Below are 57,011 nucleotides of genomic sequence, written 5' to 3'. Positions count from 1 at the left end.
GCCGTAGGGGCTGGCAGAGAACGGAATACCGCCGACGTTGATGCCCAAAAGACCGGTCAGAAAACTCATCGGCAAAAAGATCCCGGTGATGATCCCGAAGCGGTACATCGTGCGGTTCATGCGCACGCTCAAACGCCGGTCTTCAGCCTCCAGGACCAGCCCCACGCGCTCCCGGGTCAATTCCAGCTCCTCGAGGTAACGGGTCAGGCTGTTGTTCAATTCGTTCCAGTAATCGCCATCGTCTTCGCAGAACCATGGCAGTTTTATCCGCGTCAGCTGACCGAAAATATCCCGCTGCGGCGCCAGAAAACGCTTCAGTCCAGCGGCCCTGCGGCGGATCTGCAAAACAGCCCCATGCTCAGGTGTATACCGTTCGTCGGCATCCAGCTTTTCTTCTTCCTCATCGACAACTTCCGAGAGGTCGCCGACCAGATCCTGCACTTTGTGAGTGAGGTATTGCGCCATATACAGGATCAGCTCGGAAGCGCTTCTCGGCCCTTTGCCGTCGGCCAGTTGTACCAACAACTCTTCAGTGGCGCGCAACGGCCGCAAACGCAGGGAAATAACCCGCTGGGCCGAACCGAAGATCCGCACCGAGACCATGTCTTCCGGCTCCGCGCCCGGGTTCAGGTTGACCCCGCGCAGAAACAGCAGCAGTTCAGAGTCCGGCAGCGGCAAAAGACGCGGTCGGGTGTTTTCTTCCAGCAACAAGTCGCAACTAAATTCACTCAGCCCGCTGGATTTACGCAGCCAGGTCTGGGTTTGCGGGTGACTGCGATCCCAGTGCAGCCACAGGCTTTCATGGGCCTGCAGCTGCAAGTCATCGAGTTCAGTCCGGGCTATCGAACGCGCACCGCCTTTACCGTCCAGCACCAGGGCATGTACCAGCCCCCACTGCGCGTTTTCTTCCTCGAACATCCTCACCCCTATTCTTGAAACAAAAAGCCGACAGCGCTTATTCAGGCATTTTCAGCGGGCTTGGCGAGATGATCACGCCGTTGTTATCCGCATAAACGTAGTGGCCCGGGTGAAAGGTCACGCCCGCGAAGGTCACGGCAACGTTGAGATCGCCAACACCGCGCCTGTCGGTTTTCATCGGGTGACTGGCCAGGGCCTGAACCCCCAGATCGGTTTGCGCGATGACGTCGACGTCGCGGATGCAACCGTAGATCACCAGCCCTTCCCAACCGTTGCTCGCGGCTTTCTCGGCCAGCATGTCGCCCATCAATGCGCGGCGCAGGGAACCACCACCGTCGACCACCAGCACCTTGCCGTTGCCCTTGAGCTCGACTTGCTCCTTGACCAGCGAGTTATCTTCGAAACATTTGATGGTCACGATTTCGCCGCCGAAAGAATCACGGCCACCAAAATTGCTGAACATCGGTTCCAGCACCTGCACCAGCTCCGGATAGGCGTCGCACAGGTCAGGCGTGAGGTAATGGTTCATCGAGAAACTCCTGTAACAAGGAAGACAATCGAGTATGCAGCATACTCGGGCCAAGGCTGGACGGTTGCAAATCGCTCCGATCGCACGAACACAGCGGCCGTATCAGTCACTCAAAGTGACCAGATCCGCTCAATGCGTCACATATTAGCCGCAAGCCGACCAGAGAGAAATGCCCTTGTTAGAGCATCAAGCTCAAATCGCTGTGGCCAAATCCGGCTTTTCACCCAGCAAAGGCGTCTGTTGATCCGTCAGCCAGCGCGCTACCAACGGCCAGACTTCAGTCTGTGCAGCCTTGCTGACCAGCATTTCCACGTGACCGAAATTATCGCCAAAGCCTTGCTCGCGGCCAAGGGTGATGAACTGCTTGTGCTCGGAGCCGACTTGATCGAACAGCTTATGGCAGGCCCAGGTCGGGTCCTGATGATCGCCCGCGGCGCTCACGGCCAGCACCGGCAACTGCACCTCGGCCAAACCCGCCCACCAGTCTTTGTCGGCATCGCCGAAACGGCCGAACAGCCCGTACCAACGCATGCTTTCCAGGGCCAGGCCTATCGGCTCGTCCTCCGGGCCGCGTTTGAGGCGTGAGCCCGACAGTTGGGCAAAACGCTTGAGAATGAAGCGCCCGCTCCATTCCACCGGTGGAAACTTCAACGGCCAGTAGGTACGACTGACCTGCGTACCGAAAAACGCCGCAGAAGCCACGACGGGCTCGCCCAGGTACTGGCCGCCCAATGCCGCAGCCAAAGTAATGCCGCCCAACGAATGGCCGATCCAGTGTGGGATCTGGCCGCTTTGCTCGCGCACGAACGCGCCAATGGCCGGCAAATCGTACCGCGCATAATCGGCGACGCTGTTCTGGCGATAGTTCTGGTTGCGCTGAGACAGGCCGTGACCGCGCATTTCCGGAATCCACACATCGAATCCCAGACGCGTCAGGTAAGCGCCCAGGCCCAAACCTTTGGGAGAGAACCAGAACCGCCGATTGGAAAAGCTGCCGTGCAACAGAATCACCGGCACGCCACGCACCGCCGGCTCATCGGCCATGCCCAGGCGCGTCACAGCCAGTTCGACGGTGCCGTCGGGGCTGTTGCCGGGTTTCAAACGATAGACATCTTCGCTCAGATCACCGCGCCGCTCGGCGCTGATCAGGGCGACAGGAAATAGGTTGCTGCTACTTTGCATATGCTCTTGCACAAAAAAGGGCGGCATCCAACGGAGCCCGCCCTACTTGAACCTTAAAGCCTCGGCCACTTGACCGAGGCTTCATTCACGAATCAGGCCGAAGCCTGACCTTCAGCCAGGAAGAACCAGGTTTCCAATACGGAATCGGGGTTCAGCGAAACGCTTTCGATGCCCTGCTCCATCAGCCACTTGGCCAGGTCCGGGTGGTCCGAAGGGCCCTGACCGCAGATGCCGATGTACTTGCCGGCCTTGTTGCACGCGGCAATGGCGTTGGCCAGCAGCTTCTTGACTGCAGGGTTACGCTCGTCGAACAGGTGCGCGATGATCCCGGAGTCACGGTCCAGGCCCAGGGTGAGCTGGGTCAGGTCGTTGGAGCCGATGGAGAAACCGTCGAAGAACTCGAGGAACTCTTCAGCCAGGATCGCGTTGGACGGCAGTTCGCACATCATGATCACGCGCAGACCGTTGTCGCCACGGGCCAGACCGTTTTCAGCCAGCAGATCGACCACCTGGCTCGCTTCGCCCAGGGTACGGACGAACGGCACCATGATTTCAACGTTGGTCAGGCCCATCTCGTTACGCACGCGCTTGAGGGCGCGGCATTCGAGCTCGAAGCAGTCACGGAACGATTCGCTGATGTAACGCGAAGCGCCACGGAAGCCCAGCATCGGGTTTTCTTCTTCCGGCTCGTAGAGTTTGCCGCCGATCAGGTTCGCGTATTCGTTGGACTTGAAGTCCGACAGACGCACGATGACCTTTTTCGGCCAGAACGCTGCCGCCAGGGTGCTGATGCCTTCGACCAGTTTGTCGACATAGAAGCCGACCGGGTCGTTGTAACCGGCAATGCGCTTGTCGACGCTGTCCTTGATTTCCTGCGGCAGGCCGCCGTAGTTCAACAGCGCCTTGGGGTGCACGCCGATCATGCGGTTGATGATGAATTCCAGACGGGCCAGGCCCACACCGGCGTTCGGCAGCTGCGCGAAGTCGAAGGCGCGGTCCGGGTTGCCGACGTTCATCATGATCTTGAACGGCAGCTCCGGCATGGCATCCACGGAGTTTTTCTTGATGTCGAAGCCCAGTTCGCCTTCGAAGATGTAACCGGTGTCGCCTTCAGCGCAGGAAACGGTCACGCCCTGGCCGTCTTTCAACAGCTGGGTGGCGTTGCCGCAACCGACCACGGCCGGGATGCCCAGCTCGCGAGCGATGATCGCCGCGTGGCAGGTACGGCCACCACGGTTGGTGACGATGGCGCTGGCGCGCTTCATGACCGGTTCCCAGTCCGGGTCGGTCATGTCGGAAACCAGAACGTCGCCCGGCTGGACTTTGTCCATCTCGGACACGTCCTTGATGATCCGCACCTTGCCGGCGCCGATGCGCTGGCCGATGGCGCGACCTTCCACCAGCACGGTGCCGGTTTCTTTCAACAGGTAACGTTCCATGACGTTGGCCTGGGTGCGGCTCTTCACGGTTTCCGGACGGGCCTGCACGATGTAGAGCTTGCCGTCGTCGCCGTCTTTGGCCCATTCGATGTCCATCGGGCACTTGTAGTGCTTCTCGATGATCATCGCCTGCTTGGCCAGCTCGCTGACTTCGGCGTCGGTCAGGCAGAAACGTGCCCGATCGGCCTTGTCCACGTCGATGGTCTTGACCGATTTACCAGCCTTGGCTTCGTCGCCGTAGATCATCTTGATGGCTTTGCTGCCCAGGTTGCGACGCAGGATGGCCGGGCGACCGGCTTCCAGCGTGCCTTTGTGGACGTAGAACTCATCCGGGTTCACCGCGCCTTGTACGACGGTTTCACCCAGGCCGTAGGCGCCGGTGATGAACACCACGTCACGGAAGCCCGATTCGGTATCGAGGGTGAACATCACGCCGGCGGTGCCGGTTTCGGAGCGGACCATGCGCTGCACACCGGCCGACAGGGCCACCAGTTTGTGGTCGAAGCCCTGGTGGACGCGGTAGGAAATGGCGCGGTCGTTGAACAGTGAGGCGAACACCTCTTTGGCGGCGCGAATGACGTTTTCGACACCACGGATGTTCAGGAAGGTTTCCTGCTGACCGGCGAAGGAAGCGTCCGGCAGATCTTCGGCGGTAGCGGAAGAGCGCACGGCCACGGCCATGTCAGGGTTGCCGGCCGACAGAGTGGCGAACGCGGTGCGGATCTCGGCGTTGAGTTTCTCGGGGAACTCGGCTTCCATGATCCATTGACGGATCTGGGCGCCGGTCTTGGCCAGGGCATTTACATCATCGACGTCCAGGGCGTCGAGGGCGGCGTGGATCTGATCGTTCAGGCCGCTCAGTTCCAGAAAATCACGATAAGCCTGAGCTGTCGTGGCAAAGCCACCGGGTACCGATACACCGGCACCTGCAAGGTTACTGATCATCTCGCCCAGGGATGCGTTCTTGCCCCCCACATGCTCTACATCATGGACGCCGAGCTTATCGAGGGAAACTACGTACTCTACCAAGGTGATCTCTCCACTAACTGTGTTGGAAAAGCTCAGAAGCCGGCGACTCGGGGGAGCCTTTGCCGGCTGTATGGCCTGGACCTGGAAAATAAGTGAGAATGCGGGCCATTGCCGGCCGACAAATCGCGCCTACTATATCCAAGAATCGATACTAGCTTAAGGCCCAAGGTGCAAATGAAACGATCTGCTTTCTTTATCTCCGATGGCACGGGTATTACCGCCGAAACCCTCGGCCAAAGCCTGTTGGCGCAGTTCGAAAACATTACCTTCAGCAAAATCATACGACCGTACATCGACGACGCTGATAAAGCGCGGGCCATGGTACAACAAATCAACAAAGCCGCCGAAAACGATGGTTTTCGTCCGATTATTTTCGACACCATTGTCAATCAGGACATTCGTGAGATTCTCGCAACGTCGAATGGTTTCATGATCGACATTTTCTCGACCTTCCTGGCGCCCCTTGAACAGGAGCTGACCGAGCATTCTTCCTACACCGTCGGCAAATCCCACTCCATCGGCCACAACTCCAATTACATGGAGCGCATCGAGGCCGTGAACTTCGCCCTCGACAATGACGATGGCGCCCGCACGCACTATTACGACAAAGCTGATCTGATACTAGTAGGCGTGTCGCGATGCGGCAAAACACCGACGTGTTTGTACATGGCCATGCAATTCGGTATCCGTGCGGCCAATTACCCGCTGACCGAAGACGACATGGAGCGCCTGCAACTGCCGACCGCCCTGCGCGCCCATCAGCACAAGCTGTTCGGCCTGACCATCGATCCGGACCGCCTCACCGCGATCCGCAACGAACGCAAGCCCAATAGCCGTTATTCGAGCTACGCGCAGTGCGAGTTCGAAGTGCGCGAGGTGGAGAATCTGTTCCGACGCGAGAACATTCCCCACATCAATTCCACGCATTTCTCCGTGGAAGAGATTTCGGCGAAGATTCTGGTGGAGAAAGGTGTGGAGCGGCGGTTCAAGTAGATAGTCGGCGGCAGTTATGCCGCCTTCGCGGCCAGCTAGATCACAAACAAATCCACAAACCGGTTCACCGGCGTCGCCTCAAGTGCTGCCGGGTCCTTGCACAGCGCAAGGATCTCGGCGCTTCGCTGAGCCGTGAAACGTGTTACCAGATTGGCCTTGAATTTTTCTTCCAGCAACGGAATGCCATCAGCACGGCGCCGGCGATGACCAATCGGGTACTCCACCACCACGTTATCGGTGCTGGAACCATCCTTGAAGAACACCTGCAGCGCATTGGCGATGGAGCGTTTGTCCGGTTCCAGGTATTCGCGGGTGAAACGCGGGTCTTCGACAATGACCATCTTGTCGCGTAGCACATCGATAATCGGGTGCGCGGCGTGGAAGTCGTCTTCGTACTGCTCAGCTACCAGATTGCCGAATACCAGAGGCACGGCGGTCATGTACTGGAGGCAGTGATCGCGGTCCGCGGCGTTGGCCAGCGGGCCGACCTTGGAGATGATACGGATCGCTGATTCGTGGGTGGTGATAACGATCCTGTCGATTTCATGCAGGCGATTCCTGACCAATGGATGCAGGGTGACGGCTGCCTCGCAGGCCGTTTGCGCGTGGAACTCGGCGGGGAAGCTGATCTTGAACAGCACGTTTTCCATCACATAGCTGCCGAACGGCCGGGAAAAACTGAAAGCGCGTTTGCCTTCAGGCTTGAGCCCCAGGTCGCTGTTAGTGTGGCTGAACAGTACATCGTAGAAACCCCATTGCTTGGCGGTCAGTACGCCGGGGATGCCCATCTCACCACGCATCGCAATGTCCGCCAGACGCACGCCCCGACTGGTCGCGTCTCCGGCCGCCCAGGATTTACGCGATCCGGCGTTCGGCGCATGCCGGTAAGTGCGCAGCGCCTGGCCGTCAGCAAAGGCATGGGACAACGCCGACAGCAGTTGCTCGCGATTGGCGCCCATGAGTTTGGCGGTGACGGCGGTCGAGGCGACTTTCACCAGAATCACGTGATCGAGACCGACGCGGTTGAACGAATTTTCCAGGGCGATCACGCCTTGAATCTCGTGCGCCATGATCATGGCTTCCAGCACAGCGCGAATGGTCAACGGGGCGTCGCCATTGGCCAGGCGCTTTTGTGACAGGTGGTCGGCCACCGCGAGAATACCGCCGAGGTTATCGGACGGATGGCCCCATTCGGCGGCGAGCCAGGTGTCGTTGTAATCGAGCCAGCGGACGATGCAGCCAATGTCCCAAGCGGCCTTGACCGGGTCGAGACGATAGCTGGTGCCGGGCACACGGGCGCCGAAAGGAACGACAGTGCCTTCGACGATCGGGCCCAGGTGTTTGGTGCATTCAGGAAAACGCAGGGCCAGCAGACCGCAGCCGAGGGTGTCCATCAGGCAATTGCGGGCGGTATCAAGCGCCTCGGGAGAGTCGATTTTGAAGTTCAGGACGTAGTCGGCGATGTCCTGCAGGACGGTGTCGTAGTCGGGGCGGGTGTTCAGGTCGACGTTGGCGCTCATGTTCGATTCACTCGGTCAGTGGTTCGTTGATGGGACCTCGGTTCAGGGTAGTCTCTGTCAGTTACTACTTTCTTATTTTGGCAACAGGATCAAATGTAGGAGCTGCCGAAGGCTGCGATCTTTTGATCTTGATCCTGAAAAGCAAAATCAAAAGATCGCAGCCTTCGGCAGCTCCTACGGGGGATACATCAAGCTAGAAAGAATCCCCCGGCACGCGAACGTAACCTTCCATCAATACCCGCGCACTGCGGCTCATGATGGCTTTTTTCACCGTCCACTCACCGTTGACCTGAGAGGCCTCGGCGCCCACGCGCAAGGTGCCGGACGGATGGCCGAAGCGCACGGCGTTGCGTTCGATGCCGCCTGCTGCCAGGTTGACCAAGGTGCCGGAAATCGCCGCCGCCGTGCCGATCGCCACCGCTGCCGTGCCCATCATGGCGTGGTGCAGCTTGCCCATGGACAACGCGCGCACCAGCAAATCAATGTCGGTGGCAGCGATCTTCTTGCCGCTGGAGGCGACGTAATCCGCCGGCTTGGCGACGAACGCCACCTTCGGCGTGTGCTGACGCTTGGCGGCTTCGTCCAGATGCTGAATCAGCCCCATGCGCAGCGCGCCGTAAGCGCGGATGGTTTCGAACATCGCCAAAGCCTCCAGGTCACTGTTGATCGCGCCCTGTAACTCGGTGCCGCTGTAGCCAATGTCTTCGGCGTTGATGAAAATCGTCGGGATACCTGCATTGATCAGGGTTGCCTTGAGCGTGCCGACACCCGGCACTTCGAGGTCATCCACCAGATTGCCGGTGGGGAACATCGAACCACCACCACCCTCTTCTTCCGCCGCCGGGTCGATGAATTCGAGCTGCACTTCGGCGGCCGGAAAGGTCACGCCGTCGAGTTCGAAATCGCCGGTTTCCTGCACCTCGCCGTTGATGATCGGCACATGAGCGATGATGGTCTTGCCGATGTTGGCCTGCCACACACGCACCACCGCCACACCGTTGTGCGGAATGCGGCTGACGTCGACCAGCCCATTGCTGATGGCGAACGAACCGACCGCCGCCGACAGGTTGCCGCAGTTACCGCTCCAATCGACGAAGGGCTTGTCGATGGAGACCTGACCGAACAGGTAATCGACGTCGTGATCAGCCTTGATGCTTTTCGACAGGATCACGGTTTTGCTGGTGCTGGACGTCGCGCCGCCCATGCCGTCGATTTGCTTTTCGTACGGGTCAGGGCTGCCGATCACGCGCAGCAATAATGCATCGCGAGCCGGACCGGGAATTTGCGCCGCTTCGGGCAAATCCTTGAGGCTGAAGAACACGCCTTTGCTGGTGCCGCCACGCATATAGGTGGCAGGGATTTTTATCTGAGATGCGTGAGCCATATTGATCCTGTATGGCCAGCGCGGGACTTGAAATCCCGCGCGGCTCGTCGTGTTAAACGGCAACCGCCGACTCTTCGAGGAAGTCCTGAGCGAAACGCTGCAACACGCCGCCGGCCTCGTAGATCGACACTTCTTCGGCGGTGTCGAGGCGGCAGGTCACCGGCACTTCGACGCGTTCGCCGTTCTTGCGGTTGATCACCAGCGTCAGCGTCGCGCGCGGAGTGCGATCACCGATCACGTCATAGGTTTCGCTGCCGTCTATTCCTAAGGTTTTACGATCAGTGCCCGGCTGAAACTCCAGCGGCAGCACGCCCATGCCCACCAGGTTGGTGCGGTGAATGCGCTCGAAGCCTTCGGCGGCAATCGCTTCCACACCTGCCAGACGCACGCCTTTGGCCGCCCAGTCCCGGGACGAACCCTGGCCGTAGTCGGCGCCTGCGATGATGATCAGCGGCTGCTTGCGTTCCATGTAGGTTTCGATGGCTTCCCACATGCGCATCACTTTGCCTTCCGGCTCGACCCGCGCCAGCGAACCCTGCTTGACCTTGCCGTTTTCCTGCACCATTTCATTGAACAGTTTCGGGTTGGCGAAGGTTGCGCGCTGCGCGGTCAAGTGGTCGCCGCGGTGCGTGGCATAGGAGTTGAAGTCCTCTTCCGGCAGGCCCATTTTCGCCAGGTACTCACCCGCCGCGCTGTCGAGCATGATCGCGTTGGAAGGCGACAGGTGATCGGTGGTGATGTTGTCCGGCAGCACCGCCAGCGGGCGCATGCCCTTGAGCGGACGCGCCCCGGCCAGCGCGCCTTCCCAGTACGGCGGACGACGGATGTAGGTGCTCATCTCGCGCCAGTCGTACAGCGGTGTGACCTTGGGACCGGTGTCTTCGTGGATGGCGAACATCGGAATGTACACTTGGCGGAACTGCTCCGGCTTGACCGAGGCCTTGACCACCGCATCGATTTCTTCGTCGCTCGGCCAGATGTCTTTCAGGCGGATTTCCTTGCCATCGACCACACCCAGTACATCTTTTTCGATGTCAAAACGGATGGTGCCGGCGATGGCATAAGCCACCACCAATGGCGGCGATGCGAGGAACGCCTGCTTGGCGTACGGATGAATCCGGCCGTCGAAGTTACGGTTGCCGGAGAGTACGGCGGTGGCGTACAGGTCGCGGTCGATGATCTCTTGCTGGATCACCGGGTCGAGTGCGCCGGACATGCCGTTGCACGTGGTGCAAGCGAAGGCCACGACGCCGAAGCCGAGTTGCTCCAGCTCTTTGGTCAGGCCAGCTTCATCCAGATACAGCGCCACGGTTTTCGAACCGGGTGCCAGGGACGACTTGACCCATGGCTTGCGGGTCAGCCCAAGCTTGTTGGCATTGCGCGCCAGCAGGCCAGCGGCGATAACGTTGCGCGGGTTGCTGGTGTTGGTGCAGCTGGTGATGGCGGCGATGATCACCGCGCCGTCCGGCATCTGGCCCGGCACGTCGTCCCACTGGCCGGAGATACCTTGGGCCGCGAGATCGGACGTGGCGACACGGGCGTGCGGGTTGCTCGGGCCAGCCATGTTGCGCACCACCGAGGACAGGTCGAAGCTCAGCCCACGCTCGTACTGCGCACCCTTGAGGCTGTCAGCCCACAGGCCGGTCTGCTTGGCGTAGTTCTCGACCAGCTGCACTTGCTCGTCTTCACGGCCGGTTAGTTTCAGGTAGTCGATGGTCTGCTGGTCGATGTAGAACATCGCCGCGGTGGCGCCGTATTCCGGGGCCATGTTGGAAATGGTCGCGCGGTCGCCGAGGGTCAGGTTTGATGCGCCTTCACCGAAGAACTCCAGCCATGCGCCAACGACTTTTTGTTTGCGCAGGTATTCGGTCAGCGCCAGCACCATGTCGGTAGCAGTGATGCCCGGTTGCAGTTTGCCAGTGAGTTCGACGCCGACGCTTTCCGGCAGCCGCATCCACGACGCGCGGCCGAGCATCACGCTTTCTGCTTCCAGGCCGCCGACGCCAATCGCGATCACGCCCAGCGCATCGACGTGTGGCGTGTGGCTGTCAGTGCCGACGCAGGTATCAGGGAAAGCCACGCCGTCGCGCACCTGGATCACTGGCGACATTTTCTCCAGGTTGATCTGGTGCATGATCCCGTTGCCCGGTGGGATCACGTCGACGTTCTTGAAGGCTTTCTTGGTCCAATTGATGAAGTGGAAACGGTCTTCGTTGCGACGGTCTTCGATGGCGCGGTTCTTCTCGAACGCCTCGGGATCGAAGCCGCCGGACTCGACGGCCAGCGAGTGATCGACGATCAATTGCGTTGGCACCACCGGGTTCACTTGCGCCGGGTCGCCGCCTTGCAGGGCGATGGCGTCACGCAGGCCGGCGAGGTCCACCAGAGCGGTCTGGCCGAGAATGTCGTGGCACACCACACGCGCCGGAAACCATGGGAAGTCGAGATCACGTTTGCGCTCGATCAGTTGTTTCAGGGAATCGGTGAGCGTGGCCGGGTTGCAGCGACGCACGAGGTTTTCCGCCAGCACGCGGGAGGTGTACGGCAGGGTGTCGTAGGCGCCTGGCGCAATGGCATCGACCGCCGCACGGACGTCGAAATAATCCAGAGAGCTGCCGGGCAGCGATTTGCGGAATTCAGTGTTCATCGTCAGGACTCGGTCACGGTAATTTCAAAAGGTGGGCGCCTGGCACCGGGCTGGATCCCGACCTCTGTAGGAGCGAAGCTTGCTCGCGAAAGCGGTGTAACAGGCGACATCAATGTTGAATGTCGGTCCGTCTTCGCGAGCAAGCTTCGCTCCTACAGGGTTCCCGGTTCCTTCAGTAACCAGTACCGGCGCCCTCCCCGGTCAGCGTTGTTCGATTGGCACGAACTTGCGCTGTTCGACGCCGACGTACTCGGCGCTCGGACGGATGATGCGGTTGTGGCCACGTTGCTCGAACACATGCGCCGCCCAGCCGGTCAGGCGTGAGCAGACGAAAATCGGTGTGAACAACTTGGTCGGGATGCCCATGAAGTGATACGTCGAGGCATGGTAGAAGTCGGCGTTCGGGAACAATTTCTTCTGCTCCCACATGGTCTTGTCGATGGCTTCGGAGACCGGGAACAACACCGTGTCGCCCACTTCATCAGCGAGTTTTTTCGACCAGCCCTTGATCACCTCGTTGCGCGGATCGTTGTCCTTATAGATCGCGTGACCGAAGCCCATGATCTTGTCTTTGCGCGCGAGCATGTCGAGGGTGCCTTTGATCGCCTCTTCCGGCGACGAAAAGCGCTCGATCATTTCCATCGCCGCTTCGTTGGCGCCGCCGTGCAGCGGGCCGCGCAGGGAGCCGATGGCGGCGGTGACGCAGGAATACAGATCCGACAGGGTCGAGGCGCACACCCGGGCGGTGAAGGTCGAGGCGTTGAATTCGTGTTCCGCGTAGAGGATCAGCGAAACGTTCATCACCTTGACGTGCAATTCGCTCGGCTTCTTGTCGTGCAACAGGTGCAGGAAATGGCCACCGATGCAGGCTTCATCGGTCACGCAATTGATGCGTTTGCCGTCGTGGCTGAAGCGATACCAGTAGCACATGATCGCCGGGAACGCGGCCAGCAGGCGGTCGGTTTTGTCGTGCTGCTCGGAGAAGTCTTTCTCCGGCTCGATGTTGCCCAAAAACGAGCAGCCGGTGCGCATCACATCCATCGGATGGGCGTCGGCGGGGATGCGCTCCAGCACTTCTTTCAGCGCTTGCGGCAGGTCGCGCAGCTTGCTCAGTTTCTGGGTGTAGGCGGCCAGTTGCGCCTGGGTCGGCAGTTCGCCGTACAGCAGCAGGTAAGCCACTTCTTCGAACTGTGCGTCTGCCGCCAGTTCGCGAACGTCATAGCCGCGATAGGTCAGGCCGGCACCCGACTGGCCCACGGTGGACAGTGCGGTTTGCCCGGCAACCTGGCCACGGAGCCCGGCGCCACTGAGTACTTTTGCTTCGGCCATTGCTGTCTCCAGTTTTCTTGAATTTGTTAGGGAATCGGCAAATTGTGATTCATCAGGTTATTGGGTGATGCCCAAAGATCGCAGCCTCGCTTCGCTCGACAGCTCCTACAGGAGCTGCGCGATCTTTTGATCTCTATTTCATTTCTTCGCCGCAAACAACGCATCGAGCTTCTGCTCGAACGTGTGGTAATCGATGCGATCGTAAAGCTCCATGCGCGTCTGCATGGTGTCGATGACGTTCTGTTGCGTGCCGTCGCGGCGGATCGCGGTGTAGACGTTTTCCGCGGCCTTGTTCATCGCGCGGAATGCCGACAACGGGTACAGCACCAGCGACACATCGGCAGCGGCGAGCTGCTCGGTGGTGTACAGCGGCGTCGCGCCAAATTCGGTGATGTTGGCCAGGATCGGCGCTTTCACGCGGCTGGCGAACAATTTGTACATCTCAAGCTCGGTGATCGCTTCCGGGAACACCATGTCAGCACCGGCCTCGATGCACGCGGCCGCGCGATCCAGCGCGGACTCCAGGCCTTCCACCGCCAGGGCGTCGGTGCGGGCCATGATCACGAAGCTGTCGTCGGTGCGCGCATCGACGGCGGCTTTGATGCGGTCGACCATTTCCTGCTGCGAGACGATCTCTTTATTAGGGCGGTGACCGCAGCGCTTGGCGCCGACCTGATCTTCGATGTGAATCGCCGCCGCGCCGAACTTGATCATCGACTTGACGGTACGGGCGACGTTGAACGCCGAGGAACCGAAACCGGTGTCCACGTCTACCAGCAGCGGCAAGTCGCAGACATCGGTGATGCGGCGCACGTCGGTCAGCACGTCATCCAGGCCGGTAATGCCCAGGTCCGGCACGCCGAGGGAGCCGGCAGCCACCCCGCCCCCCGAGAGGTAAATAGCCTTGAAACCGGCGCGCTTGGCCAGCAACGCGTGGTTGGCGTTGATCGTGCCGACCACTTGCAGCGGATGCTCGCTGGCGACCGCATCGCGGAAACGCTGGCCTGGAGTGCTCTTGTTGGAACTCATGACTCACCTCGTTCAGTGGCTGTCGGGTTAGCGCCGTCCTGGTAGTGACGGGCGATATTGCGTTTGGAGGCGCCGATGTGACGGCGCATCAACAACTCGGCCAGTTCACCGTCACGGTCGGCGATGGCGTCGAGAATGCGGTGGTGCTCGGCAAACGCCTGGCGTGGCCGATTAGGCGTGGTGGAAAACTGGATACGGTACATGCGCACCAGTTGATATAGCTCACCGCAAAGCATCTGGGTCAGGGTGCGGTTGCCGCTGCCCTGGATGATCCGGTAATGAAAGTCGAAATCGCCTTCCTGCTGGTAATAGCCGACGCCTGCCTGAAACGCCGCATCGCGCTCGTGGGTTTCCAGCACCCGGCGCAGTTCGTCGATTTCTTCAACGGTCATGCGTTCAGCCGCCAGACGGCACGCCATGCCTTCCAGGGATTCGCGAATTTCGTAGAGTTCCAATAGTTCGGCGTGGCTCAGCGACACTACCCGCGCCCCGACGTGCGGCACGCGAACCAGCAGGCGCTGGCCTTCCAGACGGTGGATCGCCTCACGCAGCGGCCCGCGGCTGATGCCGTAGGTGCGCGCCAGCTCCGGTTCGGAGATCTTGCTGCCCGGGGCGATCTCGCCCTTGACGATGGCCGCCTGAATGCGGCGGAAGACGTTTTCGGAAAGTGTTTCCGAGTCGTCCTGAACCGTGACCGGGGGATCGAGTTGATCCAACATATTGTCGACACCTTTAAAACCAATGCCGCAAAAACTAGCGAATAAGGCCAGTTACGTCAAAGGATAAATAGGTATTGTCGACAATCGTCTAATAACCGCTTGCACCATAACGAAGCAGCACCCCCGATTACAGCCGTCCGCCAGCGCTGGCGCCATAAAACCACCGTGCTAGAATGCCGCCCGCATTTGCTTGTCATCTGCATTGCCTGTCATAAAAAGCGGATAGGCATACGAGGGAGCTTGTGCAGCAATGCCAGGGCCTTGAATTGAAGAACGGACCGCTGCGCATCAGGATTTATGAGACTCAAGCTCTTCACCACATTTCTTTGTCTTCTTGGCCTGTCAGGTTTTGCCGCGGCAGGGGAAAAGACTGTGTATGGCCTCAATGAGTACGCTTCGCTGGACGGCATCAATCTGGAAGTCGCCGCCAAGCTCGACACCGGGGCGAAAACCGCCTCGCTCAGCGCCCGCGACATCAAACGTTTCAAACGCAATGGCGAATCCTGGGTGCGCTTCTATCTGGCCATTGACGCCGCGCACTCGCACCCGATCGAACGACCGCTGGCCCGTGTCAGCAAGATCAAGCGCCGGGCCGGTGACTACGACCCGGAAGAAGGCAAGAAGTACACCGCCCGTCCGGTCATCGAGCTGGATATCTGCATGGGGTCGGCTTTACGCAGTATCGAAGTGAACCTGACCGACCGCAGTGCCTTCCAATACCCGCTCCTGATCGGCTCCGAGGCGCTCAAGCGTTTCGATGCGCTGGTTGACCCAAGTCTTAAATACGCTGCTGGCAAACCTGCCTGCGCCACCGCCGCACATACCGCAGAGTAATTCCAATGCGCTCTCTTACCCTCCATCTGAAATTGCTGATCGCCATCCTGGTGGTGCTGGGCATTTCAGTTACGGCCTATCAGATTTTCGTGCTCGGTATTCCGGTGACTGAAGACGCCACCGATGACTTGTGGAACATCGACGCCAAGGTCGAGTTCGTTGCCAACGCCAAAGACCCGATCAAGATCCAGATGTTCGTGCCGCCGCTGAGCCGCGACTACGTGAGCCTTAACGAGAGTTTCATTTCCAATAACTACGGTGTGGCGGTGAACCGTGTCGACGGCAACCGCAAGGTCACCTGGTCGGCGCGTCGGGCCAAGGGCAACCAGACCCTTTATTACCGTCTGGTGCTGACCAAGCGCTACACCGGCGAAAAATCCAAGGTCAAAGGGGCGACCTTCCGCGACAGCATCGCCGTCGAAGGCCCGGAAAAAATCGCCGCCGAAGCCTTGCTCGCGCCGATCCGCCAGCATTCGGCCGACGTCGAAACCTTCATCGGCGAAGCCATCAAGCGTGTCAACAATCTCAACGACGACAACGTGAAACTGCTGCTGGCCGGTGATCCGTCCACCGTGAACAAAGCCAAAATCGTCGAACTGGTGCTGTCCATCGCCCACGTGCCGGTGGAAAAGGTCCACACCATCCGCCTGGTGGCCGATCAGCCGCAAATGCCTGAGCTCTGGTTGCGCAGCTTCAACGGCACCGACTGGCTGTACTTCAACCCGGAAACCGGCGAACAGGGCCTGCCAACCGACCGCTTGCTGTGGTGGACCGGCGATGAAAACCTGATCACCGTCGATGGCGGCAAGAAAGCGAATGTCACCTTCAGCCTGAACAACAGCGAAATGAACGCCATTCGCCTGGCCAAGCTGACCGACGAGAACTCCGACGCCAACTTCCTCGATTACTCGCTGTACGGTCTGCCGCTGGAAACCCAGCAGACCTTCATGATCATGGTGATGATCCCGATCGGGGTGCTGGTGATCCTGATCCTGCGCAACCTGATCGGCATCCAGACACTCGGCACCTTTACCCCGGTGCTGATCGCCCTCGCCTTCCGGGAAACCCAGCTCGGCTTCGGTATCGTGCTGTTTACCATCATTACGGCGCTGGGGCTGTCGCTGCGTTCCTACCTTGAGCACTTGAAACTGCAAATGCTGCCGAGGCTGTCGGTGGTGCTGACCTTCGTGGTGGTGCTGATCGCGGCGATCAGCCTGTTCAGCCACAAACTCGGGCTGGAGCGCGGGTTGTCGGTGGCGCTGTTCCCGATGGTGATTCTGACCATGACCATCGAACGCCTGTCGATCACCTGGGAAGAGCGCGGCGGCGGCCATGCCATGAAAGTGGCGATCGGCACGCTGTTCGCCGCCTCCCTGGGGCACCTGATCATGAGCGTGCCGGAGCTGGTGTACTTCGTGTTCACCTTCCCGGCAGTCCTGCTGATTCTGGTGGGCTTCATGCTGGCCATGGGTCGCTATCGCGGTTACCGCCTAACCGAACTGGTACGTTTCAAGGCTTTCCTGAAGGAGGCTGACGCCTGATGTTCGGTCTCTGGAAGACCTGGAAAGCCCTGGAGGCCCGGGGCATCATGGGGATCAATCGGCGTAACGCAGACTACGTGCTCAAGTACAACAAGCGCAGCCTGTACCCGATCGTCGATGACAAGATCATCACCAAGGAGCGCGCCATCGCCGCCGGCATCCACGTGCCGGAGCTGTACGGCGTGATCTCCACCGAGAAGGAAATCGACAACCTCGACGAGATCATCGGCGGACGCACCGACTTCGTGATCAAACCGGCCCAGGGCGCCGGCGGCGACGGCATCATTGTGGTTGCCGACCGGTTCGAGGGGCGCTATCGCACAGTGTCCGGCAAGATTATCGAGCATGAGGAACTCGAGCACCATATCTCGAGCATCCTCACCGGCCTGTATTCCCTGGGCGGGCACCGCGACCGCGCGTTGATCGAATACCGCGTGACCCCGGACCAGATCTTCAAAAGCATCAGCTATGAAGGCGTGCCGGACATCCGCATCATCGTGCTGATGGGCTATCCGGTGATGGCCATGCTGCGCCTGCCGACCCGCCAGTCCGGCGGCAAGGCCAACCTGCACCAGGGCGCCATTGGCGTCGGTGTCGACCTGGCCACCGGCCTGACATTGCGCGGCACCTGGCTGAACAACATCATCAACAAACACCCGGATACCACCAACGCGGTAGACGGCGTGCAACTGCCCTACTGGGACGGTTTCATGAAACTCGCCGCCGGCTGTTATGAGCTGTGCGGGCTGGGTTACATCGGCGTCGACATGGTGCTCGACCAGGAGAAAGGACCGCTGATTCTTGAGCTCAACGCCCGACCCGGATTGAACATTCAGATTGCCAACGATTGCGGGCTGACGTCGCGTACCCACGCGGTCGAAGCGCGACTCGAAGAACTGAAGGCGCGCGGGATCACCGAAACAGTGCAGGAACGCGTGGCGTTCGTTCAGGAATTGTTTGGGCATATTCCAGCGATTGAGGGCTGACCTGAGACCGAGGTGCGACATTCGCGGGCAAGCCTCGCTCCTACGGGGGTTAGCGTGGTCCTTGTAGGAGCGAGGCTTGCCCGCGAAGACGGCCCGACAGTCACCAGCACTCTCAACCCTGGCATCAACGGTTCAATCCCCGACATCCCCTCTAGGAGCAAATCCTGCAGAGGACTACAATCGCTCCCCCGCCTCGATGGCTGATCTGCCCCGCCCATGTTGACCTGCTCCGTACACCCGCTGCCCTATCGCACCAATCCCGCCGAGTACTTCGCGGCGATTCGTCATGCCCCCGGTGCCGTGCTGCTCGACAGCGGTCGGCCAAGCGCCGAGCGTGGGCGTTTTGACCTGCTCAGCGCCTGGCCGCTGGAGCAACTGGCGGTGTTGCCGGATGAAAGCGGCAGCCATTTCCTGCAACGCCTTCGCAACAACCTTACACGGCTCGGCGAAGCAACCGTCCCTGACGACCTGCCCTTCGCCGGCGGCCTGATCGGCTACCTGAGCTACGACTTCGGCCGGCATCTGGAAAACCTGCCGAGCCAGGCAAGGGACGATCTGCAATTGCCCGACGCACGTTTCGGGCTGTACGACTGGGCGCTGATCAGCGATCACCACCTGGCCACCAGTCAACTGGTGTTCCACCCGACGCTGATCGACAGCGAGCGACAACGGCTGATCGAACTGTTCACTCAACCCGCGACCGAGAACATCGAGCCGTTCAAACTGGACGGTCCGATGAGCGCCGACCTGAGCGCCGATGACTATCGGCAAGCTTTCGAACGCATTCAGCAGTACATCCAGGCCGGCGACTGCTATCAGGTCAACTTCGCCCAGCGCTTTCGCGCCCAATGCCAGGGCGATCCGTGGGCGGCCTATTGCGCGCTGCGGGCAGCCTGCCCGACACCGTTTTCCGGCTTCCAGAGCCTGCCCGACGGCGGCGCGGTGCTGAGCCTGTCGCCGGAACGCTTCGTCAAAGTCAGCGAACGCCACGTCGAAACCCGCCCGATCAAAGGCACCCGCCCTCGCGGTCTGACTGCTGCCGAAGATGCGGCGAACGCCGCCGAACTGCTGGCCAGCCCCAAGGACCGTGCGGAGAACCTGATGATCGTCGACTTGCTGCGCAACGATCTGGGTCGTACCTGCCGCATTGGCTCGGTACGGGTGCCGGAGTTGTTCAGCCTGGAAAGCTATCCGAATGTGCATCACCTGGTGAGCAGCGTCACCGGCGAACTGGCGGATGACAAGGATGCACTGGATTTGATCGCCGGCAGCTTCCCCGGCGGCTCGATTACCGGCGCGCCAAAGATTCGCGCCATGCAGATCATTGATGAGCTGGAACCGACGCGTCGTGGGTTGTACTGCGGTTCATTGCTGTATCTGGACGTACGTGGGGAGATGGACAGCTCCATCGCCATTCGCAGCTTGCTGGTCAAGGATGGGCAGGTGTGCTGCTGGGGCGGCGGCGGAATCGTCGCGGATTCGGACTGGCAGGCGGAATATCAGGAATCGATTACCAAGGTGAAGGTGCTGCTCGATACGTTGCAAAGCCTCTGATATCGGGCTTTTATGTGGCGAGGGAGCTTGCTCCCGCTGGGGTGCGAAACGCCCCCCAAACCAGACACTGCATATCGTCAGATATAACGCATGCGACTGCTGCGCAGCCGAGCGGGAGCAAGCTCCCTCGCCACAGATCGGGTTTACAGGCTCAGATTGCGGTTCGAAGCCTTGATGAACTCCTGCTTCAACTCGGCAAAGCTGTGCACCGCCGGGAACTGCGGGAACTCGCGAATCACATTGTCCGGCGCATGGAACAGAATCCCGGCATCCGCCTCGCCCAGCATCGTGGTGTCGTTGTAGGAATCACCCGCCGCAATCACTCGGTAGTAGAGGCTCTTGAACGCCAAAACCGACTGCCGCTTGGGATCTTTCTGACGCAACTGATAGCCCGTGACCCGACCGGCATCGTCAGTAATCAGACGATGGCAAAGCAACGTCGGGAAGCCCAGTTGACGCATCAGCGGCTGGGAAAATTCATAAAAGGTGTCCGACAGAATCACCACCTGAAAGCGCTCACGCAGCCAGTCGACAAATTCGCTGGCGCCTTCCAGAGGCTTGAGCATGGCAATCACTTCCTGGATATCAGATAGCTTCAGGCCGTGCTCGTCGAGAATCCGCAGGCGCTGCTTCATCAACACGTCGTAGTCGGGAATGTCCCGAGTGGTGGCCCTGAGGGACTCAATTCCGGTTTTTTCGGCAAAGGCGATCCAGATTTCCGGGACCAGCACACCTTCAAGATCCAGACAGGCAATTTCCACAAGACACTCCCATTGGTATTGTTTATGAGTAGAGCGAGCAAAGGACTGCCGAACTCTAGCGACTCGCCCCCCTCTGCGCAACGCAGAGGGCGCACCAGCCGCCGCAGGATTTTGTTACCATCGACGTATATAGAGCGCCCAGCGCCACCGACCTGTAGGAAGCCGCCCTGATGAGCCCATCGTTCGATGTCGTGGAACTCGCCACGACCTATGCCAACAAATCCGCCCAGGACATCCTGAAACTCGCGTTCGCCGAGTTCGGCGATGACCTGTGGATATCTTTCAGCGGCGCCGAGGATGTGGTGCTGGTGGACATGGCCTGGAAGCTGAACAAGAACGTCAAAGTGTTCAGCCTCGACACCGGCCGCTTGCACCCCGAGACCTACCGCTTCATCGAGCAGGTGCGCGAGCACTACAAGATCGATATCGAAGTGGTATCCCCGGACTACAGCAAGCTCGAACCTTTCGTGAAGGAAAAAGGCCTGTTCAGTTTCTACAAGGATGGCCATGGCGAGTGCTGCGGCATTCGCAAGATCGAGCCGCTGCGTCGCAAACTGTCTGGCGTGACCGCCTGGGCCACCGGCCAGCGTCGGGACCAGAGCCCGGGCACCCGCAGCGCCGTCGCGGTGCTGGAAATCGACACCGCGTTTTCCACCCCAGAACGTACCCTCTACAAGTTCAACCCGTTGGCACAGATGACCAGCGAAGAGATCTGGGGTTACATCCGCATGCTGGAGCTGCCGTACAACAGTCTGCATGAGCGCGGGTTCATCAGCATTGGTTGCGAGCCTTGCACCCGTCCGGTGCTGCCGAACCAGCATGAGCGCGAAGGTCGTTGGTGGTGGGAAGAAGCCACGCAGAAAGAATGCGGGCTGCATGCCGGGAACATCATCAGCAAGTCCAAAGCTTAAGAGATCGCAGGCTTCGCCAGTTCCTACAGGGGAATGGTGTTCATTTGTAGGAGCTGCCGCAGGCTTCGATCTTTTGATCTTAAAAATGTGTACATATAAATGTCACCATCAGTGCCATATCTGTGTGCACTTTTAGTTTCGGCGCCCCCAAAAGTTACATTCCACAGTCCTGACTTTCTCAGTCAACCACGGTGACATCGGGCCGCAAAACCACCTCGCTATAAGGACTTTCCATGCGAATTCTCGTGGTCAACGTCAACACCACCGAATCCATTACCCAGGCCATCGCCCGTCAAGCGCAGTCCGTGGCCGCGCCCGGCACGGAAATCATCGGTCTGACCCCGCATTTCGGCGCCGACTCCATTGAAGGCAATTTCGAAAGCTACCTGGCCGCCATCGCCGTGATGGACCGGGTCATGTCCTACGACCAGCCCTTCGATGCGGTGATCCAGGCTGGTTATGGCGAGCACGGCCGCGAAGGTTTGCAGGAGCTGCTCAACGTGCCGGTGGTGGACATCACCGATGCCGGCGCCAGCACCGCGATGTTCCTCGGCCATGCCTATTCGGTGGTCACCACGCTGGACCGCACCGTGCCGCTGATCGAGGATCGCCTCAAACTCTCCGGGCTCTGGGATCGTTGTGCGTCGGTGCGGGCCAGTGGGCTGGCGGTGCTGGAGCTGGAGTCCGATCCAGAACGTGCGCTGGAGGCGATTGTCCGCCAGGCGGAATTGGCGGTGAGCGAGGACAAGGCCGAGGTGATTTGCCTGGGCTGTGGCGGCATGGCCGGGCTGGATGAGCAGATTCGTCAGCGCACCGGCGTACCGGTGGTGGATGGCGTGACGGCGGCGGTGACCATTGCCGAATCGCTGGTGCGGCTGGGGTTGTCGACGTCGAAAGTACGGACGTATGCGACGCCGCGGCCGAAGACCATTATTGGTTGGCCGGGACGGTTTGGGCGGTAGACCGCGTTATCGTTCTTTGCGGGCAAGCCACGCTCTCACAGGCTTTTGCATCATTCCGTGGGAGCGTGGCTTGCCCGCGATGGCCTCCCCTCGGTCCCAAGCCGGGCTCAAACTGCACTAAACCGCTGCCCCAACCCCTGCTCGGCAAACTGTTCAATGATGAAGTCGACAAACGCCCGGGTCTTGCCTGGTAGCAATTTGTGCTCGGCGTAATAGATGGAGATGTTGCCATCGTCGACGTACCAGTCGGGCAACACCCGCTGCAAGGTCCCGGCGTCCAGATAGCCCACGGCGAATGGCATGCTCACCAATGCAATGCCCAAATCCTGGGCCGCCGTGGCGCAGGCCGCTTCCGAATCGCTCATGGTCATCCGCGCCTTGAGCGTCAGCGGGCTGTGTTGCCGGTTGCGGCTGGTCAACTGCCAGGAACGCACGCGCCCCGTCTGCGGCGACCGTATCAGGATGCCATCGTGGTGCTGAAGGTCGTCGGGCTCGATGATTGCCTCGTGCCCCGCCAGGTATTCGGCTGAAGCTACCAACACTCGATGGGCGGGCGTCAGCTTGCGTGCCACCACGCCCTGGGGCAGTTCGAATCCACCACCAATCGCCGCATCGAACCCCTGGCCGATCAGGTCGACCTGACGGTTGTCGAAATGCCAGTCCGGGTTGATCGCCGGAAAGCGCCGCAAAAACTCTCCGAGCAACGGCACGATGTACAAGCGCCCGAACACCGTGCCCATGCTGACCTTCAGCGTTCCCGCCGGACGTCCTTCGGCACTGGCCAGGTTGGCCACGGCATTCTGGATCGTGTGCAGGCTGGCGCTGACTTCGCCGAGAAACAGCTGGCCGGCCTCGGTCAGCGTCAAGCTACGCGTGCTGCGCTGGAACAACCGCACACCGAGTCGCGCCTCCAGCTTGGCGACACTCTTGCCCACCGCCGCCGGTGTCAGGCTCAAACGCCGCGCGGCTTCGGCGAAGCTGCCGACCTCGGCGCTGCGCACGAAGCATTCGATACTGCTGAAGGTTTCCATAAGCGCCACTATAAACTTCTGGTTTACACAGACTATAGCAATCACGGTCTACCCGCAGGGTAATGCGAAGCCGATACTCGACTCCAACAACAAGGCAGCCCGCCTTGAACTTCTGGAGATCGACATGACCACTCAACACCTCAGCGGTAAAGTAGCTCTGATTCAAGGCGGTTCACGCGGCATCGGTGCTGCCATCGTCAAACGCCTGGCCGCAGAAGGCGCAGCCGTCGCCTTCACCTATGTCAGCTCTACCGCCAAAGCCGAAGACCTGCAAAACAGCATCATCACCGCCGGCGGCAAAGCCCTGGCCATCAAGGCCGACAGCGCCGATGCCGTCGCCATTCGCAATGCCGTCAACGCCACCGTCGAAGCCTTCGGTCGCCTGGACATCCTGGTCAACAACGCAGGCGTTCTGGCCATCGCACCGCTGGAGGACTTCAAACTCGAAGATTTCGACCAGACCCTGGCCATCAACGTACGCAGCGTGTTCATCGCCACCCAGGAAGCTGCCCGACACATGACCGAAGGCGGTCGCATCATCAACATCGGCAGCACCAATGCCGAGCGCATGCCCTTCGCCGGTGGCGGCCCGTATGCCATGAGCAAATCGGCGCTGGTCGGCCTGACCAAAGGCCTGGCACGCGACCTCGGCCCACGGGGTATCACCATCAACAACGTGCAACCGGGCCCGGTCGACACCGACATGAACCCCGCCAGCGGCGACTTCGCTGATAGCCTGATCCCGCTGATGGCCGTGGGTCGTTACGGCAACGTGGAAGAAATCGCCAGCTTCGTCGCTTATCTCGCAGGTCCCGAAGCTGGCTACATCACCGGTGCCAGCCTGACCATCGACGGTGGTTTTGGCGCCTGATACACCGCCCGACTGAAACAAAAACGCTGGCAATCGATTGCCGGCGTTTTTTTGTGTCAGGGGCTTTTGTCTCAGGGACTACCGAATGATCAGGCCCACTCAAGCGCCGGCAAGCCACATGCGCTGGGCTTGAACGCCTTCAACGTACGAAGAATGCCATCGGCGTGTGCGTATTTTTCGTCGGCCATCGCCGCATCCGGGACCGCAATGGCGGTCATCCCCGCAGCTTTCGCCGCAGTGACGCCGAACGGCGAATCCTCGAATACCAGGCAATCCTGGGGCGCGACCCCAAGGCGTCGCGCCGCTGTCAGAAAAATATCTGGCGCCGGTTTCGCCGCACCCACTTCCGGGTCGTCAGCGGTGACGATGAAGTCGAACAGCGCGAACCAGTCGCGGTGCAAGGTGGTTTTCTGACCAAACGACTGACGCGACGAGCTGGTACCCACCGCGATAGGAATGTTGTTGGCCTTCAAGTGCCGAACCAGCTCCTCTGCGCCGGGCATCGCCAGCGCTGTCGGAAAGCGCTCGCGCATCAGCGGCTCGCGGATCACCAGAAACTCTTCGGCGGTGATCGGCAGGTCCAGCGCCTCGACCACATAGCGCGCCAGATCACCCGCACCACGGCCGATGATGTTCTGTTTGACGCTCCAGTCGAAGGTCCGCCCATAACGTTCGGCAATGATGGACGTGACCTCGGTGTAAATGCCCTCGGTGTCCAGCAGCAAACCGTCCATATCGAAAATCACGGCCTTGATCGGACCGAACTCATCCAGGGGTGCATTCATCGCATCTGATCCGTTATCTCATGACATCTCAGGGCGGCTCGGGTACGGCCGGATCCGCGATGGATTAAAGGGTTCAGCAGCATAGCGAGCGCAATTGGTCGAGAGCAACGGGCAATGCCTGGCGGATACAAAATCCTGTTCCGAGGGGCCCGCGATGATTTAGCGATTTCCCCTACACCAAACACCTCCTTTCCCGACTTCTTTCCTTTTTGATCCCCCGCAAAGTCTCTCGCTCCACATTGATCAGCGCGAGGGATTGCGAATGTTCGAACCTGACAAGGTCCTGGCCTTGAACAACGCCATCGGTCTGCTGGTGGTCGCCGCCATGAACCCCGAGCAGCCGAACATCGAAGCGCTGCTCAGTGATTTCCGACTCTGCCTCAACGACTACGAGGCCTGGGCGGAAAACTTTTGGACCGCTGGGGCGCTGAACGTCGAGCAAGTGTTCAAGGTCGGCAACGAAGTCCGGCTCAGCGCACCGAAGGACTCCACCGCGCCTGTCAGTTCGACACTCGCCATGTGCCCGGCCAGCGGTCCGTTGACCCTGGTGCATATGTTTGAAGCCGCGCGTTTCGTGCCAATCGGCGATACACCGGTGATGCTCGAGCCGGCTATCTCGCAGCGCAATGGTGAACTGACGTTCGGTGAGCCCGTCCACGCAACCATCGGCCCCAGCGGCATTCTCGAAATCCCCGAATGCTGGCGCGGCCATCGCTATCGCATCACCTTCTTTCCCAATGTTTCCACTGAACACGTCAAAGCGCTCTACGCCTCCTATCAGGGCGTGATCGGCGAGCTGGAAGGTTGGTTGCGCAACGAATGGACGAGCGAATTCGAGCCTTTATGGGCAGATTTTTCCAAAGCAGGTTTCACCCAACGCTACGGCCTGCTGCAACAGGCTGACTGGCACGGTTTCGAGCGTTCGCTGCACGGCTTGTGGGATGACGTGAAGCAGGTCTACGCCCTGGTGGCGGACCTGCAAGGCAGCAGCGAAAAACTCCTTGAGTACCTGACACAAGGTGAACTTGAGACGCTGCTGAACGCTTCGGCTGAAACCATTGCCAATGTGTTGCTGATGTTGAGCGATGAGCCGTTGATGTTCATCCATCTCGCAGCCTTCACCAGTTGGCTGAGGATGTTGCCGCCGCAGTACATCGCTGAAGTCGTGGCACAAGTTCGCACGGAACTATTGATCAGTTTCCTGCTGGTGCGTCTCACAGGTCCTACGGGCCTGAAGCTCGGCATGAGCGCCAAAGTGCTGGACAAGATCCAGTCCCAGCGGGCCCGGCAGTGGCTGGCTGCAGCCAGTTTGCGACTGACCGAACTGACGGCCAAATCCGACCTGACAGCCCACGCCAGCGCGCTCAAACCGCTCATGGTCAGCGCGCGCAATGCACCGCTGAAACCTGCACCAACGGTTCCGCTGCAGATCAGCGCCGGCAACTCACCGGCTGTGCAGGTGAACAATCCGCTCGCCATTGCCCGCGACAAGTCTGCAGCCATGACCCGATTGGGTCGTCACGAACCTCACGACAATGCACCGAATCAAGCGAAAAACCCCAATGGCGACAGCGCCGATTGCGCGGCACTGACCTGCACGAACGGCTGTCCTGTGTCGATGGTCAACGGCGAAGAACTGCTGACCCTGACCGACGGTGCGCTGGACGGGCTGCTGCCGTTCGACTTCACCCGGTTGTACCGTACCAGCGCGGTGGAGATCGATTGCGGGCTGGGCTGGGGCTGGAGTCATTCGCTGGCGCAGCGGTTGGAGCTGGGCGCTGAACAGGTCGTCTGGATCGACCAAGAAAACCGTCGAACGACGTTTCCGCTGCCGAGCGTCGAGCGCCCGGCAATTCATAACAGCCTGTCGCGGGCGGCGATTTACCTTGGGGACGAGCCGGAGGAATTGATTCTCGCGCTGGCCGGCGAGACGAGCCGGTTCTACCACTTTCATAACGGCCGGCTGACGGCGATCAGTGACGCCTACAACAACCGCCTGCGCATCACTCGCGACCGCCAGGATCGCATTCAACGCCTCGACAACGGTGCCGGTCGTGCCTTGCTGTTGCGCTACGAGCGCAGGCACCTGGTTGCCGTCGAATACCAGTCGTTTTGCCCCAGTGATGACTTGGGTGAAGCCTGGCGTACAGAGCAGACGCTGGCTTTCTACCGCTACGACGCCCGCCAGCGCTTGATCGAAGCGACCAGTGCCGCCGGGGAAAGCGAGCGTTACGACTACGACGACAACCACGTCATTTTGCAGCGGCAGCTGGCCGGTGGCGCGAGTTTCTTCTGGGAGTGGGAACGGTCCGGCAAGGCGGCACGCTGCGTACGGCATTGGGCGTCGTTTGCGCAGATGGATGCTCGTTATGTCTGGGATGACCAGGGCCGCGTCACCGTCCAAAACATCGACGGCAGCGAAGAGGTTTACGTCCACGACGACCGGGCGCGGCTGGTGCGCCGGGTCGAACTGGACGGCGGCGAACAGCTCAAGTCCTACGACGAGCAGGGCCGGTTGATCGCCGAGCAGGATCCGCTGGGCGCCGTCACTGAATACCGCTACGACGACGTCGGACGCTTGGTGGCGCTGATTCCGCCGCAAGACGAGCCGACGTCCTACGAATACCGCAACGGCTTCCTGCATGCGCGCTACCGCGGCCAAGCGGTGTGGAGGTATCAGCGCAACGCTCAGGGCGACGTCACCGAAGCGACCGATCCCGACGGGCACGTCACCCATTACCACTACGATCCTCAGGGGCGCTTGCTGTCGATCCGCTACCCGGACACCAGCCGGCATGTGTTCGTCTGGAATGCCTTGGGACAGTTGCTCGAAGAGACCTTGCCGGACGGTGGTCAACGGTGGTTTTCCTACGATGCACTGGGGCGGCAGATTAGCCGTCAGGACGAACACGGTGCCGTTACCCAGTACCAATGGGATGCCGTCGGCCGACTGATCCAGACGACGCTGCCCACTGGGGCCGTGCGCGGGTTCAGCTACAACGCCTACGGCAAGATCACCGCCGAACGCGATGAACTGGGCCGCGTCACTCGCTACGAATACGCCGACGATTTGCATCTGGTCAGCCGCCGGACCAATCCCGACGGCACGCAATTGCGCTATCGCTACGACAACGCGCAGCTGCTGCTCACAGAAATCGAGAACGAATCCGGCGAACACTATCAGCTGGACTACACGCCTAACGGATTGATCCGCCAGGAAACCGGTTTCGACGGCCGCCGCACTGCCTACGTCTACGACCTCAACGGTCATCTGCTGGAAAAAACCGAGTTCGGCGATGACGACTCGCGGCTGATCACCGGCTATCAACGGGATGCGGCCGGGCGCTTGCTGGTCAAAACGCTGCCCGATGGCATCCAGGTTAAATACCGCTACGACTCGCTGGGCCGGCTGCTCGGCGTCGATGACGGCCACGATCACCCGCTGGAGTTTGAGTACGACCAGCAGGACCGGCTGATCACCGAACATCAGGGCTGGGGCACCTTGCGTTACGGCTACGACGCCTGCGGCCAGCTCAACCGCCTGCGCCTGCCGGACGGCAGCAAACTCGATTACCACCACACCAAGGGCGGTGCGCTGACGGCGATTGACCTCAACGGCGCGCGATTGACCTCGCATACGTTCCTCGCCGGTCGCGAACAACACCGCCAACAAGGCCTGCTACTCAGCGAATATGCCTACGACGAACAGGGCCGTCTGAAGGCCCACGCTGTCGGCCAGCACCAACATCCGCTCTACCGCCGCGACTATGCCTACAGCCTCAATGGCAGTCTCGACAGCATCGCCGACACCCGCCATGGCCAGCGCAGCTATCAATACGACCCGCTCGATCGCCTGATCCGCGTCCGCCACTCCCGCGACCAACAGCCGGAAAGCTACGCCCACGACCCAGCCGGCAACCTGCTGATGCAGGACCGCCCCGGCCCGACGACCATCAAAGGCAATCGCCTGTTGATGCAGGGCGATCGCCACTTCGACTACGACGCCTTCGGCAACCTGATCCGCGAACGCCGCGGCACCGCGCAGAAACTCGTCACCGAATACCGCTACGACTGCCAGCATCGGCTGGTCGGCGTCACTACGCCGGACGGTCGTTGTTCAAGTTACCGCTACGACGCCTTCGGCCGCCGCATCGCCAAAACCGTCGACGGCAAAACCATCGAGTTTTTCTGGCAAGGCGACCACCTCGTTGCCGAACGCAGCCAGGACCACCATCGCAGCTACGTCTACGAACCCGGCACCTTCCGCCCGCTGGCCATGCTCGACGGCAAAGGCCCGAGAAAAGCCTGTCCGTTCTACTACCAACTCGACCACCTCGGCACCCCGCAAGAACTCACGGACTACAGCGGCGACATCATCTGGGCCGCCCGGTACACCGCATATGGCCGCCTCACCCGCCTCAACCGCGACACCCACCAGGTCCTCGATCAACCGCTACGCTTTCAAGGGCAGTATTTCGACGCGGAAACCGGCCTGCATTACAACCGGCATCGCTACTACAATCCGGATGTCGGACGGTACCTGACGCCGGACCCGAGCAAGTTGGCGGGCGGGTTAAACGGCTATCAGTACACGCGCAATCCGGCGGGTTGGGTTGACCCGTTGGGGTTGAGTGAGTGTCCTGGGGGGATGGATGTAAGAAGCCGTCGTTTGGGGATGAGGATCCGGCGGGTAAGGCGGGGGTTGATGAGGGGGAGCCCGGAACCCCAAACCCAAAACAGGAGAACCATTATTTGTACCGTGGTGATGACCGAGAACCATGGGAAATTTTTGAAGCAGGATTTGAACCCTTGGGAGACAGCACAGATCTGTACATGCACGCATCGGATAACAGAAACCCTCCTAGTTACTTTGTCAGCACTTCGACAAGCGAAAACGAGGCAAAAAAATTTGCCACAGGCTACTGGATTGCCGACGGTTATGTATATGTACTGAAAAACATTAGCGGAATCGATGTAAATAAAGAACTTGGCATGATGTCACCACATCGGCGCGAGGTTGAAATAGCGATCCCGGGAGGAGTAAAAAATGACGACATTGTCGGTGCCACTCCCGTCCATGATGATGGTAGCTATAAGGGCTACTCAATACCCAACCCTTACAGGAAGCAGCCATGAAACCTATAGAAATACTAATAAACAATCATGGCGCCATAGAGTCAGCCATAATCGAATGCAACAGAAAAAAACCGACACTCACATTTACAATGCGAAGTGGCTTAACCAAAACTTATACAGCCTATGACCTTTATGTATGCTTCGGCATGTTAAGAGCCGAGCACCCTGAAATAAGATTTCTGTGCAAAGGAGCCAAATTAAATGTTCACCCTTCACGAATGTCCTCCCAAATGTCTAGCGGATTAGTCGCATACGAACTTAAACCTGGAAAACCCAGCGAAGAAGAGGACCTAGTACGAATTTTCGACTACGAAGACGAAAATATCACTAGCAATATTGAAGAACAAAAAACCTTTTATCAAAACTGGCTCGAATCATTGAAAATTACAACACCAAACAAAACCTAAAGACAACAGCCGCAGTTGATCACACCAAATAAAATTTGGCACATGGAGCAAATACAATTAAACACTACATAAAACTACAACTCGGGAACACCATTGAAACCGCAATTCTTGAAGAGCGTTTTAGCTCACTGACATTCACAATGGAAAATGGATTCAGAAAAACCTACACCGACCATGATCTGTATTTATGTCTGGCACAAATCCGACGAGACTTCCCAGAAATAAAATTTCTTTGCAAAGGAGCAAAGCTTAATGTATTCCCTTCACGAATGTGCTCTCAGATGAGCAATGGAGCTGTAGCTTATGAGATGACATTGGGAGAAGCAGCATCACGAGATCATATTGTTCACATTTTTGATTTCGAGGACAAGAACATCACCAATGACATTTCTGAACAAATAGAATTTTATCATCAATGGATAAGCCATTTTCGGCCAAGACAAATTAACTCAGTAAAAACTCATATCCAGTTTAAAGAAGACTAACTCATTTAGCCTACGCTAAAAAATCTTGACAGCAAACAAGATAAGTAATCCAAGGCGCAATTAATAGGACTCTCGGCGTTACGCTCATCTTTGCTAATATTCGCCCATCAGGGCCATCTTTAAATCCGAGCTGGAAATGGAATTTGGACAGCGTAGAGATTGCAATAATCAAAAATGGCAAGCGTCAATCCGCTGAGCTTCTCTGTGACTCAGAAAACCTGACCATTACTTTCGTCATGAAAAATGGATATCAACAATCATACGCAGGTGATAATTTTTACATTTGCCTAGGCCATATAAGAAAAGACCATAGTAATGTAACCTTCCTGTGCAAAGGAGCAAAAATAAACGTACACCCTTCCAGCATGTCCTCACAGATGACGCTTGGAGTAAAAGCATATGAACTTACACTAGGTAAATATGCAAAAAGGAATGACCTGGTAAATATTTTTGACTATGAAGAAAATAACCTTACCAACGATCCAGAGGTTCAACGAGACTTCTTTATGCGCTGGTTTGAATCAGATATTGAAGAGGAGTAGCGGTTGAAAAAAGAGGGCAGGAAACTTGGAACTCCAGTGCAAACACCAAACCCAGCTCGATGCTGGGCTCAGTGCAACGGTAAAGAATCTGACTTAGCCGCCCGAATTACCGGTTTTACCTACACCGCCTCCACTCCCCCCAGAACTACCTGATCCTCCAGACCCACTTCCAGAACCACTCCCCATCGACCCCCCACCACTCACCGACCCGCTTCCCTCCCCCGGGTTGATGCTACTCCCATTCGCATCACCGCCATTCCCACCACCAATAGTGTCCGGTGGCGGCAGCGCTTTCCCATCCGAGGTACCCGCATTCATTTCCGAGTAAGGCGGCATCCCGCCCTTATCGACCGGCGCGTCGCGACCAGTAGATTGAGCAAACGCCGCCAATGAACTGATCGACAATAAGCCGACTATCGTCAGCGCCGTCCATTTTGATCTGATCATGGAGCATCTCCTTTAAAGAGTGCTTTACCTGATCTCTGGTGGTGATCGCTTTTTAAAGGAGCCGCACAATCGACAATCGGCGATGCACCACCTCACAGGTTTCAGCTCGGTTCGCCCGAGGCGTCATCACCGGCGATGTCCGGGTCTTCCGGGTCGGCTTCCACATTCCCGCGCCTCACATCATCGGCGGGCAGCTGTTCCACAGCGGTGTCGTCATCGTCGGGCGGGCGCTGGTCACGGCGCAGGGAGTTGGTGGGCGAAGGCAGCGGATATTCGGGGGTATCGTCGATATCGGAGTCTTTCGGATCGGCGTTCATAACGCACCTCTCATTGGACCTGAAAAGCAGATCCTGACCTTTCGAGGACAACACCATAGACGCGGTTCGATCAGACGGATCGAGTTCGGTCCGACCGCAAAATCACTCGTCGTCTTCCTCGTCATACTCATCATTCTCTAAGTTGCCCACATCGCCTGCGTCATCGGCATCGTTGAGCGGCACCGTGGCGTCGTCCATCAGAGACCCCGGGTCTTCGTTGCCGGGATCGTTGATCGGGCCTTCTTCTTCCTTGTCTTCGGTTTCTGGACTCATGGGCATGCCTCACAACGTTCAGGGTTATATAAAGTTCGAGAGGTCCTACGGCCAATCGTTCCAGCGTCCTACCGATAGAAACGAAAAACCCGGCACTCGGCCGGGTTTTACTTTAACTCGATATCGAGTTAGTGATGCTTGTACTTATTTTTATGCTTGTGTTTGTAGTAGCCGCCACCGGAATGCGAACTGCCGCGGTCATCACCCAGGCTGCTGCCCACCGCGCCACCGGCTGCGCCGCCCACGCCTGCGCCAATGGCCGAACCAGTGGAGCCACCCAGGCTGTTGCCGATCACCGAACCGCCCGCCGCGCCGAGGCCACCGCCGACGGCCGCTTCTGTGCGACTGCCCTTGCGCGCACCGACCGCACTGCCTGCCGCACCGCCGACGCCAGCGCCCACCGCAGCCCCGGTGCTGCCGCCCAACTGCCCGCCGACTACGTTGCCCAACACACCGCCAAGACCACCGCCGACTGCAGCGTCACCGTTGCCGCCCGCCATTGCGCCCTGAGCGACCAAAAGCCCCAAAAACACCGTGGACAATGTCAAACGCATGAAACGCATGATATGCACCTCTAATTTCCGCATTGGGGGAAGAAACGTGCCGCGGATAGGCATCAGCCTGCATCTGGGTCTGTTATACAGAAAACCAATACCGACTGTATGAGATTTGAGCCACATGATGCAGAAACGTTCCAAAACGAAAAAGCCCGGCATTGAGCCGGGCTTTTTCAGCTGACCTTCAGGATCAATGACGCTTTTTGGACAGGTTGCTGCCTACGCCGCCGCCCAATGCGCCACCCAGGCCTGCGCCGATGGTGGAACCGGTCTTGCCACCCAGGCTGTTACCGATTATCGAACCGCCCGCCGCGCCAACACCGCCGCCGATGGCCGCTTTGGTGCGGCTGCCTTTACGTGCGGCAACAGCGCTGCCGGCTGCACCCGCTACGCCAGCACCAATCGCTGCGCCAGTGCTGCCGCCCATTTTCTGGCCAACCACATTACCCAACGCACCACCCAGACCACCACCGAGCGCGGCCGTGCCGTCGCCGGCAGCCATCGCACCTTGAGCAACCAAAAGGCCCAGAACCAGAGCAGGCAGTGTCAAACGCATAACAAGAACCTCAAAAAAGTGGGAACCGAAAGGCCGGAGATTGAATGCTTTAGCGGAGGGAAAGTCCAGACACAAAACCAGAACAACCTCGCCATTGGCGACGGTTGGACAGCGTTTATGCAAAAGGTTTTATGACAGGCAAAAAAAAGCCCGCTGGGGAGACGGGCCAGGGTACTGCTTTCTAACGGATGAGCTGAGCCTACGGAGGCCGGTGTGAAAAGTTTGTGAAAAAAACACCAGCACCAGAAAAGTTGTAGGACATTTCTCTGCATTGCCACCGAGCCACGTTTCCTGCCCTTCAGAAACAAGAAACCCCGCTCGATGGCGGGGTTCGTGCTGTTATCGGTTTACTTCCTGGAGGGCGCCCCCAGCTTGGGCATAAATTTCGATTTCGGCCCTCGGGTCCTAGGCACTGCAGATTTGATTTTGTTTATTTTGATACGGTCTTCGCCGAAGCTCGGCACATAGTCCGTCTGACCACACTGCACGCAATCATTGATTGGAAACTCTGCACCGTCGTCTTCGATATACGGCTCAGCCATATCTTCGCTCCTCTCAAAACGGGTCGATACCGGCAAGCCCTTTTTGCCTGAAAAATATCGACCACCCTGGTTTTTGAGACTAGCCGGTCATTCCCAGACTTGTGATTCAGATCGTTACATGCCCGACGAATGGCCAGTACCGAGCAACCTACCTCAGCTTGACCGCCGTCCCGGTCACAAACACCACCACCATCCCACCCTTGCCGGCCGGCATACTGATCTCATAATCGAGCCCCACCACCGCATCCGCCTGAAGCGCCCGCGCCCGCTCCTTGATCTCGTCGGTCGCCTGAATCCGCGCATCCTCCAACGCCCGCTCCAACGTCTGAGAACGCCCACCAAAAAAATCCCGCATCCCGGCGAACATATCGCGGATCACGTTAACGCCCTGCACCGACTCGGCGCTGACGATGTCCAGGTAGGCGGTGATTTGCCGACCTTCGATGGTGTGGGTAGTGGTGGTGATCATGAGATGTCCTTGTTCAGAGCTGTCATCAATGGCGTGACACGACGGAAACTGACGCGAGGATTGGGTACCAAAGTCGATTCCGCTCGAGGAGTCTGACAGTTTAACAGGCACACGGAACTCGCCTGAAATGGGGCTCTGGCGACGGTATGAAAAGGTCGTACCCGAAAAGGAGCCAAGTCCTACACATCGTTCGGAAGTCGCGCCCCGTTCGCCCATTGCTCTGATTTGGAGCGCACGCCTATAGTCTGGACGTCGCCCAAATGGCGGCTCGGGTTTGGCGACTCGACAACAAATGTGCAGAAGCCTCCAGGTTAATTTGCGGAGCGCTTCTGCGCGCAATAAGCTGCTCCATGGTAGCTGTGCGCGGGAGACCCTTGGGTCTGCCGGTTTTCCATTTGTCCGGTTCGCCAACCTGCGTACAGCCGCCACCTATTCGTTTGGCGACGAATGAGTGGTGGTTCTCTCTAATCAGATGGAGCTTCACTCACGCAGCAATACATGGCCCTCACCAGCAACGCCGACGACCAACCCACCCTGTTCGTCGATACCACCAAACCTCTGCACATCCTGCTCGACGCAGCTGGTTATCGAATCAGAGCCGTCACTCAAATCCTGAAAAACCTGGCGATGCGGGGTGATATTGTCAGCGACTCGGTAATCCTTAGCGACTTCGTATTGCTTTGTGCTATTCCGCTTCGGGATGGGTGTGATGTGTTGGATGTGTTTGGGCGGCGGTTGTATAAGAAACAGAACTGATAAACAAAATGGGCAATCACAGGATTGCCCATTTTACCACCGGAGTCGCCCCTCCCAACCTGGAAGAAGTTACCAAACATAAGATTTATACAATCAATTTTCTGATCGTGTCTCTGAATTCCATAAAGCTTGGAGAGTTATTATTTTCAACATCCATATGAGGTGAAATAAGTTCCGCCCAGAGACTTTTGTGCTTTCCAGCAACATGCCATGGCTGACTTGCCAAACTCTTACTACCACCTTCGTAGACCGCATCAGCCAACACTTCCCATGTTCCACAGATGGAATCATTGACATAACCTTTTAGGACATGCTCTTTCGCTGAAGGAAACGCAGACTTTATCGCTTTTTTATCCCCCAAAAGCCAAGCTTCTCCTTCCTCAACAGCCAAACAGAAAAAAGTTACCGGTTTTGGATTACATCTATTAAGGGCTCCTTCCAGTTCCCCCAAAAAGGCTTTTTTGCTCTTTGAGTCCAGATCACAAACAACAATTACTGCAGCCTTGAAACCATCACCGTAACCAGCGAACGTTTTCCCATACCCCCCTAAAAGCCTAGGCAAGTTATCTAACAGTATGCGTTTCGCAGGACTGCCTTTTCCATTCATTCCTGGGGGAATTCTACCAATACCTTTATAGTGACGAACATTAAACGTAACATCATCATTTATAATTTTCGGTATTACTACATTAAGGAGAGTCTTTCCTGATACATCTTCCACAAGAAATTCGATGTGCATCCGTTCACCTTGCGTCCAGATAATCGCTGTACCAAAGCCCACCTAACGGTAGCCCTTCTTCCACCATTCCCATCACCAAAGGATCGCTGCTCGCTCTTCTAATCTCAGAAAATCCATCTTTTCCTTTCTCCAGAACCCAAACTTCTTCAGGAGAAAAGGCGTCCACAAAATATGGTTGATGAGTCGTCACAAAAACTTGAGAGCCACCTTTCCTACCGGTTGCATGCTCCCTAAACTCATGAGCAAGCGTTTCCAACAGCTTATGATAGAGCCCATTTTCTGGTTCTTCGATACATAAAAATGGGGGCGGCGAAGGATCCTCAAGGAGCAATAAATATGCAAAAACCTTAAGCGTCCCATCCGACATCTGCTGCGCATAAAATGGATCTTTAAAAGATCTGTCATTAAATCTTAAGAGGAGTCGGCCATCAGGAGTTTTTTGTGTATCTATTTTTGAAACACCGGGTATTTTCTGTGATATTTCAGACAAAATACTGGAAAATTTTCGAGGATGTTCGCGCTCCATAAACTGGACCACATTCCCTAAGTTATCCCCATGTATATTTAGATGTTTCTGAGGACCTGCAAGTGGCAGGCTTCGGGCCGCATCAGGTGTAAAGTAACTGAGATACCAACCTTCCACATATTGCCTAAAAGCAGAAACTCGAGGATGCTGTTTTAAGGAGCCCAGAGTTGAAATACCCAGCTTACGCTTATCAGACAGTTCAACCACTTCTGTTTCCGAGCTTTCTTCACTTGAGGTATCAATATCATCAAAAAGCCAATTCAGATCAACATCTTCTGTATCCTCAACAATTTGACGACCATCAATCTCCCCTTTCCACACTACCCCTTTTCCTTCGTTCAATATAAGAAAAGAAAACGGCCAACCATGCTTTTGATTCTTTCGACGCTGCCTCAACCTCTCTTTTTGCACATAAGGGCGATGACTCTTATCAAGATTAATTGCAAGCTCATAGGTTATTGGTCGAGCATTACCATCCTCCTAGTAGTACAACTCGAACTCAATTGGACCAATCTGCCCCATCGATCTGATGCGATCAAACCCTCCTCGCCCTCGAGCATCGCAAGCCTCTTCAACACCATTTTTTAAGCAGTCGGCCAAAAAACCAAAAGCATCAAAAAAACTACTTTTACCTACACCATTTTTTCCGATCACGGCAGTCATTGGAGTCAATGGATCAGTTTTCTGGCTATTCCAAAGCTTACCTAAAGTTACATCCCTAAGAGCTTTGAAGTTTCTAATCCGTATCCCTTCGATCTTTGCCATTCTATTTCCCCCAACACTCAATCCATAAGCCTTTAGTTTCAAAGAATAATTTTACAAGGTGAACACGTCGACGACGATTAAAATACTGACACAGTTTTACCATTTACTTGCTTTTCATACCAAGCATTTGCGATAGCAGACGAGCAAATAAATGTAACGTTGGTGTATCGCGCGCGATAATCGAATTCGTTGAACGGCTCTTCGATCAACCAAAATTTTGACGACCATAGGTCGGCGGATCCGTGATAGGGGTGTTAGCTCTCAGGCTAAACTGCTCTTATGAGGTTCAAAAGGTAAATGATACCGACGGCCAAGGGCGGTTTTCTGGATCTAATCGGCCAACACCAAGAAATCCAGAATCGAAAACCGACTATTTTTCACACCAAAAACCACAAAACCCCTGACTTCTCTCGAAATCAGGGGTTTTGTGTATATCGAATGTGGCGGTGAAGGAGAGATTCGAACTCTCGATACAGTTTCCTGTATACACACTTTCCAGGCGTGCTCCTTAAGCCACTCGGACACTTCACCGTATCTCGTCAAACGCATTCAGTCTGTCGAGGCGCGCTAATGTAGTCGAAAGCATTTCTGATGGCAAACATTTTTTTCAGAATTTTCATGCGGTTAACGCGATTGGCCTTTTCTGGACGTTCAAGGGCATGGCAAACCTGCCAATCTCCGGCTTCGCCTCCCCTTCTATATAGAGGCCAATGCACGGTGGGTGGGGCGGGGTGCGCCTGGCGGGCGGGAAAAGGGTGACTGGCGGGTCAGTCACGGCGCTTTACCTGGCCTACAGCGGTGGGTAACGTCTGCCCTACTTTATTAGAAGGATTGGCGTCATGAGTGAGTTGATTTCCTACCATCTCGAAGACGGTATCGCGACCCTGACCTTGAGCAATGGCAAGGTCAATGCCATCTCTCCAGACGTGATTGTCGCGTTTAACGCTGCGCTGGATCGGGCGGTAGCGGATCGGGCGGTGGTGATCATTACCGGTCAGCCGGGGATTTTGTCGGGTGGTTATGATTTGAAGGTGATGACGGCCGGCCCTAACGAGGCCATGGCGCTGGTGGCTGCGGGTTCGACCCTGGCTCGTCGCCTGTTGTCGCATCCGTTCCCGGTGGTCGTGGCGTGTCCTGGGCACGCAGTGGCCAAGGGTGCATTTCTTCTGTTGTCGGCTGACTACCGCATTGGTGTCGATGGCCCGTTCAGCATTGGTCTGAACGAAGTGCAGATCGGCATGACCATGCACCACGCCGGTATCGAACTGGCCCGTGATCGTCTGCGTAAGTCGGCGTTTCATCGCGCGGTGATCAATGCCGAGATGTTCAACCCACAAAGCGCCGTGGATGCTGGTTTCCTCGATTTGGTGGTGTCGGCCGAAGAGCTGCAAGGCGCAGCGCTGGAGGCGGCTCGTCAGTTGAAGAAGCTCAACATGATCGCCCACAGAAACACCAAGTTGAAAACGCGCAAGGCGCTGCTGGAGACGCTGGACAACGCGATCATCCTGGACCAGGAACATATGGGTTAAGCCCGAATGCGTTGCACCGAAAAGCCCGACCGTCGTGTCGGGCTTTTTCTTGGGTGTCTGGTTTAAAACCTTACAACCGCTCTAAGCCGCATCTGACCCACAAGTCGGAAACATGCGCTCAAACATCGGCTATCTCCCACTTCTATAGCAGCAATTGCCGAAAACAGTGCACATCCGTACACTGCGCCACCTTTTGTCCCGGTGGGCCTTTAAATGCTGTTTGTGTTTCGTATGTTATTGATGGGCCTGCACTTTATTCTGGCCGGTGTGCTCGGAGTGATTCTCGGGCTGTGCCGTCCGTTCAATCCGGACAACAGCCGTTTGTGCGCGCGTCTGTATGCGTGGCCGGCGATGTGCATTTTGCGTTTGCGGGTGAAGGCCGATGTCGGGCCGTTGATGGATAAACCCGACAGCTGCGTGATCATCGCCAACCATCAGTCCAACTACGATCTGTTTGTGTTCGGCAACGTGGTGCCCCGCCGCACCGTGTGCATCGGCAAGAAGAGCCTGAAGTGGGTGCCGCTGTTCGGGCAGTTGTTCTGGCTGGCCGGCAATGTGTTGATCGATCGCGACAATGCGCACAAGGCACGCCAGTCGATGCTGACCACCACGCACACCTTGCAAAATGAAGACACCTCGATCTGGGTCTTCCCAGAGGGCACCCGCAACCTTGGCGAAGAACTGCTGCCGTTCAAGAAAGGCGCGTTCCAGATGGCGATTGCCGCCGGCGTGCCAATCGTGCCGGTGTGTGTCAGCAGTTACGTCAAACACATGCGATTAAACCGCTGGCGCAGTGGGAAGATTCTGATCCGCTCGCTGCCGGCGATTCCTACGGCTGGATTGAGTCTGGATGACATGCCGATGCTGATCGCCCAGTGCCGCGAGCAGATGCGCGAGTGCATCGACTCGATGGATCGGCAGCTGCAAGCCGCATGAATGAAACCCGCCTTGTGCGGGTTTTCTTTTGCCTGCGAACTCTACAGATTTTGCTGACTCTCAAGCAGTAGACAAGGTTAAGCTGAAACCTGCCTGGCACCGCCAGTCTTTACCAATAGAAAGCGGCCAATAAGAAGTGAATCATCATGGGTAGAGTCGTTGCTGCTGCGGTTTACAGCGCCGGTAAGAAAGTCACCAACATCACCCTCGACGAAGGCGCTGCCTGGGCTGCCAAACCTGGCCACTTTGTGTGGATCGGCCTTGAAGAGCCGAGCGCTCAGGAGTTGTTCAATCTGCAACGCCAGTTCAACCTGCACGAACTGGCCATCGAAGACGCCCTGGAAAAACACAGTCGACCGAAGCTGGAAACGTTCGGCGATGCACTGTTTATCGTTACGTATTCGCCGATCCGCAACGAAGGCAAATTGCAGTTCATCGAGACGCATATCTTTGCCGGCAAGGGCTACATCATTACCGCACGTAATGGTCATTCGGCGTCCTACGCCCATGTCCGACAGCGTTGTGAGGCGCGGCCGCTGTTGCTGGAGCATGGGGAAGATTTCGTACTCTATGCCATCCTCGATTTCGTGATTGAAAACTACCAGCCGATGGGCGAAGCGATTCATGCCGAGATCGATGAGCTGGAGAGCAATGTCATCTGCGGCTCCCTGAACGAGCGCGACATCCAGAAACTCCACGGCCTGCGCCGCGATGTATTGCGCTTGCGCCGGTTTGCGGCGCCGATGGTGGAGATCGGTGAAGAACTGCAAAAGCTGAGCTTTCCGTTCATCGACAAAAACATGCGCCCGTATTTCCGCGATGTGCAGATTCATGTCACGCGGCAGATGGAAGACCTGACGACCCTGGCGGACATTGCCAGTCAGACCATCGAGGTCGGGGTGTTGCTGGAGGCGTCACGGCAGAGCGTGGTGCAGCGCAAGTTTGCGGCGTGGGCGGCGATTCTGGCGTTCCCGACGGCGGTGGCCGGGATCTATGGGATGAACTTCCAGAATATGCCGGAGCTGAGTTGGCATTACGGGTATTTCGCGGTGTTGGGGTTCATCACCGTTGGGTGCGTCGGGTTGTGGGCGAGCTTCAAGCGGTCGGGGTGGTTATGAGCATGGTGTGACGCGGAGCGTCACGGGATGCATTCCCACGCGGAGCGTGGGAACGATCAACACTTGCCCGCGAAGCCCTTTAAGGCTTAATCAGCTTTCGACTGAGGCTTATGCGCCACAAACCGCATCATCCACTCCGCAACGGTCGTGCCATGGTGTGGATGCTCCAGGCTTGCCACGCCCTTCTGATAAACCTGCTCGCCCAAATGCTCCTGACGAATATCCAGCAGCGCCTTTGAGTAATCGTGAATGAACTCCGGATGCCCCTGGAAGCACAGCACCTGATCGTTGATGTGGTACGCGGCGAACGGGCAGAAATCGCTCGAGGCAATCACCGTAGCGTTTTCCGGCAGCGCGGTGACCTGATCCTGGTGACTGATCAGCAACGTCAGCTCTTCCCTCACCGGGCTCATCCACGGCGCCTTGGCCGCGAGTTTGTATTTGTGGGTGCCGACGCCCCAGCCCTGGGTCGCCCGCTCGCTCTTGCCGCCCAACAGCAGCGCCAACAGTTGATGGCCGAAGCACACGCCCAGCAGTTTGTCGCCACGTTCGTAGCGCTTCAGCAGGTACGTCTTGAGGGTTTGAATCCACGGATCGGTGCCGAAGGAATCGGCCTTGCTGCCGGTGACCAGATACGCATCGAAGGTCAGGTCATCGCTGGGATAATCGCCCTGCATCACGTTGTACACGGTGAATTCGGCTGCGATGGGTTGCTGCGAAAACAGACGCTGGAACATCTGCCCGTAACCCTGATATTGATCGACCAGTTCCGGACGCAGGATGTCGGTTTCCAGAATGCAGATGCGTAACGACATAAAAAATACCTGACACATGGTGGGAATAATGCACACCCCAGAGCCTGCCTTGAAACACGGTGGCAAGGCAAGCCCCGGAAGGCGTCATCGGTCCCTTAGAACGCCCCCTTAGAACTGCGCATCCTTGGCGGCTTTCTCCAGCAGCAGCGCAGGTGGCGTGAAACGTTCTCCATATTGCTCGGCCAGGTACTGGGCACGGGCGACGAAGTCTTTCACGCCGTACTGGTTGATGAATTGCAGCGCACCACCGGTCCAGGCTGCGAAGCCAATGCCGAAGATCGAGCCGACGTTGGCATCCGCCGTCGAGGTCAGCACGCCCTCCTCCACACAGCGCACGGTTTCGATGGCTTGGATGAACAGCAACCGATCGCGCACATCCTTCGGCGAAATCTGCCCGTCAGCTTTCTCGAAGCGGGTTTTCAGCTCCGGCCACAAATGTTTCTGCCCGGCGGCCGGGTAATCATAAAAACCACCTCCAGCGGCTTTGCCCGGACGCTTGAATTCCTTGAGCAGCAAGTCAATCACGGCGAACGCCGGGTGCTCAATCAGCGGTTTCCCTTCCGCTTGCAGGTCTTTGGCAGTTTGCTGACGGATATGGCTCATGAGGCTGAGGGAAACTTCGTCGGAGATCGCCAGAGGCCCGACGGGCATGCCGGCCTTGCGTGCTTCGGTCTCGATCATCGGCGCGCTCACGCCTTCGCCGAGCATGGCGATGCCTTCGTTGGTGAAGGTGCCGAACACTCGCGACGTGAAGAAGCCGCGACTGTCGTTGACCACAATCGGAGTTTTCTTGATTTGCAGGACGAAATCGAAACCGCGAGCCAGGGTTTCGTCGCTGGTATGGACACCTTTGATGATTTCCACCAACGGCATTTTCTCCACGGGGCTGAAGAAATGCAGGCCGATGAATTTGCTCTGGTCCGGCACGGCGGTGGCCAAGCCGCTGATCGGCAAGGTCGAGGTATTGGAGGCAATCACCGCGTCCGGGCCGACGACGGTTTGCGCTGCCGATGAAACTCTGGCTTTAAGCTCGCGATCTTCAAACACCGCTTCGATGATCAAATCGCAACCGGCCAGGTCCGCATCATTTTCGGTGGTATGGATTCGCGTCAGAATCGCCTCGCGCTGCTCCCGACTCAATTGGCCGCGCGCAACCTTCTTGTCCAGCAGCGCCGCCGAGTGGGCCTTGCCCTTCTCTGCCGCGGCGAGGTTGATGTCTTTGAGCACCACATTGATACCGGCCGAGGCGCTGACAAACGCGATGCCCGCCCCCATCATTCCGGCGCCGAGTACGCCGACGTTTTTCGTGACGTAAGGCGCTATGCCCTGAGGTCGCGAACCGCCGGCATTGATCTCATTGAGCTGAAACCAGAAGGTGCCAATGAGGTTTTTCGACACCTGGCCCGTGGTCAGTTCGGTGAAGTAGCGGGTTTCGATCAGGTGCGCCGTGTCGAAATCCACCTGGGCGCCCTCCACCGCGGCACAGAGGATTTTCTCCGGCGCGGGCAGGCAGCCCTGGGTTTTGCTGCGCAGGATCGACGGCGTGATGGCCAGCATCTGCATGACCTTCGGATCCGACGGCGTACCGCCAGGGATCTGATAACCCTTTACGTCCCAGCGCTGCACCGCAGTCGGGTGCGCGACAATCCACGCCCGCGCCTTGGCCATCAGTTCATCGTGATCGGCGGCCAACTCGTCGATCAACCGTGCTTGCAGCGCCTGTTGCGGACGGATTTTCTTGCCTTCCAGCAGATACGGCAGAGCTTTTTCGATGCCCAGCATGCGCACCATGCGCACCACCCCGCCGCCGCCCGGCAACAGGCCGAGGGTGACTTCCGGCAGGCCAAGCAGCACCGACGGGTTGTCGAGCGCTATACGGTGATGGCACGCCAGGCAGATTTCCCAGCCGCCGCCGAGCGCCGCGCCGTTAATGGCGGCAACCACCGGTTTACCGAGGGTTTCCAGGGTGCGCAGTTGGCCCTTGAGGGTCAGCACCATGTTGTAAAAGGCTTTGGCTTCGGGCTTGCCGACCTTGATCAGTTCATTGAGGTCGCCGCCGGCGAAGAAGGTTTTCTTGGCCGAGGTGATGATCACGCCGGCAATCGCATCCTTGTCGGCGACCAGGCGCTCGACGCAGGTGGCCATGGCGTCGCGGTAGACCGCGTTCATGGTGTTGGCGCTCTGGCCCGGCATGTCGATGGTCAGGACAACGATCCGGTCCTGGCCCTTTTCGTAACGAATGGCTTGGGTCATGGCAATGTTCCTTGAGTCGGATTTTCTTAAAGGCAGGCTCAGAGGCGTTCGATGATGGTGGCAATGCCCATGCCGCCGCCGACACACAATGTCGCCAGGCCATAGCGCAGGCGCCGGGCTTCCAGTTCATCGAGCAGCGTGCCGAGAATCGCGCAACCGGTGGCGCCGAGCGGGTGGCCCATGGCGATGGAGCCGCCGTTGACGTTGACCTTGTCCGGGTCGATGGCCATGTCCTTGATGAACTTCAACACGACCGAGGCGAACGCCTCATTGACTTCGAACAGGTCGATGTCTTCGACCCGCAGCCCGGCCTTGGCCAGTGCCTTGCGGGTGGCCGGCGCCGGGCCGGTGAGCATGATGGTCGGGTCGGTGCTGGTGACCGCCGTGGCGACGACCCGCGCCCGTGGCTGCAAGCCCAGCGCCCGGCCCTTCGCTTCGGAGCCGATCAGCATCAGCGCCGCGCCATCGACGATCCCGGAGCTGTTGCCCGGCGTGTGAACGTGGTTGATCCGCTCGACCTGGCTGTACACCCGCAATGCCGTGGCGTCGAAGCCCATTTGCCCGATCATTTCGAAACTCGGCTTGAGCTTGCCCAAGCCTTCCATCGTCGAATCGGCGCGAATGAACTCATCATGATCGAGCAGGATGATGCCGTTCTGGTCCTGCACCGGCACCAGCGACTTGTTGAACGAACCGTTCGCCCGCGCCCGCGCCGCTTTCTGCTGCGAGTGCAACGCGAAGGCATCGACGTCCTGACGGCTGAAGCCCTCAATCGTGGCGATCAAATCGGCGCCCACGCCTTGGGGCGTGAAATGGTTGTGCAAGTTGGTTTCCGGGTCCAACGCCCAAGCCCCGCCGTCGCTGCCCATGGGTACGCGGGACATCGACTCGACGCCACCGACCACCACCAGATCTTCGAAGCCGGAACGCACTTTCATCGCGCCCAGGTTCACCGCTTCCAGGCCCGAAGCGCAGAAGCGATTGAGCTGCATGCCAGCCACGCTGACGTCCCAATCGGCCACCTGTGTGGCGGTCTTGGCGATGTCGGAGCCCTGATCGCCGATGGGCGTGACGCAGCCGAGCACCACGTCATCGACCTGACTGGTGTCCAGCGACGTGCGCTGCTGCAACGCCGTCAGCAGCCCGGCCACCAGGTTCACTGGCTTGACGCTGTGCAAGGCGCCATTGGCCTTGCCTTTGCCACGGGGCGTGCGCAACGCGTCGAATATCAAAGCTTGGGTCATGACGTCCTCGAACCTGATGGCGATCTTTATGTCCTCACCTTATGCCGAGCAGCCGTGGATTCAATGACCACAGTGCTCATTGGCGTTGACGGTCACGCTCAGACGAACGGTAGTCAGCTATCGGATTAATCGATTCGTGTCACCAAGCTGTCTAGCCAACGGGCGCCCAAGAAGCTGGCCATAGGCCTCATGCCTTTTTAGCAGCGATGAGCGCTAAGCCCATACGAAATGGATCTAAGCCAAGCGTGACGTGGGCCCTAATGTAAACCTGTACGAAGTTGTCGTCGGGTTTTGCCGAGGCTCTCGTCCTACAGGAAGTGCAGCGCTCTGCCGTCATGGAGATATGCAGGCAGGCAACCAGGAAATAACAAAAAAGGCGGTCAAGCCATGTTCAAACATTCGAAAGTACGTCAAGCCGGGCTCATTCTATTTGCTACTACGCTGTTGTTGATTTTGCCGAACCTGACCAAGGTGCTTGGCTGATCGAGCAGCAGGGTTTTCATTTCGCCTGATAAAAATGTGACTGGCTCGCTATCCGGGCCAGTGTGGCTGTGCCAACCTTTGCGGCACTTCCACGACAGGGACGACGATCATTGAAAGCACTCATTCTGTTTGGGGCCTTGCTGCTCAGCACGCCTCTGTCTGCCGCGCAGCTGAATCTTGAGCTGGGCGCGAGTCCTCGCACCTGGCAGACCGAGGAATTGCTCAAGCATCCTCAGGTTCAGACCATCACGATCACTAACGACGTTTCCTACAAACGGGACATGAGCTATCGCGCCGTGCCGTTGGCAGCGTTGTTGACGGGCATCAAGCCTGACGACCATTTGCAAGCCGTTGCCCTGGACGGTTTTGCCGCCGAATTGGCCGCCGCGCCGCTGCTCAATGACCAGGGCGCGCGGGCCTGGCTGGCGATTGAAGACCCTGCCAAGCCGTGGCCGCCGCTGTCCGAGGGCAAACACAGTGCCGGGCCGTTCTATCTGGTCTGGACCGATCCGCAGGCGGGCAATATCAGCCCCGAGCAATGGCCGTTCGAAGTGGCGAGCATCAAGCGCATGGCCCCGGTGGCCGAGCGCTTCCCTGCCTTGTTGCCCGATCCTGCGCTGAAAGCAGACGATCCGGTGAACAAGGGCTTTGCACTGTTTCAGAAGAACTGCCTGGCTTGTCATCGACTCAATGGCGCGGGGGACGCGCAGTTCGGGCCGGACCTGAATATTCCGTTCAATCCGACCGAGTATTTCGGCGCGGATTTCCTCAAGCGTTACATTCGTGACCCGCAGAGCTTGCGCCAGTGGCCGCAAGCGAAGATGCCCGCGTTCGCGACGACGGTGTTGCCGGAGGGGGATCTGGAGTTGTTGGTGGGTTATTTGAAGCACATGGCGGGACGTAAGGTGTCTTCGGCCAAGTAAACATCCACCTGTGGCGAGGGAGCTTGCTCCCGCTGGGGTGCGAAGCGGCCCTCAAATCAGGCGACGCGATCCGTCAGGCAAACCGCATTCGCCGGGTTTGCGACTGCTGCGCAGCCGAGCGGGAGCAAGCTCCCTCGCCACAATGAATGACTGCTACTGCTGTTGGACGGAGATCACCGGCGCAGGCGTCGGCGAGACCAACACCTTGGCATGCATCTGCTCATACCCACCGCCACGGCGCATGCCGCGCACCGGGCAGGCGTCGAGGTAGTCCAGACCCACGGCCAGTTTCAGGTGACGTTCTGGGCGGGCCAGTTCGTTGGTCACGTCGAAGCTGTACCAGGCGTCATCCAGCCAGGCTTCCGCCCAGGCGTGACTGGCCAGGTGTTCGCTGTTCTCACTGTACAAATACCCCGACACATAACGCGAGGGAATGCCCAGGCTGCGCGCGCAGGCAAGAAACGCATGGGTATGATCCTGGCAGACCCCGGAGCGCCCGGCGAACGCTTGCGCGGCGCTGGTCTCCACTTCAGTGGCACCTGGCGTGTAGGTCATATGCTGGTTCAAGCCATGCATCAAATCGATCAGCGCCGTACGGTCCCGGCGTTGCTTGCACGCCTTCTCGGCAAACGCGCGCAGGGCCTCGTCGGCTTCGGTCAGCCGGGTGAACCGCAAAAACGGCAGCGCCGACTGGCTTTCATGCTCGGCTTCGCGCAGCTCGTCGATGTCGACCTGGCCACGGGCGCCGATGATGATCGCTTCATGGGGCTCATCCAAGGTCAGCACATGCAGGATGTTGCCGAACGGATCCAGTTGCGCGCGCACCGGGCGCGGCAGGTCGAGTTGCCAGCTCAGTACGTGCTGGCGCTCGCTGTCGTGGGGTGTCAGTCGCAGGTACTGGATGCTCGCCCGCACCTGATCTTCGTAGTGATAGGTGGTCTCGTGGCTAATGGAAAGTCTCATGCAGCCTCCAGATAGGAACTGTGTATGGCGTTGCCCAACTGGCGCACCAGCGGGATGAACTCGGTCAGCCAGGCGTGCAGGCCTTCATCGAGAATTTCGTTGATACCGGTGTAGCGCAGGCGCGCGTCCATTTCCGCCGCCAGGCGTTGTGCGGGACGGCCGTTGGCCCCCGGCAGTTGAGCGAGAATCTGGTCGACCTCTTCGGTGCAGGCTCGCAGGGATCGCGGCACATCGGCGCGCAGCAACAACAGCTCGGCGACATGCCGGGCGCCGGGGGCGTCGCGGTAGATTTCGGTGTAGGCCTCGAACGACGACAAGGCCCGCAGCAAGGCGCTCCACTGGTAATAGGCGTGGGCCCCGTGCCGTCACTGACCGCTTCGGCCTGATCGCCGGCCATTTCGTAACGGGCATCGAGCAGGCGCAAGGTGTTGTCGGCCCTTTCGATAAAGGTGCCCAGACGAATGAAGCGGAACGCGTCGTTACGCATGATCGTGCCGTAGGAAGCGCCGCGGAACAGGTGGGAACGCTCCTTGATCCACTCACAGAAGCGGCTCATGCCGTAGCGACCCAAGCCCTGTTCGGCGATCCCGCGAATTTCCAGCCAGGTGGCGTTGACGTTTTCCCACATGTCGGCAGTGATTCGCCCACGCACCGCATGGGCGCTGGCCCGTGCGGCACCGAGGCAGCTGTAGATGCTCGCCGGATTGGCCGCGTCCAGGGCGAAAAAATGCAGCAGCCGTTCGGCATGCAGATCGCCGTGGCGCTCCAGGTAATCGTCCAGGGTGCCGGTGATCAGCAACGGCATCGCCAGTTCGTGCAAGCCGTCGCCACGACCGTCCTGGGGCATCAGCGACAGCGAATAACTGATGTCGAGCATCCGTGCGAGGTTTTCCGCCCGCTCCAGGTAACGCGACATCCAATACAGATCCGAGGCAGTTCTACTTAACATGGCAAGCTTCCTTCAATCCTCGACCACCCAGGTGTCCTTGGTTCCGCCGCCCTGGGAGGAGTTCACCACCAGGGAGCCTTCACGCAAGGCGACTCGGGTCAAACCGCCGGGCACAACCCGGGTTTCGCGGCCAGACAATACAAACGGACGCAGGTCGATGTGGCGCGGTGCGATGCCGTTTTCGACAAAGGTCGGGCAGGTCGACAAAGACAACGTCGGTTGCGCGATGTACGCGTGGGGTTTGGCTTTGATCCGCTCGCGGAAAGACTCGATCTCCGCCGCCGTCGCCGCCGGTCCCACCAGCATTCCGTAACCACCGGAGCCTTGGGTTTCCTTGACCACCAGCTCTGGAAGGTTGGCCAGCACATGGGACAGTTCAGAGGGATTACGACACTGCCACGTCGGCACGTTCTTCAGGATCGGCTCTTCGTCCAGGTAGAAACGAATCATGTCCGTGACGAAGGGATACACCGACTTGTCGTCCGCGACCCCGGTGCCTATGGCATTCGCCAACACCACATTGCCGGAGCGGTAGGACGACAGCAGCCCCGGAACGCCGAGCATCGAATCGGGGTTGAACGCCAGCGGATCGAGGAAGGCATCGTCGAGGCGACGGTAAATCACATCGACCGCTTTCGGCCCGTCCGTGGTGCGCATGAACACCTTGTCGTCGCGCACGAACAGGTCGGCGCCTTCCACCAGTTCAACGCCCATTTCCCGAGCCAGGAACGCATGCTCGAAAAACGCGCTGTTGAAACGCCCCGGCGTCAGCACCACCACGCTCGGGTTGTCGATCGGGCTGGAGCTTTTCAGGGTGTCGAGCAACAGGTTCGGGTAGTGGTCGATCGGTGCGATGCGCTGGGCCGCGAACAACTCGGGGAACAGGCGCATCATCATCTTGCGGTCTTCGAGCATGTAGCTCACGCCGCTGGGGGTACGCAGGTTGTCTTCGAGCACGTAGTAGGTGCCGTCGCCATCGCGCACCAGGTCGACGCCGGAAATGTGCGAATAGATATCGCGGTGCAGATCCAGCCCTTGCATCGCCAACTGATACTGCTCGTTGGCCAGCACTTGCTCGGCCGGGATGATGCCGGCCTTGATGATGCGCTGCTCGTGATAGAGGTCGGCAAGGAACATGTTCAATGCCTTTACCCGCTGGATGCAGCCACGCTCGACGACCCGCCATTCACTGGCGGGGATGCTGCGGGGAATGGTGTCGAAGGGAATCAGGCGCTCTGTCCCCTGCTCATCACCATAGAGCGTGAAGGTAATCCCGGCACGATGAAATAACAGATCGGCCTCGCGTCGCCGTTGTGCCAAAAGCTCGTCAGGCGTTTCGGCCAGCCAACGGGCAAACTCCCGATAATGCGGACGGACCTGGCCGCCGGCATCGTACATCTCATCAAAATAGGTGCGGATCATGCCGTACTCCTTGTCACACGGACATCCAGGCCTTCGCAAGGCCCGTGCCATAGGCAGAAACGCTTTGATATCAATCAGTTGGATAATGTCGCTGCGCGCACCGCACCAATCCTGTGCGGTAAATGCCCCACCCTGATCGCCCCCGCTTCATGGCGAAGCAATGCTGTCGCCTATCAGCAGCATAGTCAGAGTTGATTTCACTGCTCGGGAGGGAGATGCGGATAATCCGCGCATTCGCTGGAAAACTGATCGTTCTTCCCTTTAGCCGCCTGTTCAGGCGGTTTTTTTTGTCCGTTTGAAATGTGACGAAATAAAAAGATTGAAACAAAAACGGCCAACCCAAAGGTCAGCCGTTACTAAGTGTCACTGTTCATAAGCTTATGCGAGTAGCCCTCGTACCTCCTGCTTGACGCCCCATCCTTCGATGATGCCGCCCAGAGGCACGACCACCGCCTCGAAGTTCTGCTCAAAGTCGCCAATCCCGTCATAGGTGGCGTACATCACTTTGCTCAGTTCCAGCGACCACGCGCCGTCGTCACGCACGCTGATCTGGGCATTCAAGGATTCGCCACAAAAATGACCTGCTGCCCTGCGTGCCCGCTCCTCGTCCGGGAAAATGGCGTAGAACTCGATGGGATGGAATCGTGAAAAGTCAAAACCGCCTTCTTTCATGCGGCGCAGCACGCTGCTGCTGATGTCTTCTTGATAGGCTGTGCTCATGAAACGTCCCCCTCAGACTGATGGATAGACTTTCCGTATCCCCTGCACTTTCAATCGATTGATGAAAGCGATACGGCAACAGAGGTTGCCGCCGGGAAACAAGCATGTAGCTGACAAGACCAGACCTTAGCGAGTCATTCGCTGATCTCGGTTGCAGAGTAGCCCCAAGACAGAGCCGCTGCCAAGGCTTGGAGGTGACAAGAGATGTATCAGATCGGAGTAATGCTGAGGATTTCAATGCTGTACTGGGATTTCAGACTTTTGACGGTCGGATCAGCAGTACGCCCATCCAGATCATTGAGGTCCAGTTGCGCAGCCACCGGCAGTCGCCGGTCGAGAATGAGCTGGGCAGCTTGTTCGTTGCTCGGGCACTCCTCGCACTCGAAGAGTTCGTCGACTGATTCACCGTGTTCATCCACGAAAGTGATTTTCCACTTTTGCATCGGTGCCTCCTCGGTAAAACCCATGGATGGGCTTACATCTATCTCGACTCACTTGTTGGCCGTTCGTTCCAAGGGATCCCATCTACGAGGCATGAAAAAGGCCGTAGCCCGCGTGTTTTCACACACCGGCGACGGCCGTTTCTTACCGACGAAACGTCAGTCGTTGCTGGGTTTATTCACCGCTTGCAGCACGTATTGCGGCAGGGCGAAGGCACCGATGTGGATTTCCGGGTTGTAGTAGCGGGTGACGATGCCGCTGCCGGCGAAGCGCTGTTGCAGGGTTTCGCGGGACAATTTGCGATAGGCGGTATCGGTTGCGCCCCAGGCGAAGGTCATCGCGCCGCCGATGTAGGTTGGCACCGCCGCTTGATAGAAATGCCAGTCCGGGAACAGGCTGCGCAGGCGGCCGGCGGTGGTTTTGACTTCTTCGATTTGCATGAACGGGGTGCCGTTCTGGGTCACCAGAATGCCGCCTTCATTCAGGCAGCGGTGGCAAGCCTGGTAGAAGTTTTCGGAGAACAGCACTTCGCCCGGACCGATCGGGTCGGTGGAGTCGGAAATGATCACGTCGAACTTTTCGGTAGTGGTGGCGACGAAGCGCATGCCGTCGTCGATGACCAGGTTCAGGCGTGGATCATCGAACGCACCCTTGGAGTGGTTCGGCAGGAATTCCTTGCACATGTCGACCACGGTGCCGTCGATTTCGACCATGGTGATGTGCTCGACGCTGCGGTGCTTGGCCACTTCACGCAGCATGCCGCCGTCACCGCCGCCAATGATCAGCACGCGCTTGGCGGTGCCATGGGCGAGGATCGGCACGTGGGTGAGCATTTCGTGGTAGATGAATTCGTCGGCTTCGGTGGTCTGGATTACGCCGTCCAGCGCCATCACCCGGCCCATGCGCGGGTTTTCGAAGATCACCAGGTGCTGGTGTTCGGTGCGCACTTCGTGCAGCAGTTTTTCCATGCGAAAACGCTGGCCATAGCCTTCGTAAAGGGTTTCCAGGTACTCGCTGGTTGGGGTATTGCTCATGGGAAGTGCTCCGATGAATGCGGGTGGCAACGGACGGTTACCCGCCCATGATGGCCAATCGATCGCCTCGATTGACCGGGAAAGGCGCGCATTCTACGTCGCGGAACATGACAGGTCGAACCTTCTGATGCTCGCTCCTGCGATGAAGATCGTCAGATCCGCACATCACCTCTTGGCCCGGCGATGGCCCAGATGATCAGGCCCAGCACCGGCAACAGCAGGATCAACAGCACCCACAGGACTTTCATCCCGGTTTCGGCGCCACTTTTAAGCACGTTGATGATGGCCCAGATATCCAGGGCAAAGATAATCAGGCCGATCAGGGTGTTGAACGTGGAACCCATGGTGTCGCTCCAAAAAAATGGTAGGCACTCTTAGGATAGTCGGGCCTGGCGAGGGTTCCGTTTTATTACCGTTGCAGACCGTTTCAGACGTGGATGGCCACTTTCAGGGCTTCCAGGGAGAGCGCGGCGGCGATGCCGACTTCGGCGCACAGCTCCAGCACCCGTGGCACGTCGTTGCCATAGACCAGCACCACTTGCAGTTCATCGTCGAGCAACTGGCTGAAATTCATCAAGGTGTAGCCACCGTTTTCCTTGTTCAGGCTGCTCATCTGCACCTGAATGCGATTGAGCGCCGTGAGGGCTTCGGTTTTGGCCAGTTGCTTGGGCTTGATGTTGAAGTCGACGCCAGGGCCGAACGAGGAGACGATCTGCGCGAACAGGTCCATGTAGGTGTCGGCCTGGAACAGCACGGTTTCCGGCAGACTGCCGACGACAACCCACTCGCCCAGCGGGATCGGGAAGGTGTCGTCGTAGTTGATGTCTGGATTGGCCGCCAGAAAAGCCTCTGGATCGGCGTAGGCCTGAGCCGCTTCGTCAGCGATTTTCAGGATTTCATCCTCGCCCATGCACCCGGAGCTGATTTTGCTGATGAGTTCGACGAGTGCGGCTTTCATGAGGTGGATCCTGTAGCGAGGGAATTTTGAGGGCGCGAAGGATACCGCATTCAGGAGCGGGCACGAACCTGTGGCGAGGGAGCTTGCTCCCGTTGGGCTGCGAAGCAGCCCCAAAATCAGCCATCGCGGTCATTCAGATAGACCGCATTCGCCGGGTTTACGACTGCTTCGCAGCCGAGCGGGAGCAAGCTCCCTCGCCACAAAAGCCCCGCGACACTACAGAGGTCAGGCCAGGAGTTTTTGCAGCTGAGCGGTGGTATCCGCCGCACCCATGGTCTTGGCCGCGTCCAGCGCAGACACCCCATTGGCGTCCTTGGCTTTCGGGTCGGCGCCTTTGCTGATCAGGTAGTCGATGATTTCGACACGGTTGAACATCGCCGCCATCATCAGCGCAGTGCGGCCGTCAAAGGACGAACCTTCCACTTCAGCGCCCCCCTCAACCAACGCCTTGACCACTGCCAGATCACCCTTGAATGCCGCGCCGGCAATCGGGCTCTGGCCGTTGTCGTTGCGAATCTCGGGATCGGCCTTGTGTTCGAGCAGGACTTTTACAGTGTCGACATGGCCGTGGTACGCGGCGAGCATCAGTAAAGTGTCGCCCTTGTGGTTGCGCAGGTTCGGCGGCAGCCCCTTAGTCAGCAGCGCAGCCATCATGGCCGCATCGCCCTCGCGCGCTTTGTTGAACACCTGTTCGGCAAATTCAGCTGCCTCTTCGGGGGTCATCTGGCGGCTTTTGTCTGACATTGGGGACTCCACATTCGGTCAATCGGAAAGCTGATAGTTTCCCGAGCGTTCCGGAACCTGTCACTTGTTTTTTCTCATGGACGGTCATAGCCAGATTCAATAGCGATGCCTGCCGCCGCGAATATCTGCCAGCACCTGCTCGGTGACTTGCACGTAAGTCTCGGTGCCCGGCAGCCAGGCATAGATCGGATCACCGCCAGTTCTGTTCGGGTCGAACGCTTCGTCCTTGAGCCGGGTCTTCTGGTATTTGAAGGTCCCGGTGGTTTCCATTTTCACTTTCACCCGCAGGAACAGTGGCACCGCGTAGGCCGGCATTTGCTGCCTGGCGAACGCCAGCAACTCACTGAAATCCAGGGTCGCCAGGGATTCGGCCGGAGTAATGGCCGCCATCCCCGCCCGCCCGTTGGTGTTGGGGATTTCCACGCCATAGGCCACGGCTTCGGCGATGTGCGGGTGTTTCAACAGGATGTTTTCGACCTCGGTGGTGGAGACGTTTTCGCCCTTCCAGCGATAGGTGTCGCCCAGGCGATCGACAAACTGCGCGTGACCGAAACCGATGTTGCGCAGCAGGTCACCAGTATTGAAGTAACGGTCGCCCTTCACGAACACATCGTGGAGCACCACTTTTGCGGTCTTCTGCGGATCGGTGTAGCCGTCCAGCGGCGCCTTGTCGTCGATCCTCGCCAACAACAGCCCTTGCTCACCCTTGGCCACTTTGCGCATGAAACCCTTGGCATCCCGCGTGGGGGCACCGCTGTCGTGGTCGTACGCCACCAGCTCCCAGGACATCAGGGAAAAGCCAATGGTGTTGTTGAAGTTGAGGATGTTGGTGAAGCCGATATTGCCGTCGCTGGCGGCGTACAGCTCGCAGATATGGTCGACGGCAAACCGCGTCTTGAACTCGCTCCACGCGCCGGGGCGCAAACCATTGCCGATCATCTTCGTCACGCTGTGCCGACTGTCGTCGACGCTACGCGGTTGGTCCACCAGGTAGCGACACAACTCGCCGACGTAGCCGAGGGTGGTCGCCCGGTATTTGCGCACGTCGCTCCAGAACTGGCTGGCGCTGAACTTGCGGCGGATGGCAAACCCCGACGCCCCGCTGATCGCCGAACCCCAGCACACGCAGAGCCCGGTGGCGTGGTACAGCGGCAAGGTGCAATAGAGGACGTCCTGCGGCTGCATGTCCAGGGCAATCAGCCCGAAGCTGGCGGAGCTGCGCATCCAGCGGCCGTGCTTGAACACCCCGGCCTTGGGCAACCCGGTGGTGCCCGAGGTGTAGATATAGAAACAAGGGTCGTCGAAAAAAACCTGCCGGCTGCTGGCGGGATTGTCACTGGGCGCGTCGCAGCTGGCCGTCATCAGGTTAATGAAGCCATCGGGCGTTTTGCCCGGATCGCGGTCAGTGTCTTGATCGGCGACAAACCAGGTGCGCGCCGCATCGATGGCCACCCGCTCGCGGACCGCATTGAAGGCTGGAACCAGCTCTTCTCCGACCACGATCGCTACGGGCGCCACCAGGTTCAGGCTATGAGCCAGGGTGTCGCGGGTCTGGGAAGTATTCAGCAAGGCGCTGATCGCACCGACCTTGGCCACCGCCAATATTGTCACCAGCAGTTCCACACGGTTCTCGATAAACACCGCGACCACATCGCCCTTGCCGATGTCTTGGGCAATCAGGTGATGGGCGATGCGATTGGCCCACTGATTGACCTGTGCATAAGTGAGCGTCACGTCGCCCTGCAGCAATGCCGGGCCATCGGGATTGCGCAACGTCGCCTGCTCGAAGCTCCAGCCGAGACCACACGGTTGGGTCGGGTCCTTGACGTTGGCGACTTTCATGCCCTTCACCACGCGGGGGATGGCTTTGGCAATGGAAGGCAGCTTGCGGAGCATCATGCCCCAGGTAATCGTGTCGTGCAGCGTGTGGCTCATGGTTGCTCCCGTTCGATCTTCTTATTGTCGGGTGGCGTTGATTGAGGCCGAAAATACGTCAGGGCTTCTTGAGCTGTACACGCGGTTTTTGCAATGTTTTGTATCCACAGCCGAATACTTGGGAAGCCGGAACTCCGGCGTTGCAATTGGTTCCGTCCAATTGTCGCCGATCTCGCAAAATGCAGGATGCACGATGGCCATTCATGCAAATTGCACGAAACCCCAAAAACCCTAAAAACATAACTTATTGATTTATATGTATTTTTAAAAGATCTGGTGCTGGCACAATCACTGCAACCACCTCTCCATGTTGCCCTTCAAGCACAAAATGGAGCTGATAGACATGAGCCTGATCCAGGAAAAATTTTCGTCACTGTTCTCCAATTTCGAAGTAACCACCCAGTCCCGTCCGGATGGCGGCATTCTGCTGACCCTGCGCGGTCAGGAAGGCAAAGTCTTCAAACGTTCGATTTCCTACCAGCAATTGCATGCCGGCGATCAGCTGTCGTGGGTGATCAGCGCGATTCGCCGTGACATCGCCGAACAGGCCAGCGAACTGCCGCAGATTTCCATGCTGCAAAGCCAGCAACGGTTCGCGCTGCCGACCTATCACTCGGCGTAAACCGTCACGCAATCCCCTGTAGGAGCAGAGCTTGCTCGCGAAGGCGATGTGTCAGGCGACATTAATGTTGACTGACCTGCCGCCTTCGCGAGCAAGCTCTGCTCCTACAGGTTATGTGGTTACAGGGCAGACGGGTTGATCCGCGCAAAACTGTCCACCGTCACATGCCCTGCCAACTCCCCGCCTTCACGGGCCAGGCCACAGGTTGCCATGCCGGCCGTGCGCGCCGCGTCCAGTTCCTGGACGATGTCGGACAGAAACAGAATCTGCGAAGCCTCGACGCCAATCGCCTGGGTGATGCGCTGGTAGGACTGCGCTTCGCGCTTGGGCCCCGAAGTGGTGTCGAAATAGCCGCTGAACAGTGGCGACAAATCCCCCGCCTCCGAGCAACCGAAAATCAGTTTTTGCGCCTGAATCGAACCCGAGGAATAAACAAACAGTTGATAGCCTT

General features: G+C 58.3%; 51 protein-coding genes, 1 tRNA gene and 3 pseudogenes (2 of these 55 running past the window's edge). 18 read left to right on the top strand and 37 right to left on the bottom strand.

What is annotated here, in order from left to right:
• The 4 genes from AC1RO5_RS20630 to ppsA all read right to left on the bottom strand — a co-directional run.
• Positions 1–918 carry the 5' portion of a zinc transporter ZntB gene (locus AC1RO5_RS20630; protein ID WP_493177294.1) on the bottom strand. 78 nt of this gene lie to the left of the window's left edge, so only the first 918 of its 996 coding nucleotides appear in the window; it begins with the start codon at positions 916–918; the stop codon falls past the left edge of the window.
• A gap of 37 nt (positions 919–955) precedes the next feature.
• The gene (rraA, locus tag AC1RO5_RS20625) at positions 956–1,447 is read right to left on the bottom strand and encodes a ribonuclease E activity regulator RraA (protein ID WP_493177292.1); all 492 of its coding nucleotides are present in this window, start codon (positions 1,445–1,447) and stop codon (positions 956–958) included.
• Between the two features lie 192 nt (positions 1,448–1,639).
• Positions 1,640–2,629, bottom strand: coding sequence for an alpha/beta fold hydrolase (locus tag AC1RO5_RS20620; protein WP_493177290.1), 990 nt, complete (start codon positions 2,627–2,629; stop codon positions 1,640–1,642).
• 92 nt (positions 2,630–2,721) lie between these two features.
• Entirely contained in the window at positions 2,722–5,097 is a 2,376-nt protein-coding gene (gene ppsA / locus AC1RO5_RS20615; protein ID WP_007940630.1) for a phosphoenolpyruvate synthase, read from the bottom strand.
• A gap of 174 nt (positions 5,098–5,271) precedes the next feature.
• Between ppsA and ppsR the strand changes: the two genes are divergently transcribed.
• Positions 5,272–6,090, top strand: coding sequence for a posphoenolpyruvate synthetase regulatory kinase/phosphorylase PpsR (gene ppsR / locus AC1RO5_RS20610; protein ID WP_019648260.1), 819 nt, complete (start codon positions 5,272–5,274; stop codon positions 6,088–6,090).
• Between the two features lie 35 nt (positions 6,091–6,125).
• Here ppsR and prpD read toward each other — a convergent pair whose 3' ends face one another.
• The 6 genes from prpD to AC1RO5_RS20580 all read right to left on the bottom strand — a co-directional run bounded on the left by prpD (position 6,126) and on the right by AC1RO5_RS20580 (position 14,718).
• Positions 6,126–7,610 (bottom strand): 2-methylcitrate dehydratase, encoded by a 1,485-nt coding sequence (gene prpD / locus AC1RO5_RS20605; protein ID WP_493177288.1) that lies wholly within the window; start codon positions 7,608–7,610, stop codon positions 6,126–6,128.
• A 193-nt stretch (positions 7,611–7,803) separates the two neighbouring features.
• Complete coding sequence (gene prpF / locus AC1RO5_RS20600) at positions 7,804–8,994, bottom strand: 2-methylaconitate cis-trans isomerase PrpF (protein ID WP_493177287.1); 1,191 nt, start codon at positions 8,992–8,994, stop codon at positions 7,804–7,806.
• Positions 8,995–9,046: 52 nt separating this feature from the next.
• Entirely contained in the window at positions 9,047–11,641 is a 2,595-nt protein-coding gene (gene acnD / locus AC1RO5_RS20595; RefSeq protein ID WP_493177285.1) for a Fe/S-dependent 2-methylisocitrate dehydratase AcnD, read from the bottom strand.
• A gap of 201 nt (positions 11,642–11,842) precedes the next feature.
• Positions 11,843–12,970, bottom strand: coding sequence for a bifunctional 2-methylcitrate synthase/citrate synthase (gene prpC, locus AC1RO5_RS20590; RefSeq protein WP_493177284.1), 1,128 nt, complete (start codon positions 12,968–12,970; stop codon positions 11,843–11,845).
• Between the two features lie 138 nt (positions 12,971–13,108).
• Positions 13,109–13,999: a methylisocitrate lyase gene (gene prpB / locus AC1RO5_RS20585; RefSeq protein WP_007902093.1), complete on the bottom strand. Its 891-nt coding sequence runs from the start codon at positions 13,997–13,999 to the stop codon at positions 13,109–13,111.
• Positions 13,996–14,718: a GntR family transcriptional regulator gene (locus AC1RO5_RS20580; protein WP_007902102.1), complete on the bottom strand. Its 723-nt coding sequence runs from the start codon at positions 14,716–14,718 to the stop codon at positions 13,996–13,998. Before AC1RO5_RS20580 ends, prpB begins: the two co-directional genes overlap by 4 nt.
• Before the next feature lie 297 nt (positions 14,719–15,015).
• On the opposite strand from AC1RO5_RS20580, the gene rloA reads away from it, so the two are divergent.
• The 4 genes from rloA (at position 15,016) to pabB (ending at position 19,633) form a co-directional block, all read left to right on the top strand.
• Entirely contained in the window at positions 15,016–15,552 is a 537-nt protein-coding gene (rloA, locus tag AC1RO5_RS20575) for a retropepsin-like aspartic peptidase RloA (protein ID WP_493177282.1), read from the top strand.
• Between the two features lie 5 nt (positions 15,553–15,557).
• Positions 15,558–17,093, top strand: a complete 1,536-nt coding sequence (rloB, locus tag AC1RO5_RS20570) for an osmotic stress tolerance membrane protein RloB (RefSeq protein ID WP_007941410.1) — start codon at positions 15,558–15,560, stop codon at positions 17,091–17,093.
• Positions 17,093–18,079, top strand: coding sequence for an alpha-L-glutamate ligase-like protein (locus tag AC1RO5_RS20565; RefSeq protein ID WP_493177281.1), 987 nt, complete (start codon positions 17,093–17,095; stop codon positions 18,077–18,079). Before rloB ends, AC1RO5_RS20565 begins: the two co-directional genes overlap by 1 nt.
• 216 nt (positions 18,080–18,295) lie before the next feature.
• Positions 18,296–19,633: an aminodeoxychorismate synthase component I gene (gene pabB, locus AC1RO5_RS20560; RefSeq protein WP_493177279.1), complete on the top strand. Its 1,338-nt coding sequence runs from the start codon at positions 18,296–18,298 to the stop codon at positions 19,631–19,633.
• Between the two features lie 143 nt (positions 19,634–19,776).
• Here the strand turns inward: pabB and thrH are convergent, their stop codons facing one another.
• Positions 19,777–20,394: a bifunctional phosphoserine phosphatase/homoserine phosphotransferase ThrH gene (thrH, locus tag AC1RO5_RS20555; protein WP_493177277.1), complete on the bottom strand. Its 618-nt coding sequence runs from the start codon at positions 20,392–20,394 to the stop codon at positions 19,777–19,779.
• A 170-nt stretch (positions 20,395–20,564) separates the two neighbouring features.
• Here thrH and AC1RO5_RS20550 point away from each other — a divergent pair, with 170 nt between their 5' ends.
• Both AC1RO5_RS20550 and AC1RO5_RS20545 read left to right on the top strand, forming a co-directional pair.
• Positions 20,565–21,305 (top strand): phosphoadenylyl-sulfate reductase, encoded by a 741-nt coding sequence (locus AC1RO5_RS20550; RefSeq protein ID WP_007942164.1) that lies wholly within the window; start codon positions 20,565–20,567, stop codon positions 21,303–21,305.
• 233 nt (positions 21,306–21,538) lie between these two features.
• Entirely contained in the window at positions 21,539–22,267 is a 729-nt protein-coding gene (locus AC1RO5_RS20545; protein WP_007942162.1) for an aspartate/glutamate racemase family protein, read from the top strand.
• A gap of 107 nt (positions 22,268–22,374) precedes the next feature.
• On the opposite strand, the gene AC1RO5_RS20540 is transcribed toward AC1RO5_RS20545, so the two are convergent.
• Positions 22,375–23,298, bottom strand: coding sequence for a LysR family transcriptional regulator (locus AC1RO5_RS20540; RefSeq protein ID WP_493177275.1), 924 nt, complete (start codon positions 23,296–23,298; stop codon positions 22,375–22,377).
• Positions 23,299–23,422: 124 nt separating this feature from the next.
• Between AC1RO5_RS20540 and AC1RO5_RS20535 the strand changes: the two genes are divergently transcribed.
• Positions 23,423–24,169, top strand: coding sequence for a 3-oxoacyl-ACP reductase family protein (locus AC1RO5_RS20535; protein ID WP_493177273.1), 747 nt, complete (start codon positions 23,423–23,425; stop codon positions 24,167–24,169).
• A gap of 89 nt (positions 24,170–24,258) precedes the next feature.
• Here AC1RO5_RS20535 and AC1RO5_RS20530 read toward each other — a convergent pair whose 3' ends face one another.
• Complete coding sequence (locus AC1RO5_RS20530; RefSeq protein WP_493177272.1) at positions 24,259–24,954, bottom strand: HAD-IA family hydrolase; 696 nt, start codon at positions 24,952–24,954, stop codon at positions 24,259–24,261.
• A 262-nt stretch (positions 24,955–25,216) separates the two neighbouring features.
• On the opposite strand from AC1RO5_RS20530, the pseudogene AC1RO5_RS20525 reads away from it, so the two are divergent.
• From AC1RO5_RS20525 to AC1RO5_RS20510, 4 genes and pseudogenes are all read left to right on the top strand, one after another.
• Positions 25,217–30,090, top strand: a pseudogene (locus AC1RO5_RS20525) (RHS repeat-associated core domain-containing protein).
• Complete coding sequence (locus tag AC1RO5_RS20520; protein ID WP_493177270.1) at positions 30,087–30,497, top strand: hypothetical protein; 411 nt, start codon at positions 30,087–30,089, stop codon at positions 30,495–30,497. The pseudogene AC1RO5_RS20525 and the gene AC1RO5_RS20520 overlap by 4 nt, the downstream one beginning before the upstream one ends.
• Before the next feature lie 140 nt (positions 30,498–30,637).
• Complete coding sequence (locus AC1RO5_RS20515) at positions 30,638–30,982, top strand: hypothetical protein (protein ID WP_493177268.1); 345 nt, start codon at positions 30,638–30,640, stop codon at positions 30,980–30,982.
• Positions 30,983–31,125: 143 nt separating this feature from the next.
• Entirely contained in the window at positions 31,126–31,524 is a 399-nt protein-coding gene (locus AC1RO5_RS20510; protein ID WP_493177267.1) for a hypothetical protein, read from the top strand.
• A gap of 93 nt (positions 31,525–31,617) precedes the next feature.
• On the opposite strand, the gene AC1RO5_RS20505 is transcribed toward AC1RO5_RS20510, so the two are convergent.
• From AC1RO5_RS20505 to AC1RO5_RS20475, 7 genes are all read right to left on the bottom strand, one after another.
• Positions 31,618–31,971: a hypothetical protein gene (locus AC1RO5_RS20505; RefSeq protein ID WP_493177265.1), complete on the bottom strand. Its 354-nt coding sequence runs from the start codon at positions 31,969–31,971 to the stop codon at positions 31,618–31,620.
• Between the two features lie 101 nt (positions 31,972–32,072).
• On the bottom strand, positions 32,073–32,288 hold the full coding sequence (locus tag AC1RO5_RS20500) for a hypothetical protein (protein ID WP_493177264.1): 216 nt from the start codon (positions 32,286–32,288) through the stop codon (positions 32,073–32,075).
• A 102-nt stretch (positions 32,289–32,390) separates the two neighbouring features.
• On the bottom strand, positions 32,391–32,567 hold the full coding sequence (locus AC1RO5_RS20495; protein WP_168206145.1) for a hypothetical protein: 177 nt from the start codon (positions 32,565–32,567) through the stop codon (positions 32,391–32,393).
• Between the two features lie 122 nt (positions 32,568–32,689).
• Positions 32,690–33,115 (bottom strand): hypothetical protein, encoded by a 426-nt coding sequence (locus AC1RO5_RS20490; protein ID WP_493177316.1) that lies wholly within the window; start codon positions 33,113–33,115, stop codon positions 32,690–32,692.
• Between the two features lie 193 nt (positions 33,116–33,308).
• Positions 33,309–33,674 (bottom strand): glycine zipper domain-containing protein, encoded by a 366-nt coding sequence (locus AC1RO5_RS20485; protein WP_018925236.1) that lies wholly within the window; start codon positions 33,672–33,674, stop codon positions 33,309–33,311.
• Between the two features lie 347 nt (positions 33,675–34,021).
• Positions 34,022–34,216: a hypothetical protein gene (locus AC1RO5_RS20480; RefSeq protein ID WP_007940781.1), complete on the bottom strand. Its 195-nt coding sequence runs from the start codon at positions 34,214–34,216 to the stop codon at positions 34,022–34,024.
• Between the two features lie 148 nt (positions 34,217–34,364).
• Positions 34,365–34,685 carry a YbjQ family protein gene (locus AC1RO5_RS20475; RefSeq protein ID WP_493177263.1) on the bottom strand — a complete coding sequence of 107 codons (321 nt, stop codon included), beginning with the start codon at positions 34,683–34,685 and terminating at the stop codon, positions 34,365–34,367.
• Positions 34,686–35,183: 498 nt separating this feature from the next.
• On the opposite strand from AC1RO5_RS20475, the gene AC1RO5_RS20470 reads away from it, so the two are divergent.
• Positions 35,184–35,441 (top strand): short-chain dehydrogenase, encoded by a 258-nt coding sequence (locus tag AC1RO5_RS20470; RefSeq protein ID WP_493177261.1) that lies wholly within the window; start codon positions 35,184–35,186, stop codon positions 35,439–35,441.
• 85 nt (positions 35,442–35,526) lie between these two features.
• Here the strand turns inward: AC1RO5_RS20470 and AC1RO5_RS20465 are convergent, their stop codons facing one another.
• The 3 genes and pseudogenes from AC1RO5_RS20465 to AC1RO5_RS20455 form a co-directional block, all read right to left on the bottom strand.
• A complete protein-coding gene (locus AC1RO5_RS20465; protein ID WP_493177259.1) occupies positions 35,527–36,180 on the bottom strand; it encodes a hypothetical protein in 654 nt (217 codons plus the stop codon).
• 4 nt (positions 36,181–36,184) lie between these two features.
• A pseudogene (locus tag AC1RO5_RS20460) lies at positions 36,185–37,471 on the bottom strand (AAA family ATPase).
• Positions 37,472–37,912: 441 nt separating this feature from the next.
• Positions 37,913–38,002, bottom strand: a tRNA-Ser gene (locus tag AC1RO5_RS20455).
• A 308-nt stretch (positions 38,003–38,310) separates the two neighbouring features.
• Between AC1RO5_RS20455 and AC1RO5_RS20450 the strand changes: the two genes are divergently transcribed.
• From AC1RO5_RS20450 to AC1RO5_RS20440, 3 genes are all read left to right on the top strand, one after another.
• A complete protein-coding gene (locus AC1RO5_RS20450) occupies positions 38,311–39,000 on the top strand; it encodes a crotonase/enoyl-CoA hydratase family protein (RefSeq protein ID WP_493177257.1) in 690 nt (229 codons plus the stop codon).
• Between the two features lie 213 nt (positions 39,001–39,213).
• A complete protein-coding gene (locus AC1RO5_RS20445) occupies positions 39,214–39,936 on the top strand; it encodes a 1-acylglycerol-3-phosphate O-acyltransferase (RefSeq protein ID WP_493177256.1) in 723 nt (240 codons plus the stop codon).
• Between the two features lie 146 nt (positions 39,937–40,082).
• Positions 40,083–41,054 (top strand): magnesium and cobalt transport protein CorA, encoded by a 972-nt coding sequence (locus AC1RO5_RS20440; RefSeq protein ID WP_493177255.1) that lies wholly within the window; start codon positions 40,083–40,085, stop codon positions 41,052–41,054.
• Between the two features lie 86 nt (positions 41,055–41,140).
• On the opposite strand, the gene AC1RO5_RS20435 is transcribed toward AC1RO5_RS20440, so the two are convergent.
• From AC1RO5_RS20435 to AC1RO5_RS20425, 3 genes are all read right to left on the bottom strand, one after another.
• Positions 41,141–41,869, bottom strand: coding sequence for an amidotransferase (locus tag AC1RO5_RS20435; RefSeq protein ID WP_493177253.1), 729 nt, complete (start codon positions 41,867–41,869; stop codon positions 41,141–41,143).
• A 108-nt stretch (positions 41,870–41,977) separates the two neighbouring features.
• Positions 41,978–44,122 (bottom strand): 3-hydroxyacyl-CoA dehydrogenase NAD-binding domain-containing protein, encoded by a 2,145-nt coding sequence (locus AC1RO5_RS20430; RefSeq protein WP_493177251.1) that lies wholly within the window; start codon positions 44,120–44,122, stop codon positions 41,978–41,980.
• Between the two features lie 38 nt (positions 44,123–44,160).
• Positions 44,161–45,366, bottom strand: a complete 1,206-nt coding sequence (locus tag AC1RO5_RS20425) for an acetyl-CoA C-acetyltransferase (protein ID WP_493177250.1) — start codon at positions 45,364–45,366, stop codon at positions 44,161–44,163.
• A gap of 593 nt (positions 45,367–45,959) precedes the next feature.
• Here AC1RO5_RS20425 and AC1RO5_RS20420 point away from each other — a divergent pair.
• Positions 45,960–46,772, top strand: coding sequence for a c-type cytochrome (locus AC1RO5_RS20420; RefSeq protein WP_493177248.1), 813 nt, complete (start codon positions 45,960–45,962; stop codon positions 46,770–46,772).
• 153 nt (positions 46,773–46,925) lie between these two features.
• On the opposite strand, the gene AC1RO5_RS20415 is transcribed toward AC1RO5_RS20420, so the two are convergent.
• From AC1RO5_RS20415 to AC1RO5_RS20370, 10 genes and pseudogenes are all read right to left on the bottom strand, one after another.
• Positions 46,926–47,735, bottom strand: a complete 810-nt coding sequence (locus AC1RO5_RS20415; RefSeq protein WP_493177246.1) for a transglutaminase family protein — start codon at positions 47,733–47,735, stop codon at positions 46,926–46,928.
• Positions 47,732–48,684, bottom strand: a pseudogene (locus tag AC1RO5_RS20410) (alpha-E domain-containing protein). Before AC1RO5_RS20410 ends, AC1RO5_RS20415 begins: the two are co-directional and overlap by 4 nt.
• A 12-nt stretch (positions 48,685–48,696) precedes the next feature.
• Entirely contained in the window at positions 48,697–50,106 is a 1,410-nt protein-coding gene (locus AC1RO5_RS20405) for a circularly permuted type 2 ATP-grasp protein (RefSeq protein WP_007902187.1), read from the bottom strand.
• A gap of 378 nt (positions 50,107–50,484) precedes the next feature.
• On the bottom strand, positions 50,485–50,826 hold the full coding sequence (locus AC1RO5_RS20400) for a ribonuclease E inhibitor RraB (protein WP_493177244.1): 342 nt from the start codon (positions 50,824–50,826) through the stop codon (positions 50,485–50,487).
• Between the two features lie 209 nt (positions 50,827–51,035).
• On the bottom strand, positions 51,036–51,269 hold the full coding sequence (locus tag AC1RO5_RS20395; RefSeq protein ID WP_493177243.1) for a hypothetical protein: 234 nt from the start codon (positions 51,267–51,269) through the stop codon (positions 51,036–51,038).
• 156 nt (positions 51,270–51,425) lie between these two features.
• Positions 51,426–52,301 carry a polyamine aminopropyltransferase gene (gene speE, locus AC1RO5_RS20390; protein WP_007940801.1) on the bottom strand — a complete coding sequence of 292 codons (876 nt, stop codon included), beginning with the start codon at positions 52,299–52,301 and terminating at the stop codon, positions 51,426–51,428.
• Between the two features lie 152 nt (positions 52,302–52,453).
• Positions 52,454–52,645 carry a PLDc N-terminal domain-containing protein gene (locus tag AC1RO5_RS20385; protein ID WP_007940802.1) on the bottom strand — a complete coding sequence of 64 codons (192 nt, stop codon included), beginning with the start codon at positions 52,643–52,645 and terminating at the stop codon, positions 52,454–52,456.
• Between the two features lie 83 nt (positions 52,646–52,728).
• Positions 52,729–53,259: a hypothetical protein gene (locus AC1RO5_RS20380; RefSeq protein WP_493177241.1), complete on the bottom strand. Its 531-nt coding sequence runs from the start codon at positions 53,257–53,259 to the stop codon at positions 52,729–52,731.
• Positions 53,260–53,484: 225 nt separating this feature from the next.
• Positions 53,485–54,003, bottom strand: a complete 519-nt coding sequence (locus AC1RO5_RS20375; protein WP_019648228.1) for an ankyrin repeat domain-containing protein — start codon at positions 54,001–54,003, stop codon at positions 53,485–53,487.
• Between the two features lie 96 nt (positions 54,004–54,099).
• Entirely contained in the window at positions 54,100–55,938 is a 1,839-nt protein-coding gene (locus AC1RO5_RS20370; RefSeq protein ID WP_493177240.1) for a long-chain-acyl-CoA synthetase, read from the bottom strand.
• Between the two features lie 343 nt (positions 55,939–56,281).
• Here AC1RO5_RS20370 and AC1RO5_RS20365 point away from each other — a divergent pair, with 343 nt between their 5' ends.
• Positions 56,282–56,560: a DUF3509 domain-containing protein gene (locus AC1RO5_RS20365; protein ID WP_493177238.1), complete on the top strand. Its 279-nt coding sequence runs from the start codon at positions 56,282–56,284 to the stop codon at positions 56,558–56,560.
• A 119-nt stretch (positions 56,561–56,679) separates the two neighbouring features.
• Here the strand turns inward: AC1RO5_RS20365 and mtnC are convergent, their stop codons facing one another.
• On the bottom strand, positions 56,680–57,011 hold the 3' end of the coding sequence (gene mtnC / locus AC1RO5_RS20360; RefSeq protein ID WP_493177236.1) for an acireductone synthase. The gene runs 352 nt beyond the window's last position; 332 of the gene's 684 nt are visible here — the last part of the coding sequence; its start codon lies beyond the right edge, outside the window; its stop codon occupies positions 56,680–56,682.

The sequence above is a fragment of the Pseudomonas sp. GW822-FHT02G04 genome (assembly GCF_058802085.1).
The sequence above is the reverse complement of the archived record's forward strand: the minus strand, read 5'-3'. Positions and strand labels throughout refer to the sequence as shown.

Bases quoted from the DNA above. Each gene is read 5' to 3' on its own strand.
- rraA (WP_493177292.1), bottom strand. From the start codon at position 1,447: ATGAACCATTACCTCACGCCTGACCTGTGCGACGCCTATCCGGAGCTG.
- AC1RO5_RS20620 (WP_493177290.1), bottom strand. From the start codon at position 2,629: ATGCAAAGTAGCAGCAACCTATTTCCTGTCGCCCTGATCAGCGCCGAG.
- ppsR (WP_019648260.1), top strand. From the start codon at position 5,272: ATGAAACGATCTGCTTTCTTTATCTCCGATGGCACGGGTATTACCGCC.
- prpD (WP_493177288.1), bottom strand. From the start codon at position 7,610: ATGAGCGCCAACGTCGACCTGAACACCCGCCCCGACTACGACACCGTC.
- prpF (WP_493177287.1), bottom strand. From the start codon at position 8,994: ATGGCTCACGCATCTCAGATAAAAATCCCTGCCACCTATATGCGTGGC.
- acnD (WP_493177285.1), bottom strand. From the start codon at position 11,641: ATGAACACTGAATTCCGCAAATCGCTGCCCGGCAGCTCTCTGGATTAT.
- prpC (WP_493177284.1), bottom strand. From the start codon at position 12,970: ATGGCCGAAGCAAAAGTACTCAGTGGCGCCGGGCTCCGTGGCCAGGTT.
- prpB (WP_007902093.1), bottom strand. From the start codon at position 13,999: ATGAGTTCCAACAAGAGCACTCCAGGCCAGCGTTTCCGCGATGCGGTC.
- AC1RO5_RS20580 (WP_007902102.1), bottom strand. From the start codon at position 14,718: ATGTTGGATCAACTCGATCCCCCGGTCACGGTTCAGGACGACTCGGAA.
- rloA (WP_493177282.1), top strand. From the start codon at position 15,016: ATGAGACTCAAGCTCTTCACCACATTTCTTTGTCTTCTTGGCCTGTCA.
- rloB (WP_007941410.1), top strand. From the start codon at position 15,558: ATGCGCTCTCTTACCCTCCATCTGAAATTGCTGATCGCCATCCTGGTG.
- AC1RO5_RS20565 (WP_493177281.1), top strand. From the start codon at position 17,093: ATGTTCGGTCTCTGGAAGACCTGGAAAGCCCTGGAGGCCCGGGGCATC.
- pabB (WP_493177279.1), top strand. From the start codon at position 18,296: ATGTTGACCTGCTCCGTACACCCGCTGCCCTATCGCACCAATCCCGCC.
- AC1RO5_RS20550 (WP_007942164.1), top strand. From the start codon at position 20,565: ATGAGCCCATCGTTCGATGTCGTGGAACTCGCCACGACCTATGCCAAC.
- AC1RO5_RS20545 (WP_007942162.1), top strand. From the start codon at position 21,539: ATGCGAATTCTCGTGGTCAACGTCAACACCACCGAATCCATTACCCAG.
- AC1RO5_RS20540 (WP_493177275.1), bottom strand. From the start codon at position 23,298: ATGGAAACCTTCAGCAGTATCGAATGCTTCGTGCGCAGCGCCGAGGTC.
- AC1RO5_RS20535 (WP_493177273.1), top strand. From the start codon at position 23,423: ATGACCACTCAACACCTCAGCGGTAAAGTAGCTCTGATTCAAGGCGGT.
- AC1RO5_RS20530 (WP_493177272.1), bottom strand. From the start codon at position 24,954: ATGAATGCACCCCTGGATGAGTTCGGTCCGATCAAGGCCGTGATTTTC.
- AC1RO5_RS20520 (WP_493177270.1), top strand. From the start codon at position 30,087: ATGAAACCTATAGAAATACTAATAAACAATCATGGCGCCATAGAGTCA.
- AC1RO5_RS20515 (WP_493177268.1), top strand. From the start codon at position 30,638: ATGGAAAATGGATTCAGAAAAACCTACACCGACCATGATCTGTATTTA.
- AC1RO5_RS20505 (WP_493177265.1), bottom strand. From the start codon at position 31,971: ATGATCAGATCAAAATGGACGGCGCTGACGATAGTCGGCTTATTGTCG.
- AC1RO5_RS20500 (WP_493177264.1), bottom strand. From the start codon at position 32,288: ATGAACGCCGATCCGAAAGACTCCGATATCGACGATACCCCCGAATAT.
- AC1RO5_RS20495 (WP_168206145.1), bottom strand. From the start codon at position 32,567: ATGCCCATGAGTCCAGAAACCGAAGACAAGGAAGAAGAAGGCCCGATC.
- AC1RO5_RS20490 (WP_493177316.1), bottom strand. From the start codon at position 33,115: ATGCGTTTGACATTGTCCACGGTGTTTTTGGGGCTTTTGGTCGCTCAG.
- AC1RO5_RS20485 (WP_018925236.1), bottom strand. From the start codon at position 33,674: ATGCGTTTGACACTGCCTGCTCTGGTTCTGGGCCTTTTGGTTGCTCAA.
- AC1RO5_RS20480 (WP_007940781.1), bottom strand. From the start codon at position 34,216: ATGGCTGAGCCGTATATCGAAGACGACGGTGCAGAGTTTCCAATCAAT.
- AC1RO5_RS20475 (WP_493177263.1), bottom strand. From the start codon at position 34,685: ATGATCACCACCACTACCCACACCATCGAAGGTCGGCAAATCACCGCC.
- AC1RO5_RS20470 (WP_493177261.1), top strand. From the start codon at position 35,184: ATGGCCCTCACCAGCAACGCCGACGACCAACCCACCCTGTTCGTCGAT.
- AC1RO5_RS20465 (WP_493177259.1), bottom strand. From the start codon at position 36,180: ATGCACATCGAATTTCTTGTGGAAGATGTATCAGGAAAGACTCTCCTT.
- AC1RO5_RS20450 (WP_493177257.1), top strand. From the start codon at position 38,311: ATGAGTGAGTTGATTTCCTACCATCTCGAAGACGGTATCGCGACCCTG.
- AC1RO5_RS20445 (WP_493177256.1), top strand. From the start codon at position 39,214: ATGCTGTTTGTGTTTCGTATGTTATTGATGGGCCTGCACTTTATTCTG.
- AC1RO5_RS20440 (WP_493177255.1), top strand. From the start codon at position 40,083: ATGGGTAGAGTCGTTGCTGCTGCGGTTTACAGCGCCGGTAAGAAAGTC.
- AC1RO5_RS20435 (WP_493177253.1), bottom strand. From the start codon at position 41,869: ATGTCGTTACGCATCTGCATTCTGGAAACCGACATCCTGCGTCCGGAA.
- AC1RO5_RS20430 (WP_493177251.1), bottom strand. From the start codon at position 44,122: ATGACCCAAGCCATTCGTTACGAAAAGGGCCAGGACCGGATCGTTGTC.
- AC1RO5_RS20425 (WP_493177250.1), bottom strand. From the start codon at position 45,366: ATGACCCAAGCTTTGATATTCGACGCGTTGCGCACGCCCCGTGGCAAA.
- AC1RO5_RS20415 (WP_493177246.1), bottom strand. From the start codon at position 47,735: ATGAGACTTTCCATTAGCCACGAGACCACCTATCACTACGAAGATCAG.
- AC1RO5_RS20405 (WP_007902187.1), bottom strand. From the start codon at position 50,106: ATGATCCGCACCTATTTTGATGAGATGTACGATGCCGGCGGCCAGGTC.
- AC1RO5_RS20400 (WP_493177244.1), bottom strand. From the start codon at position 50,826: ATGAGCACAGCCTATCAAGAAGACATCAGCAGCAGCGTGCTGCGCCGC.
- AC1RO5_RS20395 (WP_493177243.1), bottom strand. From the start codon at position 51,269: ATGCAAAAGTGGAAAATCACTTTCGTGGATGAACACGGTGAATCAGTC.
- speE (WP_007940801.1), bottom strand. From the start codon at position 52,301: ATGAGCAATACCCCAACCAGCGAGTACCTGGAAACCCTTTACGAAGGC.
- AC1RO5_RS20385 (WP_007940802.1), bottom strand. From the start codon at position 52,645: ATGGGTTCCACGTTCAACACCCTGATCGGCCTGATTATCTTTGCCCTG.
- AC1RO5_RS20380 (WP_493177241.1), bottom strand. From the start codon at position 53,259: ATGAAAGCCGCACTCGTCGAACTCATCAGCAAAATCAGCTCCGGGTGC.
- AC1RO5_RS20375 (WP_019648228.1), bottom strand. From the start codon at position 54,003: ATGTCAGACAAAAGCCGCCAGATGACCCCCGAAGAGGCAGCTGAATTT.
- AC1RO5_RS20370 (WP_493177240.1), bottom strand. From the start codon at position 55,938: ATGAGCCACACGCTGCACGACACGATTACCTGGGGCATGATGCTCCGC.
- AC1RO5_RS20365 (WP_493177238.1), top strand. From the start codon at position 56,282: ATGAGCCTGATCCAGGAAAAATTTTCGTCACTGTTCTCCAATTTCGAA.